We start from the raw sequence: 57,671 nt of genomic DNA, 5'->3' as shown, positions 1-57,671 counted from the left end.
CGTTTTACGATGTAGCCTATTCCATTTTAAAAACAACACTGTATTGTACCATTGTTAGCTTGACTATAGGATATTACTATTATGACATGACTGTTAGAAAGCTTTCATTAAGATTAACCGTATCACGGATGATGACGAGGGGCTTTTTATGGCTCGCCCTCACAGGACTTTATTTGAATTATTTGGAATAGGACAGTTATGCATCAAGAACGATATTATACATTCGTAGGTATTTTTGTTGTCGGTGCACTTTGTTTGATGATTTTTACTGCCAGATTTTTGTATAAAGAATATTTAGTGGCACGTCATGATACTTATGTAATGTTTTTTCAGGGTTCATTAACAGGTTTAAAGATTACGTCAAAAGTGACTTATCGTGGAGTTAAAATTGGTGAAGTAAAGCTCATTGAAATTGCAGAAAATAAAGATAAAACTGAAGTTGAAATACCCGTTTACGTCGATTTTCTCGTTGCAAGAACGTTTGGAGCAAAATATCATCCCGTTGATATTTTAATAAAAAAAGGATATGCAGCTACAGTAATGCAGACTAATTTTTTGACCGGAGACGCAGAGATTGCTCTAATTCCATCTGCAAAATCTACAGAAATATCCTCTGCCAAGAAAGGTTTTTATAATAGATATCCCATTTTTCCAACGATAGAAAATAAGAAAACAACGTCTTTTTCTGATGCATTAACATCAGTTAAAATAACGTTAAATACTATTAATGATTTGCTACAATCCAAGGAAGTTGCGCAAGTAATTAAGCAAACTAGAGCTATGGCTGATAGTATTGAAAAATTAGCCAATAATTTAGATCTAAATACGCCACCATTTATTGCTTATTTTACTCAAGCTTTAACCCAATTTTCAAAAGCGGCTAATTCATTTGAAAATTTAACTGATTATTTATCACGGCATCCCGAATCTTTATTACGGGGTAAATCATGAAAAATTAAAAGCAGTTATGACAATATTTTTGCTTACTCTTCATAAGGCTAATGTCATGACTTATCATGAAAAGAACGAATAGTTTTAGCAATGTCTTGAGTTAAATGCGTCAAGTTGTTATTCATACTGGCAATAAGATTTTCTATCGTGATGTTGTGAACTTTTAATCGATAATAAAAGTCTTTTTTCTTAACAATATTATTTTCGTTATAAAGAATGAATTCAGCACGCAATATACTATTACCTTGCATATCGATAGTAAATTGTTCAATATCAATTTGTAATTGATAGTCTGGTTTGAATTTAACATTCCATGGAGAACTTTCGACGATGGCGCCGGGTAATAAACTGGCTAAATTGGTTGAAATGACGCTTTTTATATTTTTATCCAGGGCTTGAGCCCATTGATGGTATTCTTCTAATTCGACCCGGTTTGGGGAGTAGGAGAGCATGACTTGCGGTTTTTCAAGATAGGCAGGAATGGTAATGTCATCAATGCCCAATTGTAAGTTATTATAGTGATTACTCTGTTTATTTGGCATAGCAATAGGATGTAATAAATAATACTGGGGTTCTTTGCTCCGAGTACAAGCAACTAAAATAAAGCCTAATACGATGAGACTTATTTTTTTTATCATTGCATTATTCCTTGTAATAACGATTCTAGGTATTGTGACCAATTATCCTAAACGTGACAGTCGCATCTCATAATAGATTCAACTGTTAAATTTAGGATTATATAGATAAACTATGTGTAAACAAATTCAAAGTGTATCTCAATCACTCGATTTCCGAGAAGAAAGAGAATTAAATCAATCAATTGAATCAGGTGTTTAGCGATTATTTGGAAAAGTACATCGGGGCAGGATAATTTTCGGAATCAATCGAAATTTTCAACGAGGCACTAAATTCTTCTTTTGTTACTATGTTAAAAAGAGCTGGCATTTTTTCATGGATTTGTTCTATAAGAGTTTCATCTGTTTTTTGATTGTTTTCAAATAGTATTATTTCATGGGATGGGTTCTCAAAAAATTTATCCATCTCTTTAGCATATTGCGGACTTACTTTGCTTTCTTTATTTTGAAAGCGGCTGGTGATGAGGCTTTCTCGAAGTCTTGGTGGGACATCAATCATTACAAATTTAAGCTCGGGTATCGCATTTAATAACTTAAGTCGGTATTTATCGAGATACATGGCTTGTGAGATAACAAAACTCTGCTTCGGAGTTTTTTCTTTTTGTGTTTTGATAACATCAATCAAAACATTGACAAATTCATCAATCATTTCTGGGGTCATTTGTTCATCTTCGATTAAACAGTCTAGCATCCTTGGCGTGATATGCTTATCGCCATCGACATGGATGATGTTTCGTTGCTCGAGTAGCTTTCCGATGTAACTTTTCCCTGAACCAGTTTTACCAAACAAAAAATAGATGGTCATTGATTGCAACCGAGTAATAAATATTGTAGTGAATAACCATACATTAAAATAATGGAAATGTGTATTTTATTTTTATTTATCAAATCTTAACTATTTGCAAAAGGAGTATTAAAGGTGGGTGATTCATCTTATTGGGTATACATGTTGCTTTGTGAAAATAATACTTATTATACGGGTTATACTAATAATCTTGAAAAGCGCTACCAATCTCATGTTAAAGGGACAGGGGGATGTAAGTACACCCGTAGTTTTAAGCCAATAAAAATTGCTCAGTCTTGGGAAATCACAGAAGGTAAATTAAAAGCAATGAAAGTAGAGCGCTACATCAAAAAATTATCGCGTATTGATAAAGATAAACTAGTTCATAATCCCAATTTACTTGATGCAGCAGCGACTGGTTTTTCTCTCAAGAATAGTTGATAAGTTATCAAAACATTTTGATAGGACATATAAATTGAAGTAATACATTGTATTGTTCATATTTTCTTAATTATTTGTTGATAAAATCGCATAACTTTTGATCTAAATATGAGGTTTTTATGATTACCGAAGAAGTGCTTATTCAACAAGAAAATACTATTGTCCCTACGGCAACCAAAAAAAAGAAAACAGTTTCTTGGAATGACAACCAAAGTGAAGGGAAAATTAGCGAAAAACATCTTAAAGTTGGTCAGAGTGCTAGTCTATCTAAAAAAGCTCTAAATGAGCAAATGAAGCAATTAGTTGAGAAAGAGGGATATTCCGAACTTGAGGCTGCTGCGTTTACTGGAAAACCTAAGACTCTCAGTGGAGAAGTAATTCTTAATGAGCCAACTTTTTATCTTTCTCCGGAAGAGATACAGAAACAAGTTGCTGAAAAAAAAGTACTTAAAAGTACAAGTGGCAATCAAGAAAAAAATACTAGGAATAGTTTTTTCAAAACCAACATGATGCACATTGGAATGTCAACTATAGAGACGCAAGAAGTAAACATTAAGCGAGTGAATGAAAATGAAGAAAAAAGACCTACACTAGGGATTGATGCTTTCTTCAGTATACGACGCCCCCTTATTATTGGAACGACATCTATAGATACTTCTGCAATTATGGCTTTAGCTCAATTCAATTATTAGTTTATTAAGAGACTTATTTGATAATAAGTTTTCACTTACTCCATTAATGTTGCCGAATTCTTGTGCTCACTGTTAGTCAAAGACAAATTGCCCAACAAGAAAACCGCCGCATGGCGGTTTTAAAGGTGGTTTTTTTATATGGTGAGCATTTGAACATACCATTGCCAATCCGCACTACAAGAAGGATTGAGAACAATCAATGACAGACGATCGGGCCCATTATCGCAAATGAGGAGAGGTGTTCCCCATATTAGTGTTTATTATATCAGTCTGTAAAAATTATTGGGTCATTTTTACCAACTGATGTCAAATAACTATCAGACAAGTGGGGCGTGTCATTGCGATCTGATATTGGCGTTGTCAGCTCATCAGAATTTAATGGTCGTGAACGGTTACTAATTAAGTTGGTGTATATGTAGCTAGTAGTATATCAAGAGCAAATGAGCTGATACTTACTTTATTGTCTAAAAAAATGTATCTCTTATTTAAAATGGTTTAAGTAACAGTATGGTAAACTGATTTATTTAAGGTACTATATTATTAATAAACAAGAAAGCAGGGTAGATTTGGATCATTGTTTAGGTGAAACATAAAAAATGAATGCCTAATAGCGAAGTAGATTCAATACCAGGGAGCTTTATGGACTTTCAAGATTATTCTCAATTATGGCTCCAGATTCCTGGTTATGCGGCTATGAAAAATCCTCAAGGAAGGTACTTAACCTGTAATAATAATTTGGCGGCACTTATGGGGTTTAAATTTCCTAACCAAATACAAGGACTTAGTGATTTTGAGTTGCTGGACTATTCTGAAGAAAATTATAATTTTCATCACAAGAATGATGTTTTAGCCTTAAGTGGTAAAACAGTGCATTGCATTCATCGCTCATCCTCACCGTATGATGGTTCTTATTATTATCTTATAAAAAAACCACTTATGAATAAAGAAAATGCAATTACTGGAGTCCTTTACCATTGCATGCCATTAATTCAATCCAATTTTATAAAACAATTGATTGCTTATGATGTAAAAAATAATTGCCACAACCAAAAGCCTTTTGAATATTATATAGATGCTGTAGATAATCCCTTTCAGCTTTCGCATCGAGAATTGGAATGTTTATTTTTTACTCTTAGATCGATGACTGCAAAACAAATAGCAGAACAACTTGATTTATCAAAAAGAACTGTCGAATTTTATCTGGAAAATATTAAAAATAAAATGGGGTGTATCTCCAAAGCAGAATTAATATGTCTTGCGATAAACAGTGGCTATTTAAGATCTATTCCTCCCAGTTTTCTGAGCAAAAAAGATTTTAATCTCATTTAAACACTACCGTATTTATACGGTAATAAGATTGTTCTAATTCAATTACTCTCCACTGACATTCATTCAGATTGTTTTGAGAGTTAATTAAATGAATATGTTTTGTTTATTGATGATCATCTTACTTTCAAGTCTAGAAAGTCAAAATGCCTTTAGTACACCAGATAGCAAACCCTTAACGCTAATTTCCCATATAGGGACAACATCATTTTCAAGATCTGCTTTGATTCATATGAAATTAGAGGCAATAAGTATGGATTACAGTCGGGCTTATCCTAAGAGATTAATGGATTATGAGGGTATTAGATTATGTAATTTATTGAAGAACTATTCCATTAAACCAAACAGCATTCTTGAGTTTATCGCTGAAGATAATTTTTCGGTATTAATTCCTGCACACTATGTATTAAACTGCAATGAAACGGCATCTATAGCTTATTTGGTCATTGAGCCAAAAAATAAATGGCCAATTCTAGATAATTATACTAATACCACAGCAGGGCCTTATGCTCTTATATGGACAAACCCAGAGCGCTCTTATATTTCAGATGAATATTGGGCCTGGAGTGTTACTAAAATAATCGAACATACTTCAATCACTGGAGTGATACCTGCTCCAAAGAATCTCCCTGCATCTCGAAAAAATCAAATTTTAAATGGCTATAAAATCTATGTGAGTCATTGCTCTTCTTGCCATACTATAAATTATCAAGGAAAGGCAAGTATAGGGCCCGACTTGATGTGGCCTAAAAATCCATTTGATTATTATCCGGACATCAAACAGTTTAAGCAGTTTGTACGAGATCCTCAATCAGTAAGGAAAATTCCTAATGGTCGAATGAGTGGTTCGAGTTATGTTGGATTACATGATAAAGATTTGGATGATCTAATTTGTTATTTCAAATTTATTAATAAAGTTAACAAGTGACAAACTTGGCTAAATTGTATGTTCATACTAAAATGCACCGTCCATACTAAACGGAAGTTGAAATAATGAAAATTATCAATAAATCAGTATCAATAGTGCTTTGCTCCTTATCTATGACAGCCATAGCATCGACGAGCAATCCTAGTTTATATGATACATTGTACAGGCTTGCAGAAAAAGTTTATTACATTGAGTATTCATTAAGTGCCGAACAATTAAAAATGGCAGGGGAACTAGCCAATCAAATTGACTCTGTCATAAGCCCACCTAGTGAGACTATGTGTGGCAAGAAAACTGAAGTATTTCAAGAGGCTTATAAATGGGCTTATAGTTCTAGTGGACTTAATGATACAGCCTCCGATGCAGAAAAATTTGCTACGCTAATTACAAATCAATATTGTCCAGCAGCTTACTTTAAAGTGTTTAAACCAGCTTATACCTTTGCTTATGCAAGCACTGGTATGGATAAAACCAGGTCAGAAGCAAAGAAAACTGCTGCGAAGATTAGTGATTATGAAGCATCAAAATTTTACATAAAAAATTCATTGCAATGTTATATTGATAGCTATACTTTTGCCTATTCAAGTGGCGGTATGAATAAAACCCGATCTGAAGCGGAAAATTTTGCTAATAACCAATGTTTGGTGTAACTATTAGTATCGCTCACAACGCCTTCACGAAGCCGAACGGATCGTAGTAATGATCCGTTGGTTCACACCTGCAAGTTAAAAAATGAAGAACCAGATTACTTCAATGGGGCTCTAGTCTCCACTTATTTTATGCCAGTTTTATTTATGCAATAATTGAAGCTGTGATGAAATATTGTTTCATTAGTACTGGGTGTTATTAAAAAGACTTATTTCACCAAGGAATAATATGGTTAAGTTGATCTCTCGTTATCGATTTCTAGCTTTATTTATCATTCTGATTGCATTTTGTCTCTTTAAAGCAGTCTATGCTGAACTTGGGTGGACCGATCGAACAGATGTTGTTTTCGGACTTCTTACAGCATCAAGCTTATTGATCATTGGGCAGAATAAACATGTGCTGTTATTTATTACAGCTCTTGTTTTGCTGAAGATTACTTTATTAATACTGCAGTACTTCTTTTTTAATGAAACAGCTCTAAATGTAATAAGATTATTCACTGTTATCATTTTCTTAATTCTAATGACCTACTTTTGCCTCTGTTTCACTTTGCAAGATCAAACAATTAGTATAACTACTTTATTTGGTTCTTTGTCTGCTTATTTGTTTATTGGTTTTATTTTTGCCTACATTTATTTATTGATTGAATTAGTCAATCCCTCTTCTTTCGCGGGGTTACAAACAATGGATGAAATACAAGCAATTTATTTTTCATTTATTACCTTAACCACCGTAGGATTTGGTGAAATTATTCCACTCAAACCGATCGCTCAAACTTTTGTATGGCTGGAGTCCTTTACAGGCCAAAGTTATTTAGCAATCATTATTGGCCAACTGATTAGTCGTTATGTGGCAGATCGATTGAGGTAATTAATTATTATTCTTGAAAAAATTGAGTCATGATATAAAGAATACACTTCAGATCGCCTCTAAGTAGAGTACAGAAGTACATCTTTTTTGTTCCATTATGTTCAATATAAACTTTATTTGAAAAAGCTACATGATTCTTGTAGCTAATGCCATCTGGATTATAGAAGATAATAATTTTGAGACAATAATTCTTTCGCACATCTTTAGAGTGAGACGGATGCTTAAATAAGGCTAAGGAGTTGTAATGAATAAATACAATGCTCCCCAAACTTTCTTTGCCAAAATACTGCTCACTGAATTAGATAGGGCTACAGGAACTGACAAAACTGAATTTCTGCCTTTTACCATTTCGTTCTAAGTCATCTTGATTAAAGAACCCAAGAATCGAAGAAGAAACTTTTAGTTCGCTCTCACGATGTCGTTTAAGAATTCTTTCTACATCAACAAGAGGTGAAAAGATTTTGGTTATTTCTTCAAAATACGAATTATCGGAGAATAGTTTATCCAGGATTGATTTATTTTTTATCAATTTATTGAATATAACTTCTTTTTGCTCCGCTGTATTGAATATTTCAGCTAATGTTTGAATATTATAAGTCGTAGTGAAGAGTTTATTACAGGAGGGATTATTCGTTATTTCGATTAATAATTTATTTGCGCATATTGGAAAAACAGCTTTTAATACAACAAGATCCTCTAACCGAGAAAATTGGCTTACATAATAAGAGCTTATCAGGGTTTCAATTATTTTTTCTTGTACCCTTATATCTTCATTTAAATGCTGTTCCAGTTTATTTTTCTGAAGAATTTTGCAAAACTTAATTAAATGGGAAAGGGTAAATAAGTCTTTATACTGGTTATCGCAAAGTAATATGAGCGCATTTTTAAAGTCTTCTACATCAAAGCAATCTGTTGCAGGCTTTGGGAAAATACCTCCACAATAAGTGATGATTGAAAGCGCGAATAACAAGGGATGTTCCTGGGAAAGTATTTTTAGAATGGATTTGTCCTCGTGACTTTCAATTGAATATAATTGTCTTGCGGTTGCTATCATTATGTCACAATTAATAGTGCCATTTTCAAGATCTTCACTATATAACGATAGTTTAAGATATTCTCTTTCTGAGATAAGGTCGTTCGGTAAGGTTTGAAAATTACTAAATTTACTGCTTTGCTTCACACAGCGATAATATTCAAGAGGATTATCGATACATTCTTTGATTTTTAGCAAAATTTTATCTCTGATTCTTTCTTTATTATAGGTTACATATTCTTTAGGGATTTCAAAGAGTTTAGTCCAACACTTGAATAAATCATTAATTGGAACCATGTTATTGGTTGAAGACATTTCTTTTAAACGAGAATTAATAAATCGTACAGCTATTTGATGCTGCGTTTTGGGTATAAAAAAAGATGGAATTAAACCACTCGGCAGTGAATCGTTTTTGATAGGAGTATCTGGTTGAGGCATTATGTCTAAAATAAACTGATTATTAGTTATTTGCGCCCAATCATATGCACTTAAACCCAATTCTCCTTGATACGATGAGTCTGCTTGATTCTCAATCAAAAGTTTTACTATGTCTATGTAACCAAAATAACTGGCGATGATAAGAGGCGTATTGCCTTGCGCATCAGGTGTATCAATATCTAAGCTTGCTTTTTTATATAGAGCTAATACTTCTGCAAACATGGTTACATCACCACATGTTGCTAGCCAATGTAAGGTATATGGTTTTTCTTTAATAATTTGAATCAAAGTCATCCCTTGGGGATAAGTACCAGTTTCCTGAGTAACGCGATAAAGGGTTTGCCATTTTTTTATTTCTTCTGTTAATTCTTCTAATGTCAAATAATTAATTTTAAAAGGATCATCTATAATGCAAGGAGGGAGTTCATTCTCAATTAACAATTTATTTAAAATCATCATGTGAATTCTTAGATTACCATCTCTAAAGAAATGCATCATTTCTAGACGCTGCATGAAATCAGCGATTAATTTGAGTTTTTTCTCTTTATCCACCTCTTCAGAAAGTCGGCTATTAAATTCAGCAATTAACTGCTCCATTCGGTCTTCTAGGCCATTAACATTCGATGCGGGAAGGGAAACGACATTTCCTTCTTTTTGGATGGGTTTACATTTAAGCTTTTTTCCTAACGCCTGAATTCGGGCAATACGTTTCTCATTAAGGTATTTAGCATTGATACCACAAGTATCCAAGTTAATTTTTCGAACTTCACCTGGTACTTGATAATCCCAGCGAGTGATTTGGACATCATCGAATTGTGTATTATCCATGCATAATTTGTGCAATGTCCTGAAGAAATTGAGATTAAGTGGTGTTCCTAATGTATTATTTACATGTTGCCATGCGAATAATAGTCCTTTAACCGAACCTGGTTCTCTATTTTCATAGTTCCAAAAACCATATTCATGCTTATCAGTTTGTAGATGTCCATCTATCAGCATTCGCCACGTATTTGCTGCAGACAATGGGTTTTTTATAGGATTTGCAATCTTATCCATAGTAAAATCAATAAATAAAAGTGCAAAAATCATACAATAAGTTCATTAACAAGTAAATAAATATCGCTTTATCTTAAAATTTACTTAATTATTTCAGCTTATGTTAACGGCCCTGTCATTTTTCAACAGTTATTTTTATACTCCTTGTTAATTAAAATATATGTGAATTAATTTTTGCAGTCTTACAAATGCCTGCGTGATGATTAATGGAAATTTATTGTAAAATTAGTGCTTCTAATTCTATATGTATGGTTTTAGTTTGGATTTTTGGAGAAGAAATGAGTAGTTACATTTGTGATTTGGCAATCAATACCTTAGAGAATGCGAAAATAGGAAAGATGTCAACAATGAGTCCACCTAATTCATGGGAAATGTCTTTTTTAGAAGCTAATATTAATTTTGCTGCCGAAATATTAGGCTATGTTGGCGGTGTAAATTGTAGCCGCATAAATGGTGTTGCCACACATTGCAAATTAACATTTAATGGTCCTAATATGACTAACGCGGATTATGATCAATTTATACACTTATTTACTTGTCTTAAAAACGCGATAAGAAAGGACGATAGATTATGTCAACGTCTAAATGCTGAAAGTAATTTTTTCAAACACTATTCTATTATCGCTCCATCAGAGAACAGCCCTCATGGATTATTGTCCAAACTAAGTATTTTTTCACAACTCGATGTTTCAGAACAGAATGGTTATCCAAATACACCGCTACAAACCTCTTTAATCAAAGGATTTTCAGGATTTTGAATGTAATTTTGTTATCAATTTTAGTGAACTGAGAATTGATGAATGTCTATTGTTTATGTAGTAGTGTGGCTGGGCTGAAAAGCTCAGCAAGTTATTCGCTAAAAATAGTACTTTACCCCAAATATTTATTTGATTTCATAGAAAAAAAAGGAATACTCAAATAGTCGCCAAACCGAGTAAAGCGCATAGTATACTCATCTTGGTTGCTGGCTTTTCAGTCCAATCCTACATGAGTAATTAGTGCCTTAAATAAGGGGTAGGTAGGTGTCCTTGAGATTAAGTTCTTGCATACAAGTTAAAGATCCAATCCAGTTGTTTGCAACTGGGATTGGATAAACGTTGTCGATCATTTAGTTAAATGAGTATAATTGTTCATATGTTGCACTTTTAGTTGGAGTTCGCCGCAATAAGGTTATTATTCTCGCCACAAATTAGTTTTCATCAAATCAAGTACTGCATCACCCTGACCATTGATGATCGCTTTCATCATGTACAAACTAAAACCTTTTACCTGTTCTAGCTCTACAGTTGGAGGCATAATTAATTCATTACGATCCACTACTACATCAACAATTACAGGTCCTTGATGCGCAAAAGCTTTTTCAAGATCAGCAGATAAAGTGGAAGCGCTTTCCACTCGTATTCCTTTAATTCCTATAGCCTCAGCCATCGCTGCAAAATTAGGATTTAATAAGGAGGTACCATAATCCAACATACCACCAACGTGCATTTCCATTTCCACAAAGCCTAAAGTGCCATTATTGAAAATGACAATTTTAATAGGTAACTTCTGCTGAATCAGTGTTAAAATCTCACCCATTAGCATAGAAAATCCACCATCACCACATAGAGCAATTACTTGACGTTGAGGGTAGGTTGCTTGTACTCCTATCGCTTGTGACAACGCATTTGCCATTGAACCGTGATTAAATGAGCCTAACAAATGGCGCTTGCCATTCATCTGTAAATAACGTGCAGCCCATACAGTAGGTGTTCCTACATCAGCAGTAAATACTGTATCTTCGTCTGCTGCCTGATCAATACACTTTGCTAAAAATTGTGGGTGTAGTGGCTTATGATCGGGGGTTTTTGTTGCCAGGGCATCGAGATTTTTTCGTGTTTTATGATAATGTGTTCTTGCTTTATCTAAATGGCCGCTGTCATTTTTGGGAGTTAATAGTGGTATTAATGCCTTTAAAGTACAAGCAACATCTCCAACTGCGCCTACAGCCAAATCCGTTCTTAATCCTAATCGATTTCCGTGCAAATCAATTTGAATAATTTGCGCTTTCGACGGATAAAATTGTCGATAGGGGAAGCTGGTACCCAGCAATAATAAAGTATCACAAGCCTCCATGGCATAATAACCTGAAGAAAATCCGATAAGCCCAGTCATGCCCACATCATATGGATTATGATGCTCAATGAAAGGTTTTCCTCGTAAAGAATGAACAACTGGTGCTTGCAAAAGATGGCACAGTTGCATCAACTCATCGTGTGCACCTGCAGCACCAATGCCACAAAATACGGTAACATTTTTAGCAGTATTTAAACGTGTGGCAATGTCTTTTAAAACAGATATAGGAGGTACTACCTCCGGCTGTATCAATGAATAGTTTTCTTTACGTGCACTGTTTCGTGCTTGTTGCAAAGCAACGTCACCCGAAATAATTAATACAGCAACGCCTGATTTTGCTTTGGCTGTCTGCATCGCAATATGTAACAAACGTGGCATTTGCTCAGGAGTTGAAACTACTTCGCAAAAACAACTACATTCTTGAAATAAAATATTAGGATGGGTTTCCTGAAAATAATCACCGCCGACTTCGGGGCTAGGGATATGTGCCGCAATTGCCAATACTGGTACGCCGCTGCGGTGACAATCATAAAGTCCATTGATTAAATGCAAATTACCCGGCCCGCAACTACCTGCACAAACGGTCAATTCACCTGTTAATTGTGCTTCTGCGCCAGCTGCAAATGCCGCTGCTTCTTCATGGCGCACGTGTATCCACTCTATATTTTTTTTATGTTTTTGTAAGGCATTAGTAATTCCATTTAAAGAGTCGCCAACGATACCATAAATACGTTTTATTCCAGAATTACTTAAGGTATCCACTAATACTTGAGCTACATTCACCATAATACAAACTCCGTTGTGATTATTTAGTATCATTCTAATATAAAACTCTATTGTTATTATAGAGGTGTAACAATTCAATAAATACAACTCAAAATCTGACAAATTTTTAAAGCTGGACTTGATTCCCAGCATTTGAGTAAAATCATACCTTTAATTATCTTTCGGTATTTAGAAAGGGTATAGATGACGTAAAAGCATTGTGCAAGAAAAAATTTTTCAATAATCCATTCAGTTGAATTGTAGTTGCTAGCAAACTCATTATATATGAGTTTGCTCTTATAAGACCGTTCTTATTGCATGGTGAAGTTGTTGTTGGATCACCTTTCTAAAAATAAATCAGCTTAATTAACATATGAAGTAATTGGGGGTGTAGTCCATAATGCACATTGTGGCGCTGCAATGTGATACGCTGTTACCACATTGTCAACAATACTATTGAGAATTGCTTTTTTGCTATTTAACGAGTCTTTGGTAACGGTACAAACTACATCTTTCTGAGACACATAAACAGTACAACCACCTTCATCACTGGCATCACGGGTATAATCTACATCTCTTGTGGTCATTTTATATACTTTTTTCAAAAGCTCCTGGGAAGTTAATTCTACACTAAATGGATTGGCTACATGAAACTCACCCCAGTTATTTATTCCAAAAGCTGCAGTGTTCACTAAATCTGGTATACCATTTACATCTAAATTAATTGTGGTTGTATAATCTGGAGGAATAGGCAGATTAAGTAGGCCAAAATGAAAATCTGATGCTAAAACCTTACTGAATTCTGTTGTAAAAATTGAGGCTTGAGCACCTGGATTATTACGATAACCGGATTTGGTACTTTCAAACACAAACCACAGATGATTATAGCTATTGGTACATAATTGAACATCAGCATAAGATAATTGATTGGTGAAACCTAATTGGCATACGGATAATAAACATGTCGCTGCAACCCAATGTTTTATCATGAATAAACTCCCTTTTATTCGTTAAACAATATATCTTAAATTCATTCCTAATCCAAGATAAGCTGTAAAATGATGATCACGTTTTAAAATAACGTGAATGTATTAGAATGATGAGAATTTATAATTTTTTGAATTAAAGGATATATTTTATTCAAGGTAAGCGTATAATCTACTATCCCAGCTTTAATTGCGTTTTTAGGCATATCTGGAAAATCTGCCTCTTGTGGGTCTTGCGCAATAGTTATTCCTTTGCATTTTTTAATGGCTAATAAGCCCGCACTACCATCATCAAGCAGTCCTGACAAAATAATGCCAATAGTTAAAGGACCATAATAAAGTGCAGCTGAATAAAAAAGTACATCAATTGCGGGACGTGAATGGTTTATTTTAGGTCCATGTCTAAGTATTACTTTTCCATCAATTAAAGACATATGAATATTAGGTGGTGCAATGTAAATATGTCCTGGAACTATTTCTTCAATTTCATTAGGGTTATGTACAGGAAGAGAGGTATGACGTTGTAAAATCTCGGGTAAATGCGACTCATAAGCAGGTGAGAGATGCAAAACAATAAGAATAACGCCCTTGAAGTCTTCTGGAAAAAAAGAAATTAAACGAGTGATTGCTTGTATTCCTCCCGCAGAAGCACCTATAACTATTAAATAATCATTTTTCATATTTAACATTTAGAAGTAAATGTTTTTAGTTTAAATTAAATTCCGAAGAAATTCTATTATGGTTTGTCTCTGTGGATTATTGCATGAGAAAATAGAGTGGAGACTGTTTTAAACAGCAAATAGTGGGATGACTATAAAAGAACACGTAATGATATCAATGGAAAAATAGTCGAAGTCAAGACTGTTTTTTTTATTTTGATTTGTTTAAAATAACCATGCAATTCTTTCTTTTTTCACCGTTTTCTCCTGTGGATATTTATTATACCAAACACTCTTTCTTCAAGCACCGCGTGAGCCGATTCCTTTTCCTATAAGGGTTTTTCCCTTTAGCCAATAAAATGCTTTATCTTTAGTTATGCACATTTTCTGTGGATAAGTCTGTTTATATTCTGTCAAATTCCATATAAAAATAGATGTTGCTTTGATGTATTAATATTGGCCAATATGCTCTTTTTAAATGGTTCAACTTTTAAAAAAGGAAGAGATTGATAATCTATAGGGTCGTTTACAATCACCCCTATGGTTTCATATTGCTCCTGGGTTAATGTGGTTTACCTTAATTTCTGTTAAACAATTTGACATATCGCGAAATCTCGATATACTGATCTATATGAATAGACTAATTGTTTTAAAAGCGCTTTCTAATAAAAATCGCTTACAAATTCTTGAGTGGCTAAAAGAGCCAAGCAAACACTTTACTTCATCGCATTGCGATGTAAGTACTGATGGTGTTTGCGTGGGCTTAATTGAGCAAAAAATAGGTTTATCACAATCCACAGTCTCGCAATACCTTTTGCAACTCCAACAGGCTGGACTGATTATTATGGAACGCCGAGGTCAATGGACTTACTACAAGCTCAATAAACCTTTTATTAGTGAATTTATGGACCAGCTTAAAAACACATTATAAAATTTTTTACAACTATTAATCGAAAATTTGCGATATATAGATTTACTTAAAGGAGTAATTATGAATCTTGACTTACTTTTATCACCATTCCAATTGAATAAAGACCTCCAGTTAAAAAATCGCATTGTAATGGCTCCAATGACGCGTAATATGGCTAATGATGATCTTAGCCCGACAGCATCCATGAAGGATTATTATACTCGAAGGGCCGATGCAGGATTAATTATTACCGAAGGAACTATTATTCGTGCTGATGCAAAGGGATATAGTAATGTTCCAGGTATTTTCACCCGTGAACAGATTGAAGGTTGGCGTCAAATAACGGATTCAGTCCATGCAAACTCAGGCCATATTTTTTCACAAATTTGGCATCTGGGTAGAGTGTCGCACCCTCATTTTTTAAACGGTCAATTACCTATTTCTGCTTCAGAAACGACAATGACAGGCAAAGTGGCACGAGCTGAGGGCTTAAACTATGGCATTTCGCGTGCAGCCACATTAAATGAAATAAAAGATATTATTAATAGTTATGCAATTGCTGCCAAAAATGCAATCGAGGCGGGTTTTGATGGCGTTGAGATTCACGGAGCCAATGGTTATCTCATCGATCAGTTTTTACATTACCATACAAATCATCGCGAAGATGTCTACGGGGAAACTCCTGAAAATATGGCGCGTTTTGCCTTAGAAGTGGTTAAAGCCTGCGGTGAGGCTATTGGTTATGAACGAGTAGGAATTCGGCTTTCGCCAGGAGCTTATCTTAATGAAGTTATTGGTGATAACCGTGATGCTTTTGTATTCAAATATTTATTAGAACAACTCAATTCTGTTCCAATTGCTTATGTCCATACTGGTAATTTTAATGATAAAACGATCTTCGCAGAGTTGAATAATCAAACCATGACACGTTTTATACGTTCGCATTACAAAGGGACGCTAATTGCTTGTGGGAGTTATGATTTCAAAGAAGGGCAAGATAAAATTGAAAACAATGATTTTGATTTACTTGGAATTGGCAGACCTTTTATTGCAAATCCAAACTTAATCCATCAATTACATAATAATGAAATGATTCGTCCTTATGAAGGAGGCATGTTACAGTCATTATATTAAAAGTTATTGTAAATGCTGGGCTTAATAGCCCAGTCCATGCTTTTTTGCACAATTTAATGATGAGTTAATCATTGGCAGATTTTCTGGACATTCTCTTAATAAAACCAATTATTCGGTTAGAGACCTAATCTCCGTACACACAATATCCCACTCTCCCATCTTTTTTTGATTGATAAAGTGCTAAATCTGCTTTTCTAAATAATTCGTCTATTGACTGGGCATGATCTGGAAATATCGCAACACCTATACTTAAGCTTAACAAAAGGGGATTATCATGAATTAAGAATGTATTTTTTATTTTTGAACATACCTGTTCTATATATCGGATGCCCACCGATAAGTCAGCGTTAAATATAAGAACCGCAAATTCATCTCCTCCAATTCTTGCAGCTACGTCATACGGTCGACATTTCTTTTTCAATTTTTCAGCTACATGCTTTAATGCCGCATCGCCAGCTAAATGGCCGTAGGTATCATTAATATTTTTGAAACTATCCATATCCGCTAAAATGAGTATTAATTTTTTTTGATCTTTTCGGGCAATTTGTATGTAATTTTCGAAAGCTTCTAATAATTTATGCCTATTCGCTAATCCAGTTAACTGATCGAAATTAGCCATTTTTGCAATTCTTCTTTGGGCTTTTAATCTTTCAGTGATATCTCTAGAAGAAGCATAGATATAATGTTGTCCATCAAGAACAATTCCTTTTGCATTAATTTCAACATCAAAAACAGAACCATTTTTCCGTTTATGTCTGGTTTCAAATACTTCAACAGAATATAATAAGTGCTCAAGAATATTGAGTATTTTTTCTTTAGAAATTTTTGCGTCCCAGTCCAGCACGTTCAGCTTTAGTGCTTCCTCTTTTGTATACCCTAAAGATTTAGCAAATGATTCACTACACTCTATAACAAAGCCATTTTTATCAAGAATATGTATACCATCTCCGGCTAATTCCAAAATGGTTCTGACCTGTTTTTCCTTATTTTCCAAAGTTAGTTCTACGAGTTTTCTGGCAGTAATATCAGTGCATACGGAATAGTATTCAAAAGGTCTCCCAGTCTTACCCAGTTTGGGAATGATACTGATATCAATCCAATATAAGTGGCCATCTTTTGCTTTATTACAAAAAATACCTTTCCAAATATTTCCCTTAGTTATAGTTTGATACATATTTTTATAAAATATTCTATCGTGATAATTAGACATAAGGATTCTATGATTGGCCCCAAGAAGTTCATCTTTCGAATAACCGGATAACTCACAAAATTTGTTATTTACATATGTTATAGTGCCATCGGCATTTGTTATGGCCACACTGCAATGGGTATCCAATATTCTTTTATGCAAAGAGAATTTACTAATTAATTTTTTTAATTCCTCATTTCTTGATTCAATAATTTTTTCTAATTGTATTTTGTGAGTTAATAGCTCTGTCTCGATTCGTTTTCTTTGACTGATATCATTAACAAATGCCAAGGCGTAATTATTTCCATCATTGGTATATAAATGAGCATGAATTTCAACTGGAAATATTTCTCCAGATTTTTTTTTATGTTTTGTCTCAAAATGAAGTCGTTTTTTTTTGATGAATTCTTCCCAAAAGCCAGGCCAACTTTCCTTTGGAAAAAGAGGGTCCCACTCCCAAACATACATACCAATTAATTCCTCATTGGTATAACCAAGTTTTTGACATGCAGAGTGATTGACATAGACAATACTGGAATCATCCCTCATTAAAAACACTTCATCAGCTCCAACTTCTGTTGAAAATCTAAAAAAATCATCTTTAAAGGGTGTTTCTATTACCTCTTTTTCTTTAAAAAAAGGAAGATTATTGGGATTAAATTCTTTACTGTAGGGGTGGGTATCATTCGCTATATCTATCAATTTTTGAACGAAATCGGCTTTGTTATTTAAACATAGACCATACAAATCACTAAATAAATTAAGTTCTAATTTACGGAATTGCATTTGACAATTTAAGAGCAATCTTTTATCTATATGCTGTTCAAGAACTATAAAGTTGCCCATATTTCTAGGATCATTAAGTATAGACGCATAAACATCCCTGACATCTATCTCATTTCCTTCTAATAACTGCATAAAGGAATGCCCAGAATAAATTAAAAGACCAGTAATATCCTGTTTTAAATTACGGGCCTTTGATTGTTGCAATAGCATTCGGAGCTCTTGATTTGTAAAAACTTTAGTTGCTGAGCTAATATAAATTAGTTGCAACATAGATAGCCTTTCTTTCGTTTGCTCTACTATAATTTTAGTCAATTTTGAGAAAACGTGGTTTGACCTATGCTACCTTCCTTGTGTATTCAACAAGCAACATATAATTTAGAAAGCTGCGAGGTCGGATATTATTATAGTGTTTATGCCTCGTTCAATCTTAATCAACCAGGTTATCTTTTTCTTGTTCAAGCCATTCCAAAAAAGATTTACGCTCTGATTTAGACAAGTTAAAAAATTTATTTTTAACTGCTTCAATAGGTTGTTGTTGTTTTCTGGGAACTTTAACCCAAGCATCTTTGATATTTATTTTTCCTTGTATTACATTTTCGTAAGCAAGAGGATCTTTCTTTTTTAATTTCAAAAGTTGGCCATCAACAGATCTTGAACGAGAGGGTAAATACGTAATATTGTTTTCCTGATACAAATTAGGATCCGTATTATCCTGCTCTCTAAGGTCATTATTCAAATCTTTAATAGAGATTTTATTTTCCTTTGCATATACTCTGGCACAGTTATCCACCATGCTAAGAACATCTCCCCAATGAGCTATATGCTGGGTATTTATATCCATAGCAGACCGCAATAACCACAACATTTCATTGTTAGTAATACCCAAGCCGTCTGATGATTTATCAAGAGCATATTCCCCAAAATTTTTATAGGGATTATTTCTCTTTTTCCAAACTTCCCGTTCAATAATTTGTGATATTACAGAAGGAAGATTCTGGAGTATAAGTTGTTTAAATTCATATATATACTGATTAGCTTGGGCATGTAGCTCTTCATCTGAGAAAATTGACTGCTTTGATATTTCTTCTGATCGCATTGTAAACCTACTTATTGAGCAATAACCTTTGTTATTTTAAAAATGTTAAAGGGTTATCTTAAGCTGATAAGCCAATTAAACTCAATAAGCAGGATACTCATTAATTTCAAATTACTTATATTACTCCCAATCAAACCAGTCTTCATGCGGCGGACATGAGAATACACCAACCCCATTGTTTTTATAGATATTTCATAAGGTCTACTTAGATGCTAAAAGAATTTGTATTCTCATTTTCGCTTGTATTGTCATTTGTGTTTGTATTACTATTTTCGCTTGTACTAGCGTTTTTGATGTCATCATGTTTGCTGCATAGGCTACCTAGATCGTTTGGGGTTGTATTAGTCTGACTTGATGAAAGTTGGCTGAGTTGGGGGCCGTCTGAGTCCTGTTGATTATTTTGCTTAGCGTCCCTATTTTGCGCTACTTGGTTAGGGACTAGTACATTCTTGTTTGTATTCGTATTTGAATTGTCCAAATCTTGTTGGGTTTCATGTTGGTATAGACTCCACAATGCTTCCAATAATTCCTGGGTAAACGTTAACATATTTTCTTTAAAATCGCGGTGATTTTTTTCGCCCATCATTTTTCTTTCTCCAAAAATATAATTTCTGTTTTTATCAATAGCCCATAGCATTTGGGCAAGTAAAATTTGTAGTTCACAATTTATCGAAATAGTTAACTAAAACTAAAGGGTTCGATATAACTGAATTAAGTTTTGATAGGTACATTATTTCTCTCTCGTTAAAATGGTTTGTATTTGAATAAATTAAACCATTTTTATCAATATTTGACCAATTCATAATTTTTATATATTATATGAAAATGTTAACTAGTAATTTAATTTCAATAAGTTAGATGAAAGTCTGTGTCAGTAATAAAAAAACCTTATTTCAGCTGGTGTCTTTTGCTTAAGAAGAAGTGAAAATCCAATATAGGGGACTTGATTTTGAAGATGATTTTATTCATACGGGAGTTACATAAAAACCTTAGCGTTTCTCTTTTAATTGATGTTGCAATTCAATGAATTACCAACCAGCAAACATTTTTAGTAATTTTTATTCTTTCTTTGGCAACCCATACAGTTGTTTCTCCGCACTCTGGATCTCTAATTTAATTAATGAATCCACTTGACTGATGCCTCCAATAATTATAATAAGCTCCTTTAATTGTTAATAGTTCGCTATGTGTTCCTGACTCTACAATACGACCATTTTCAAGCACTATAATTTTATCCATTGTTTTTAGTGTAGATAATCGATGTGCGATAATGAGGGCAGTTTTTTCTTTGAGTAACGTTTCCAATGCCTCCTGTATCGCTAGTTCTGTTGCGGAATCCAATGCAGAGGTTGCTTCATCAAACAATAAAATAGGAGCGTTTTTTAAAATTGCACGAGCAATGGCAATGCGCTGTCGTTGACCTCCTGACAATTTTACGCCTTGCTCACCGATAATGGTGTCATATTGGTGTTCTAGAGAGGTAATAAAGTCATGGCACTTAGCTTTTTTTGCCGCTGCAATGACGTCTTCTTTGCTAACGTGCCCACAACCATAAGCAATATTTTCAAAAATGCTGCGATGAAATAAGTTTAAATGTTGTGGCACAATAGCAATCTGGTTACGTAATGAATCTATAGTAAAGCAAGGAAGATTGATGCCGTCTATTTCAATATTTCCTTCATGGATATCATATAACCGCATGATGAGCTTCATTAACGTTGTCTTCCCGGCACCAGAACTCCCAACAATTCCAATCTTTTGTTGAGTAGGAATGGACAAACTAAAATTTTTAAAAACTGGCGATTGAGAAGGGTAAGAGAAAGTGATGTTTTTGATTTCAATATTCCCTTGGGATATTTTATGGCTGGAAGCATCTTCCATGTCGGCTACATTGGGTTGATCTTTCAATAAGTTTAACCCGTCTTGTAACAAACCAATGTGATAAATGAACTCTAAAAAGCAATTGCCTAGACTGCTGGTTAAACCAGCAATGGCTGTTACTGCCGTCATTACGAATACCACTTCACCAATACTTACTAAATGGTTTTTGTATCCAATAATGGAACCAATAAGATAAAATGCAACGAGCGCATTCATTGCAAGATGTTGCAAAAACATGACTTTTATTGGCATGACGATTACGAAGACGTTCTTTGTCAATCAAGTCATTCATATTTTGATTGAGTAATCTTGTTTCTTGGCCAAAAGTGGCGTTATGAATAACAGATTGGACATTGCCAATAACATCTACAATATGACCATTAAAAACACTGCAGGCATCAGCAAATGTAGAGGCTTTTATTTGACCTACTTTGGCCGATTGATATGTATAAATGATAATGGCTATCCCCCAAACCCATAGTACCATGCCAAAATAAGGGATGACAGTGGACAATAAAATACCCGTGATCAAAATTGCTAAGGATTGGGGGAAAATCGTGAAAAACAAATTAACTATGACCGGTTCTAACCCTATGCAGGCATTCATCACTTTATTAGATAAAAATCCTGATTTTTTTCTTCAAAATAATCGATGGATTGTTTACCTAGATGAGTAAATATGTTTTTTACCGTCTCGGATTTATATGCGGGAATACTTAGCAATGAAAATAAGCCGTTGGTATAATAGCCAACACTTCGTAAAACATGGATACTTATATAGAGGCATAATGGAATAAGAACAAATGAATATACAGAAACAGATTCAATGCCTTGAGTTTTGATTCTGTCGATAATAACGCCAAACAAATAGGACATATACGGCAATGTAAATGCCCAAAATAATCCAAAAGCAACAAAAAAGAAGGTGCTACTTTTGTGGTGACGCATATAATCGAATAATAAATTCAATACACTTGACGTTTTATTGCCGTTATTTTGGCTCATAATTTTTTCCCAACATTAATATCCTGGGAGAATACGTTCATCACCATTATACTTATAAAAGTTTAAAGCAACTGAGTTTACATCGCTACCCCAAGATATATTCATATTAATCCCAAGACTAACCAGGTCCATTTGCTTGTACCAGTTGTTGGTGGTACTCAGACTTATTGAGCAGTTATTTGTCGACGCTCTAATAAACTGAATAAACTGATATTTTTAATGATTTCCCTTTTAAAGATACTTTATCAACTAACTGAATGGTATACAATTCTGGATACTTCATCGCTTTGTAACATGCTTTACTGATTAAAAGTTCATGTCCATAAGCTTTAGTAAGATTTTGAATACGTGATGCGGTATTAACCATATCACTAATCACCGTACCTTCTAAACGACCTTCAGCGCCTATAATTCCTAATATAGCTTCCCCTGTATTAATCCCAATCCCAATTTTTACCTCTTCTTTGATTTTTAAGACATCCTCTTGATTGAGTTTCTCAAGTTCTTCCAGAATCATTTTTGCAGCTCTTACTGCATCATCAGCATTAGTTGCTTCCTTAGGGAATAGGGCCATTATTGCATCACCTATATACTTATCAATGAAGCCATTGTTTTCTGATATCACTGGGGCAATTCGCTTTAATATCATATTAATAAAATCAAAATTTTCCTGCGGTTTCAATACTTCAGAAATAGCCGTAAAATTGCGTATATCCATAAACAAAACGGAAATAGTTTTTTTTGTATAATTACCTAAGTCTATTTCAAGAATGTTCTGTTTTTGCAGTAATTCTATGAGTTGGTGAGGTACAAAGCGTTCAAATGAGCATGTGATCAAATCTTGTTTTCTAAAAAATAAATATACTAAGACAGACATTCCCAACATCGCTACAATGGATACCCCCAAAAGAATAAGTTGACTCTTCAACGCTGAACGATTGCTTTCATTATATACTTTACGAGGTTGTTCAATTTTAATGAGTCCAATAGGTTTGTCAGTAAAATCCTTAATGAGCAGATAACTTAAATAAATAGTGTTATTGAGTGCTTGGATATAAATTAACTTATGTGAATTTAATTGATCAATTATTTTTTTATCCTCGGGATTTTTTTGCATGTGATCTAGAGAAATTAAATAAATAGGAATGTTCAAATCACTACTTAAGCGATTTAAATATTCAGATGTTAATATTCGTCCAAAAACCATGTACCCAAGTGTTGATTTAGTATTATGAGAATCTTTAATGAAGCTTATACTGAAATAACCTATATTATTATTGGCCAATGCTATGAATCCTGATGAATCATATGGTTTTTTTATAACAGAATAATATTTTTCCTTATTGGTCAATAAATCCAATCCATTGTTTTTGAAGAATGATATAATATGCGGTTCAATAGGAATGCTTTTCTTATGAGTTAAATCAAATCCGCGAGACCAGATAACTTTTCTATTATTATCAAAAATCAAAACGTAATTTACTTTATTTTTAATAAAAAAATCTTCTGGAAGATAGGGGTTTATAACATTTGAATTTTTATTTTGGATAAAGTCATCGACTTTCTCCAAAGAATCATTATTTAAAATTGTAAGTAATATATGAGCTATACGTTTTGCATTATCCATAGCAATATTTTGCTCTAATTTTTGAAATCCATTTACTAATAATGAGCCTGATACTATTAAAATTACAGAAACGAGTAGTATCCATAGAGTAATAATGAGAAAAATAATCTTAGTTCGAGAATGTATCATTTTATGACTCAATTAGAGTTAATGATCCGACCGCGCTAACTATTTGCTGCTAATGGTTTGTATAGATATTCTATTTTTATCATAAATAAGTTTCGAATTAATTTAATTATAGCTCATCCCTTCATAGGTAAAATAATGTACTTATGGGAATACTGAGTGCTATGAAAAAATTAGAAAAAATGGCTGCGTTGTAAAAAGAGGATTAGAAATGGGGGTAGATCATGAAAAATCGGAACAAATTAATTATAAATGGGCAACATATTAGAGTATCTATATAGCCAACCCATAATAAAACGATTATTGTTTAATTTTGCTTTGGATTCACATTTAATATCGCTGATATAATTGATAAATCACTAGTAGCAACAAACGAGTATACTCGCTATAACCAAATCCCAGTTCTCATTCCAACCATTTGAAAATGATAGTTTCCTTGGGCTATTTATAAAAAAACGGGCTATAATTACGAGAGATTCTGGAATAATTTGCACAGATTTCTCAATGTTTATCCACTAAATATCAAACCGTTGCTTGCTATTCAGAAATGGAATATTAATGAAGTGAAGCAATGGCAAATTAATGGAATAGCGTCCTAATAGCATGAAATATTTCAAATAGGGAGATTATCATGAATATTGATTTAGGAAACGCGGATGCTGCGGTCGGAATTTCTTTTAGTGTAATTACTGATTTTCTTCGTGAGTTAACCCGACTTGGCCGATTACCGGACCATCTGGAATTTGACCGGGATATTGGAGGACAACCATCTCATATTACCGTTCTTCTCGATCCATTAGAGTTTGTAATGATAACTCAGGGCCCCGATTCTCCCCGAAGTATATTACGTATTTTGGGGACGATCGAAATACGACCAGCTTCCGACCCCAATGCACCTCCATTGACTGTTCCTCTTGAGGCAGCAGCAAAGTTAACAGTCATCTTGGTAGATGCTGATCCAGTTGCGGAGATCGGCTTTCGCTATGATGGAATTGACGGAACTCCTTCCCCTGCTGAAATTGCAAGTGATATCGACAATTTCATGAATAGTTCTGAGGTGCAGGATATACTGACAAATACACGACTACCGATCGCTGATAGCCTTGTGGAGGGTCTGAATAACACAAGATTCATCGATCCCAATACCAAACCAGAAGCTTCTGAATGGGATGTTGAGATTACCTTAACACCTGCTGGCTCTGACAGTGTCGATGCCTTCGTAGTATCAGCCAGTCCACCAACAATGTCTGCAGCATTAACAATAACAGAAAGTTTTGTCGCACCACGAACCGGACTTGCAATAGCATATAACAGGAATTTCCTAGACATGGTTTTGGAGAGAGGCGCCGCTGCCAAAATAGGCCAGGAAGTCGACAGTGCTAAGATAACTTCCTTGTCAATGTCGATGGCTGATAATGGAATTCAAATAACGGGGCATGTGATTCGAGCAATTGATACACCTGTTATAGATGTGGCTCCCGATGTTGATATCGACTTTGATGGTGTGGCTATTCCGGTGTTGATCCGTGGTACAACAGGCATGACGATGGATACATCCGGAATTGATGTAGATGTTGATGACAGCGATGAGATTTTCTATGGAGCGTTGAGATGGGTAATAACCGTTGGAGCGTCTGCACTTCTCTTCACTGGAGTAGGAAGTCTAACTGCTCTAGGGATTCTTTTGTGGTTAACACTTGTACAAAAAGTTTGGAACAGCGGTGTGGAACTTGACAATGCCCCTAATGTTCTCCGGGACAGCTTGGGTTCCGGCCTAGGTGCTCAACTCAGCTTACTTGCTGATTCTCTTGATGATTCAACCCCAGCCGGCGAACTATCTGTTGATGGTACTCCTGATTCAGCTTTAGTAGTGAATGGCAACATGGTCTTGTTTGCTCAGGTCATTATTACTTCGATGATGGCACGGATGCGCTCAGCTGAATATTCTCACAAATTACGACGTTTCGTAATTTTTGAACTTGACGACAGGCGAAAATTCCGTGCTCAAGAATTGGCTAGATTGATGCAGAATGGCAAAATTTATGTATCGAGTTTTCACCAGGTCAATGGAAAATATGTAAGATCTAATCACGATGATTCATCGGCTAATAATTTGCTCAAGGTATTTAAATCCAATGAGACGAGTGAAGTTGTGGTGAGAAATCAATGATGTAATGGTTCTTAGCTCTTCTGAATAATTTTATAACAGCTGGAGTGTTCAGACGCGCTCCAGCACATTATCAACAAAATTATTTAGAAGACTTAGATTTATATAATGGGAATGCTGCAACTTCTATTATTAACCAATGTAATTTCGTTGGAGTAGTTATTTCAACCGATATAATTAAGAAAGCAGCGGATAATTTTTATTAATACCAAATAAGCATATTGTGAAAATTATTCAAACTGACATAATTTATGCTTGGTTTGAATGAAAAAAACATCATAATTTTGTGTGCATATGCTTGCTGATCTATTAGACCGTCGTTCAGAACAAATTACTACGCACTATTTTTCTGCTGGATGCGAAACTGACGCAACAATGACTATCCTAGAGAGACAATGGCTGCAATATCCTATCTGTAGGCCCATCATAACTAGAGTAAATATATCCTAATTCTAATGCATCTTCATAAGACACTAAAAATTCGGGGTATAACTCCGTAACTTGTTTATGAATTTGTTTTATATCGCTTCTCCTCAAACACTTTCCATTTCTTTCAAAGATCTTTTCTCCTGTATGGGCTCTTACTTCATCACAATAACCCACAAGATTAGTGGGATTAATTTTTTTCTCCTTGATATACATACCAGCATTCAGAAAGTGGCAAATTTCATGAACTAAAGTATTTGCCATATTTTGAGGATTCTTTTTTGAGCTAATATAAATGACTTTGTCATCATAAATAATACCTTCCAATTTAGATTCAATTTCTCGTATAGTTGACATATCAGGTGGAAAGTTTTCCGGTAGAACTTCCCCATATTCCTTCTTTATATCATTTCTAATTTTAAAAAAATGCTCTTCAGTCACATTAAAAAATGAATGGATTATGATCTTTTTGGAGTTAATAGCATCTAAGATTTTTTTTGCAAGAACTGATTGGTTTTGTTTAATAATATTAATCGCCGCACTTAAATTTTTCTGAAAATTATCGTTAACATAATTAATAGGTTTTTCAAAAAATTTTGCATTATACACTTTATGTCTCCTGTCTTTGTCGGACTTAAGGCCGGTACCATCCTTATGTTAAAAATCCAGCCGATGATGCCAAGGCAGATACCTGGGCATGTTAAAATCATGATGATATATTGGTGTCAAGGTTAACATCATCATGTCCATAAAAAAAACAAATGAAGTTACTTACAAGGTGTGCCAGTAGTGGCTACGTTGCAAACTCGTCAGTATTAAGTTAATGACGTTTTTTTACATAAATCCTCAAAAATATCTAGTTTCTTACGTGTATCTGTTTTAAAAATTCCATAGCTGCAAATATGTGTGTATATAAAGCGCGATACCTTATTATTGTGTCTGTCAATAAAGTTATTATTTTCTTGATTATTCAATTTATCATGAATGAGATTATAGAAGTTAGCAGAAAAACTTTGTCTTTCCGTTGTTGATTTATTTAAAAACGCAATAGTTTCGTTAAATAAAAAAACAGTCAAGGCTAGTGTTTTTTCTGCTTTATCGCGACGCTCATTAACACTTGAATTTTCCTGAAGCAGCATCAATGACTTATTTTTCATTACGCTCAGAGCATCGTACATTAGAAAATAGCTTTTGGAACGAAAAAAATCATACTTTTGTATTTCCCAAACACTTTTAAAAAGAGATGAAGACAATTTATTTAATGAGTCAATCAGACTATCCTTGTTTTCTTGTTCAGTATTTATTGGTTGCGCTGGAAGATCGAGTTCATTATTTTCTGGTATTTCAGAGGGGGCTGATGGGAATGTCTTTTCTTCATTATTGGTTGTGATGGTATCACCAAAATATATCTGAGATATGCCATTTGCAATACCTAGCATTTCATATTTCACTGATTTAACAGTACGAGTTTGAATTGTTTTAATGGCTATTTGCCGAGATTCTTTAATTTGCTCACCAAAATTTTTAATTTCTCCATAAATGGACTCTAATATGTCTCTTACAGTATTGGGGAATCTCTCTTTTTCTTCGAGTTGCATGTTGTTGTCATTACCTTGTTGTAGCTCCATAAATGCTTTTTTGGCTGCTAGGGAATCCTCTTGAATAAGAGTACATAAACGTTCTAGGACATGAAAAATTTGACAGAAGTGCTCTGGATTATTGACATAAATATCACCAAGTAATTGAATGCTTTTCAACAAAAAAGCACTTAAATATTGCAATGAAACTAACTCATGAGCTATTTTGGCTATTTTACCCATAATCAGTGAGCGTTCGACAAGACTTAAGGGATCGCTAACAATTTCAAATTTTTTAGTTGTTTTATTAAATCGAGTGCTAATAAAGTTTCCACTCTCTTTAAATACCTTACGAATACGTTTTAACTCATTTTCAATTTTAACTTGCTCTTTAGAGTTTCTTGATAATTTTTTTCCTAGCAGTTGATTAGCAAGATTAAGAATTATAAAAAAATCATCAGGTGAATCGAACTGTTCTTTCTCATTTTCTAATTCCGTACTTAACGAATGTAAATAATAAGTTGACAGTTTTTTTATCCAGTCCTTAAAAATTGAATCAGGAATATTTATTTGGGTGTCCGCACATAATTCAATTTCAAGGATTTCAGAACGGATATAATGTTGGCGTAGTACTCCTTCTTTTAGCTCATTATGAGCGACAGTATCTGCCAAGTCAGTATCTGAATCTTTGACAACCATTTTAACAAGTGTGCGAATCAGGATATCACTGTAATTAATACAACTGTCTTTTAATTCAGCAACAGTTTCTTCTAAGGACAGCACTTCTTTATGCTTTTCAAGTTTTTGCTTGGCTTTTAATAAATGCATATATACAGGAGATAATCGACTAAAACGTTGGCTTTTTTCCCCATGTTGTGATGCATATGCATTAATGAATTTGCAGATCGCATCTAAATAAGCTATATCATATTCGTACCCAAGAAAATTAAGACACTTCGTGTCCAGCATATACATTAAATAGGATAAAACTCCCGCACCGATATCATCTGATTTAACTTTTTTTCCATTTTTTCGAGAAAAATAGTATTCTTGTAATTTTTTTATAGTGGCCCGTACTGATTCACGATAATTAGACAGAGCAATATCTGTTCCGTGAATGACGTCAGAACCAATATCTTTAACTTGTTGTGACGTAAAATGCATGGAATGATATTTATTGTCTACTAATTGAAAAATTGGTGGAAAGCCATGAATTTTTCCTTGGCTAGGGACAATCATTTGTTTTAAATGGAGTGAGTAAAGTTCGTTGACATTTTCAATTTCCTTTTTATGTTTTTTTTCTTGGTAATTTTTGTATTCAGAATAAGTGAAAAAAGCTGCAGTGACCGCTAAAACAGCACCAGCAGTAACCAATGAAGGTATTGTTTCAGAGTTGGCCAAAAGACTTAAAGCACTAGGGCTGCCTAACTTTGTTAAATCCAGATTAGTAGGCATAATATACTCTCCTTGTTTTGTTAAATGTTCCTTCAGACTAAGAGTTGACAAATTTGAGTATAGTTAAAAATAAAATAATCAAGCATATTTATCTGCCATTTTTTGACCTCTCAAATAAATAAAAAGAGGGATTGCAGTAAGCACGCATTAGCAGAGTGTAATGCGGGAAGCAGAGTAAATTTATGGCAATAAATAGGTAAGTAACTTTGAACAAAGCAAGCTTCAGGGAAAGGCATTCAGATGAGTATTTATAACGAGTTAAAAGCGCAAATTATTAGGTATAGGGTTAGTTTGTTTCGAGGCTTAAAAATTAAATCATTTGAAACTTGATCACACAACTACCTTTCTGACCATGAGTACAGCGCTTTTATAGATTATATTCTGTTTGATAGAGTAGAGTTTGGGAATCCAAAAAATTCTAACATCATAGGGATGTCAATACCATAAGGAGTTATGTTATGTTTAACACCATTCACAGTCAAAGTGCCATAACCACGAAATCCTGAAAACTCAATTTTATTTTTATCGGCATAAGCTTGTAATTGGGCTTTGACCTCGTCAACATCACCCTTAAAATCACCTACATCAATATTAAGGGTTCTATTCATTTTTCTGTCTATAATAATCGGAATCATATTGACCTCTGTTTAACAAATTTTTAACTCAAAATTTCGGATTTTGCTAAAAGCAACGTAATTGCTTGATTCTCATGGGGGCCAGCGGCAGAATCGAACTGTAGACACGAAGATTTTCAGTCACTTAGTTTAAAAATAATTTATTGGTTTTATTATAAATTATATTGCTTAGAATTACTACAAACATCCTACGATGTATAACAATGTTGTACTTAAATATGCAAATTCCCCACATTGACTTTTAAAATGGTCTTTTATAATTTTGTTAAAATGTACGGTTTTAAAAAAATATTTTCTTAGTAGCGAAAATTTAATTAATAATACAGCATCAATACGTAGTAAAATTTCTTCAATATACGCATCAAGTTTCTTGCTTATTCAAAAAAATATTAAATATAATCAAATAATATCTAATTATAATTTCATTTTTCAATGAGTGTAAAAAACGATAGCATTGGGCTTCACTGAGAACACTATCAAGAGCTGTTTATGCTAAAAATCAGTTGACATTTGTAGTGGAAGACAACTGCTTTTTTTAGATAATTAAGATACCTTATCAAATAGGATGATCTGATGGATATTGAGCACATTAAAAAAGAAATAAAATTATTTTTACTCAATTCTTTTAGGATTAAAGATATTGGTTATTCGGATAATATTTTTGAGACAGGTGCAACGCACTCTTTATTTTTTATTCAATTATTAGTTTTTATAGAAAAGAAATTTAAAATTGATCTTGAGGTTGGTGAGTTTGAGCCAAATCAGTTAACAAGTATTGATGCAATTGCAGACTTTATTTCTCGTAAGCTGCAATTGAGTCACAAATAATTGTGATAAATTTTGGCTATCTAATGCATAGAGTAATGGACATATAATATGGCACAAAAAATACTGACTCTTCTCGGTGCTGGGACAATGGGAACAGGGATTGCACAGCTTTTCGCACAATGCGGATTTTATGTTACTTTAATTGATAATCAGCAATCCCAATTAGATAAAGCAAAAACAGCGATCGCTAAAAATTTACATTATTTGTTGTTAACCCAGACTTTATCGTCTAAACATTCTCTTGAAACAATATTGGCCTCAATTTCTTTCACCACAAAACTCGATGAACTCAATCAAGCCGAATACATTATTGAAAATATTCCTGAAAATTGGGAACAGAAAAAAGCGTTATATCAGCTCTTAAACAAACAGTGCAGTTCAACGTGTATTTTTGGAGTAAATACTTCTTCTATATCTATTACTAAAATCGCTTCGCTTGTGGAACACCCTCAACGCGTTATAGGAACACACTTTATGAATCCAGCCCCCCTCATGCCCATGGTTGAGGTGATTAAAGGATATCATACCGACGATTTGACCATAGAAAAAACCAGAGCATTACTTGAACAAGTACATAAAAAAATGATTGTTGTAAAGGATTCTGTGGGTTTTGTAAGTAATCGAGCGATGATGATTTTTATTAATGAAGCCATTTTTATGGTACAGGAAAATATCGCATCAATCGAAGACATTGATATTTTATTTAAACAATGTTTTGGGCATAAAATGGGTCCATTGCATACGGCCGATTTAATTGGTTTGGATACGGTTCTCTATTCTTTAGAGTCAATCTATTCAGAGTTGAACGATCCTAAATATCGGCCATGCTGGTTGTTAAAAAATATGGTTGATGCAGGGCTTCTTGGACAAAAAACACAAAGAGGATTTTATCAATATGAATAAGGAGAGAAAATTTGCCCCATTATCAACCGCTATATGTAAAACAACGGCAGTTCTTTAATCAATTCATAGAACATTATCTTCAGCCCCAGGTGAAAATCTTTGATAAAGAACAAAAAATTCCACGGGATTTTTTTGATACATTAGCCCAAAATGGTTTTTTAGGTGCAGGTATTCCTAAACAATTTGGTGGGCAACAATGGGATGAATTGACCCTAGGCCTCATGCATGAGGCATTTGCGAAAGAACTATGCTCTTTGGCAAATATTTTAACTGTATTGGGCATGGTGAGTAAATCTCTCTTGCAGTTCGGTTCGCAAGAACAGAAGCAAACCTGGTTGCCTCAGATTGCATCAGGAAAAATTTTAGCAGCGTTAGCATTAACAGAAACGAATATTGGTAGTGATTTGGAGCATGTTGAAACTCAATTATTGGATAAAAATGAAGAGCTTATTCTTACGGGGAATAAAAAATACATCACTTTAGGACAAATAGCAGACTTGTTTTTAGTTTTAGCAAACTATCAAGGACAACCCACTGTAGTTTTAGTTGAAAAAAATACGCCAGGATTAATTATTTCACCAATGTCTAATTTTTTAGGTTTGCGCTCTAATATGCTGGCAGAGCTCTTTTTTGATAATTGCCGTATTCCTAAGGCAAATCTATTAGGCTCTATTGGTATGGGTTTTACTTATGTGGCCCAAACTGCATTAGATGAAGGGCGTTATACAACCGCATATGGGTGTGTTGGTTTAGGCCAAGCATGCTTGGATGCTGCTCGAAGCTATGTGCAACAAAGAACACAATTTAATTGTACGTTAGATGAGCATCAATTAATTCAAAAAATGATCGCGGAAATGATTGTACAAGTTAAAGCAGCCCGAGAATTTTGTTTTTATGTAGGAGGATTGCGACAACAAAAAGATCCAGCCTACATCACTGAAACATTAGTGGCAAAATATGTTGCCTCAAAAATGGTTGTTTTTGTATCTAACCATGCACTGCAAATATTTGGTGCGGCTGGCTTTGAGGAAACTTATTCTGTGGAACGATATTATAGAGATGCCAAGGTAATGGAAATTATCGAAGGAACCTCGCAAATGCACGAGATCCTCATTGCCAAGCATTGCATCAATGAATAGAAGGTAATTTTTATCCTATGAACCTTTCTGATCAATACACAACAATTTGTTGCTTATTCGAAGAACAAGCCAGGAAATATCCAGAAAATACCGCTATTTCTTGGGAAGATCGTCAAATTTCGTATGATGCTTTTAATAAACAAGCCAATCAATATGCACGATATCTGCAAAAAAAAGGGCTATCATTAAATGGTATTGTCGGTATTCAATTGATGCGTTCTTTTGAAATGCTGGTGGCTATCTTTGCTGTATTAAAGGCAGGAGGAGCCTATTTACCGATAGATCCCCTAGCTCCTGTAATTAGGAGGCAAACTATCATCGACGATAGCCAAATCAAATTTCTTATTGTTGATGATACCGCAATATCTACATTATATGATAAAGATAACCTGCAAATATTAGATATTGGTGAAGAGGTGGCTCATGAAGAATCCCATAATTTAAACCTACCTTTAGAAAAACAAAATTTAGCTTATGTGATGTATACCTCAGGTACTACAGGCAAGCCCAAAGGAGTCATGATTTCACATCAAGCTTTAGTTAATCGAATTCTATGGATGCAAAATACATTTCCCTTGCAAAGCCATGACGTATTATTTCATAAAACACATATTTGTTTTGATATCTCTGTGTGGGAGACCTGTTGGTGGGCTATTGCTGGAGCCAGTGTCGTTCTGTTGCCTCCTCAAAAAGAACATGATATTAAGCTATTTGTTCAAATGATTGAACATTATAAAATCAACGTTATTCATTTTGTTCCTTCCGTATTACGTATCTTTTTAAGCTATATTAAAGAGGATTTTTCAATAAATCGCTTAAGTTCTTTAAAATATGTATTCTCAAGTGGAGAGGCATTAGATGCGGGAAGTGTTAATCTATTTAATCAGATATTTCAAGATCAAAAAACACTTTTAGTCAATTTATACGGCCCTACAGAAGTTACCATAGATGTTTCTTATTTTGTTTGTGAAAAGCTCAAGCGTTATCGGACTATTCCAATTGGCACGCCCATACAGAATATCCAATTTTTTGTCTTAGATGAGCAGTTAAAGTCAACGGGTTCTGAACCCGGAGAATTATTCATTTCTGGAGTGGGATTAGCTCAAGGTTATTTAAATAATTCAGAACTTACCCAGGCCGCTTTCATCGATAATCCTTACTTGCCTGGAGAAAAAATGTATCGTACTGGCGATATAGTTTGTTGGAGTAAAAAACAGGAATTATTATTTTTAGGTCGTAAGGATGATCAGGTAAAAGTACATGGCATACGTATTGAATTAGGTGAAATACAATACCATTTGTTAGAGCATCCCAGTATTCAGGATGCTGTAGTTGTCTGTGAAAAAATGGATTCTCTTGATCATCGAATGGTCGCATTTCTAATTGCTCATAACAAACAAATAGAGCTAAGCAAAGCAGAACTTAAATCATTTTTAAAAACCAGGCTCCCAGATTACATGATTCCAGAACATTACATTTGGTTAAATGCATTACCCATAAAAGAAAATGGAAAAATAGATAAGGAGAGGTTACTGAGCTTTATTTAACTTAAAGAGTCGCATGTTCTGAATACAGTTTTACGGTGCATGGACATGAATGATTACGAAAAATGACCTATATTTAAAAGATACAGATAGCGTACAATAAGGTCTTTTAAGATTATGAATATAAATAATAACTCAAACAAAATTGCCATTGTAGGTATGGCTGTAAAATTACCTGGAGCTAACACTCTTGAAGAGTATTGGAATTTATTAAGGTTTGGCAAAGAAGCTGTTAGTCAATTTTCTGCAGAGCAATTACGTCGATCGGGTGTTTCAGAGCAATTAATTGCTGACTCCAATTACAAACCATACCGAGGAATATTAGATGATTTAGAATCCTTTGATGCTCCTCCATTTGCTGGAACCCCTAAAAATTTTGAGTTGTTAGGCATTCAATGCAAAGTGATGTCACATTTAACTTATCGTGCTTTGAGTTCGATGAAAAGCCATACGGATAATTTTATTAAAAATACAGCGGTTTATATTGGTGCCCATAATCAACCACCATCTCATTTCGTAGGGGAGGCATATTATCAAGCAATTGATACACAAAAAACCATAGAAAGATATTATTCAAAAGTCATTGCACCTTATCTTTCTTATCAATTTGGATTTCAAGGAAGTTCTATTGATTTATATACTGCGTGTTCGTCCTCTTTGACTGCAATAATACATTGCTGTCGTGAGTTAAATAGTCATTACTGTGATATGGCAATTGCAGGAGCGACCTTAATCGATGTACCCCAAGAAATTGGCTATCTTTATGAAGAAAACGGATTATTTTCTGTTGATGGTCATTGCCATCCTTTTGATAGTTCTGCATCGGGTACTTTATATTCCAATGGTGCTGGCTTAGTTGTTTTAAAACGACTTGAAGATGCAATTGCAGATAATGATCTAATTCATGCGGTAATTATTGGATCTGCAATGAGTAATGATGGTAATTCTTCAAAAGAAGGATTTATGGCGCCAGGAATTCAGGGCCAATATAATTGCTTGCAAGCTGCTTGGAAAAATGCAGGAATTGATCCAAATGATCTTGATTATATTTCAGCGCATGGTGCTTCAACCAAACTGGGTGATGCAACAGAAATATATGCACTAAAAAAAGCGCTCAGAGACGTTACGAAGAAACATCATTGTCCCATAAGCTCGGTAATAAGTAATCTAGGCCATACGGGTACTGTATCTGGCATGGCTTCAATCATTAAAACAGTACTTATGCTTAAAAATAAGGCTATTGTACCTTCGATTAATTTTGAAACTCCAAATCCAGATTTTATGTTGGAAAACTCACCCCTATACATTGCTACTGAATTTCAAGATTTTCCCAAAATAAAAAAACAGTATTTAGCTGGGGTTTCTAGCTATGGTGCAGGAGGAGGCAATACTCACCTTGTAATGCATAGCTATGATTAATGACATGTGTCTTGTTTTTTAAAAATATAAATAAGCGAATGGGATTATTCAGTTTCTGGATGTGATTTCAATGGTATAAAACGATTGAGTTTACCTGAATACAAATAGACAATTTCAGGCACTTCAATAACTTCTATTTTAGCATGAGGGAAGTTTACTTTATTTAATCGTATGCGGATATTTTCTTGCAATTGATGCTTGTTTATATAGCCGGTGGTTACAATCTTAATTTTAACTCCATCTAGTGTTTGTTCGACCTGATATTCCTGAAGATTTTTTTCTGATAAGAGCGCCCCTAAAAAAAGTGAATGATGTACAAAAATATTGCCAGGATAATTAAAATCACATCCAGGTCGACCTTTAGGTGCTTTGATAAGCTGATGTTGGATGCCACAATCACAGGTTTTATTTAAAAATAAAATTTCATCCGAGTTTTCATAGCGAATTAGTGGTAAAGTATAATTATATAAATTAGTTATATATACTTTGGTTGCCATAACTTCTTTATCAACAGGATGATTGTGTTCATCTAGAGGTTCAATAATGCATTGATCCTCGTTCAAATGCATTTCATCGGTATTAGCTCGGCAATTTAACCCAACTATTCCTTCGGTACAGCCAAAGACATTAAAAACATCTACCTTAGGCCAAGTTTCCTTGATTAAAGCTAACGTTTGTTCAAAAAGTGGTTCTCCGCCCACATAAATAATTTTAGGGGTAATTTTTATTTGTCCTTTTTGAACTAATTGACATACTTTGTGAATGTATGAAGGAGCTGCGGATAATATATCCGGTTGAATTTGATTGAGGCGAGTAATGACTATGTTTAATGGTGTCACCGCCATGGGTAAAAAATACGTATTTTCATGATGTCGCCAAAAGGTTTTTGCTAAAGAATAGGCGGCAATAGAGGTGTTTGTTACAAAAAGGCTCACTGTTTTTGAATGAGCATTTAATTTTGTAGTGACCATTTGCGTGCGTTCGTGATTATAGAGTGGAAAACGAATAAATGCTGTGTGGAATGCTATCCATTCATTCCAATCGTAAATAAATATGCCTCGTTTCCCACTGCTGCCTCCAGTTGCCACCACTTGGTACTTGGACCCTAGATACAAAGTGTCGAGCTTATCATTTTTTTTGCTCATATGTTTTTCTATTAATGCTAATGAAAGCTTAGGATCGGTGACAATTGCATCCCAATTTTCCATTAAAATAGTTTTGTTTATAATAGGAAGCTCTTCTAATCGGTCTTTAGTGAAGTTTTCGACATTGATTTTTGCAAGTGTTTTTTTATACCAAGGAGATTTTGATTTTGCATGAAGTAATATTGCTCTTAGCCGTGTATTGATTAAGTTTTGTAATTGTTCTTGGGAATAGTAGATTGCTTCTTGATTTTTCTGAAACTGTTTTTCGAAATCGAGCATGTGCCGTTCTATTAATTCACATGGGGCTATAGACTGATCATTTGTCTTATCGATTCGACTTAAAAAATGATTGAAGCTATTTAAGAAACAAAAAAAAGACATATCATTACCTTTTTTAATGCTTTTGAGCTTGTTTGAAATACGTCCAAGCTTTTAATCCTCTGATTTTAGTATAGATTGTTTTTTGCAGAGATTTGTTGAAAAATGAATCATCAATTTTTGCATCAAGGTGCAAGTTTAAAAGTTTTATATCTTTAAATATCAATGAAGAAGAGAGTGTTTTATTGAAAAATTATCGTTGTGAAAAGTGTTGGGGATTATTTCAGCTGCCTATAGCTGCTTGAATAGCAATTCGCCACACACTGGGTGAGTTAATTCTTTTCTTCTTGGGGATGGTGTGAAGTTTCTATAAGCTTGCAGAAACTTCACAAAACATAAGCTTATGATAAGACCTACTTGATTAATTCATTTTACCTAGATTGATTATTTGAATTTTACCAAGACAATATTAAGGCAATTTATTGTTAAAGAATGAGAGGATTGCAATGGGTATACATAGTTTGAATAATTTCTTAAGGTTTTTAGCAGATTGCTGTTGTAACTATGAAACAACTTAATCTTAGATTTGGTTGTCGTCTTGGAAGAGCATATATTCCGAAAAATCCAATATGCTATCCCGAAATTTCCATAAGAAATACATTGAAATATTAATTTGAGTCTGCATCAAATCTGCGTTGTTTAATCCGACCCCAAAAAACGTCAAACCAATAGGAAATTAACGCCCCAAAGATGGTTTGATGTCAGAAGAAAACTCGTCTGGATTATCCTTATTCATTTCATCTAAAGCAGCAGATTTAAATAAAGACACTGATTTTGCCAGACCCTTTTCACTACCTCGTACAAAGAGGACTCCTCCTATTACAGCAGAAGAGGTTATGACAGTCCCCGCCGCGGTTGTTACACCTAACCCAGCTGCACCAATTGTTGCCATAAGCAAGCTACTGCCGCCTGAAGGAACAGCTGCTAATATACCAATGCATACTAAAGCAGCACAGGCTAAACTTAATAAGGCAATGCCTATATTTTTCCATACTGAGCTTTTTCCCGAAACTTGTTGAGATAATTTAGCTAATTCGGAAACATTTTTTTCAGTTTTATCCTTATTATCTATTTCCTGAATGGTTTTAGTTGCGCAAGACAAAACTGTAGTAATTTCAGCAAGGTTTTTAGGTCGCGTTAAGTGGGGTTTACCAGCAGTTAGTTTTTTTATATAGACTAATAACCTGTATCCATTTTCATAGAATTGTCGGTCTGTTACAGAAGAATGCGTTTTATTAAAAGCCGCCAATGCTGTTTCAAATGCTTTCAAACTCACATTGTATTCGACAATACCTTGTTCATTGGGATGTTTAACAAACAAATTTTCTAGAGATGCGAAGACCTTATCCATACATGTCTGGGTATCACCTGCTGGTTGATTGAGATATACCTCAAACATATCTTTATCTTTTAAAGTTTCATGGAGAGAACTTGATCCACGAATCGTTTTTCCTGTTATATTCGATGCAGGAAAATGCTTACATCGCTTAAATCCTTCTTCATAGGTTTCTTTAAATAACCCTTCTTCGGTGAGCGCTTTATTATGATATTCCACTGCACGTGAGAGTGCAAAAGCCTCTGGAGATGTTAAGTTTCTCTCAACATTATCTTTTATGAGTTGAAAAACCTGTCTAGAAATTTGCTCTTTAGATTTGCCTTTGCTCCTTAAAGCAAATTCCAAAGCTCTGATATTTTCTGTCAGTTTGTCACGTTTAGTATCCTTGCCAGATCCTGCAAAGATTGCATGATAAATGGATTTGAAATGAGCTACAGTATCAACGTAAAATTTTTTTTCGTTGAAAATATTGGGATCATGCAAGTTATGATTTGTAATATGATTAACCGTATCAAGGTAACCTAAAGCATCCATAATTCGAGCTGCTTTAGTGGCTTCATCAAAACTCGTGGTATTAATATCACCAACCCGTAACTCCACTGTACGCAAAGCATATTCAGAACGTAACTTGTGGTAACCAATTTCTTTCTGAACTGTATTTTTATAAGGTGTATTTAAACCACCTAGAAATTGCACTAGAGTATCTCGCTTTAGCTGTTCGATTACACCTGCGTTATAGAGTACAGGTTTCATTTTTTTTTTGATAACATCTAGCAACAATGCTGAGCGTTTTCCTGGATCATTTTCCTCTCGATAAGCCATCCAAAAGAGTTGGTTTTCATCTGGGTTTAGCAAAAGACTGTCTACTGCTTTGTTCATTGCCATCCTAATGGCATTAGCTGCTTGAGTAGTCAATGTCTTCTCACTGACTCGCTTCTTCAAGAATGATTCGATAGACTTTTTTTGTTGTGCGACCATTTTTTTTGGAGAAATTTGACATGCCTCGGGATCAAAGTATTGGTCTAATGACATCGATTGTCTGATCAATGATTCAAGTAATTGATCTTCAAATAGTTCATCCAATCGTGGGCCATATAGAGCTTGAAATACTTGATTGGTTTTATTATTTAAACCTTCTCCAAAAGCAAAAACTAATGTTTGTTCAGGCTTGGTGTTTTTTAAAAAAGTTCTATCTTCTTGTAAATCGAAATAATCTGTTGGTAAATTGTCATAAAGTCCGCCATCGACAAATTGCTTCTCTACACCATTAATAATAATTGTTACTGGCTTCAGGATAATTGGTATTGAAGCTGAGGCACGACAGGCAAGTGCAATTTCAACATCAGGTGTCAAAGTACTATTAAAGACTTGTATAGTCCCATTGGGAAACTCAACTGCTGGCATATTGAGCTTTTTAAATTTATTTGGGAAATGGTGATTCAGAAGAGCTAAATCACCAAAGGTGATAGTAGGTAATTTTGTTTTAAGTTTTGCTAATAATTCTTGTAGTGTTTGATCGCTTGCAGCGATTTCCTCAATTTTCTCTATGCTGGCTATATTTTTTTTAACGGAACTAATAATATTTTCACGGATAAAATCTTCTAATGGCTTACCATCTCTTGTAATAGCTGAAACACCGGGAGGATTTGTTCCAAATAGAGAGCCAATGCGACTGCCCATCAGGTTTTTGAGATTTGTAGTCAATAATTTATCGCGAAATACTGCTGAAGGCATTCCCAATGCCAACATGGTAGAAGTTATTGCTCCTGCTGAAGCCCCTGAGAGCTCTTTAACTCCTTTAAAAACGCCAGTATCCTCCATAGCCTTATAACAACCAGGATAAACGATACCTTTGGCCCCACCACCACTACAAACAACTCGTTCAATACGCTTAAATTGTGCTTCTTTAATTTGCTCGAGTGTTAAATTGAGATCATCTTCGCAATGCATAACGTCAAATTTTTAAGTTCAATTTCATACATTTAACACTATTCAATTATCTCAAACAAGTTAGAAAAATTTTGTACATCTAAAGAGACAATAGAGGTCTATGTTGTTCAAGGTAAGCAATATTCTTGGAAAATAAATCTATTTAATCAGTTCATGAGACTATTTTTGAACGGTTTCATGGGGCTGTGTCCTTAATAAAACAACCAAACGCCATTTAAACACTCATTTTCAATAACAGTTCTGAATCTATTCTGTTTCGCGAGTTCGTATCGTCAATTATTTAAAAAGTAAAAATTAATTAACTTTTACAGAACATTTAACTAACCTCAAATAAATCTATCATAAGCACTCAAAAGCTGGACTGCGACAACATATTTGAAGAAAGACGAACGGCATTGCATGGGCTTATGGTTTCTACCATAAAACCATGCAGTGATTGTTGCAATAGGATTTTTCTGGCTCAAACTGCTTTAGCCATTTGAGCATTGCTGGTTTGATTATTGGCAATTATAGTATTTATTGCTGCAGGAATAGTGATTTTATGTTCTGTGCAATAATTTTGTAATGCAACATAATCAGGTTCAATTGTTAAATCAAGATTAAATTGTTTTCCAATCTCTTCTATAAGCGTTTTTAATATTTGAGCAGGAACTTCACTACCCACAGCATCTTGAGAAACATAGCTGAGACTAGCATATAAAGCTGAAACCAAAACCTCTTCATTAACGTTCCCTTTTGCTTCGGTTACAGCTAACGTGGTCAGCCAACTGGCAATATCTTTATATTCCTGAGGGATTTTAGCACTGGTTGATTTGATGCAGGAAAATAAGCTAACGCAGCAATTTGTGCTTTGAGTGTCATCACTTTGTGCATTAACACGTTGTTTGAAATTATCATTAAATCGAGTTAGTTGATTTATTAACTCGTTATCGGTAGCTTTTTGACTTTTCTTTCCTTTAAAAAAATGGACCATAGATTACTCCTTTAATCAATAATACGCATTTTAGTGGTTGTTCTATACAACATAAATATTAATAACACAGGCTAAGTGATATTTGAAGCAACATATTCAGATATTTAAAAGGGTATGCTCCGAACTCTATGACCACAAAAACAAAAGATTCAAAATTTGATTTGGATAGGAACAAGATTGCTGAGGCTACTACCTGCTGCTGAGTTGAGAAACAAGCTACCAAGAAGGAGGGTTTTACCAATATCAGGAGACAGAATTATATTTTATTGAATTCGACTTAAAAGTAAAAAAAATTGTACAATATCTACAATTTGTTTGGCGTTAATCCTGTTAAAAATAGTTAATCTGTACGATTAATTTTTGAGGTGAAAGATCTTGAGATATTTTTCTATGGCAAATTGGGTTGCTGGATTATTGGCGGTTGTCGTTGGTTTTACTAGCTCTGCAGCTATTGTTTTCCAGGCAGCAGCAGCTGCTGGAGCAAATAATGCTGAGGTTAGCTCGTGGATTTTAGCATTAGGTGTTGGTACATCCCTTAGTTCAATTGGTTTATCATGGTATTACCGTATACCAATTCTAACCGCATGGTCTACACCTGGGGCTGCATTATTGGTAAGTAGTCTGGCTGGATTCACCTTACCTCAGGCTATAGGTGCTTTTCTTTTTTCTGGGTTGTTAGTTTTTATTGTAGGAATAACCGGATGGTTTGAAAGAGCTATGGTTTACATCCCTAAAGAACTTGCAGCAGCCATGTTGGCTGGGGTGCTCCTTCATTTTGGAGTTAATTTGTTTGTCGCACTGCAATCAGAACCTCTATTAGTTTCTGCCATGATTGCCGGTTATTTTATTGGAAAACGTTTTTATCCTCGTTATATGATGATGATCGTATTAATCATAGGTATATTGGTCGCCTGGTTTCATGGATTGCTTATTGACCAATTCTGGCAATTTGCATTGACAAAACCAGTATGGATAACCCCAGAATTTACCGGGCCAGCATTAATAGGCGTTGGTATTCCTTTGTGTGTCGTGACCATGACTTCACAAAATATTCCAGGCATTGCTGTAATGCAAGCAGCAGGATATAAACCATCAATATCAAAGGTAATTAGTTGTACTGGGTTAACTAACCTGCTCATCGCTCCATTTGGTGGATTTTCTTGTAATTTGGCAGCTATCACTGCGGCAATATGTTCAGGTGAAGAAGCCGATATTGATCCACAAAAACGTTATAGAGCTGTTTATTGTGCAGGTATTTTCTACTTATTAATGGGCTTGTTTGCGTCAACGGTTGTTAGTTTGTTTTCTTCTTTTCCCCAGGCATTAATTTTAGCCATTGCCGGATTGGCATTGTTTGTTACTATTGGAACTAACTTGCAATCTGCATTTAGTTCTGATGAGCAACGTGAGCCTGCTCTGGTTACATTAATGATTACTGCCTCAGGAATTAATGCCTTTGGAGTCAGTGCTGCGTTTTGGGGGCTGCTCGCCGGAATGATTTCTAATCAGTTACTGGTAAACAAACAGAGAGTTTTGCTTAAAAATTAGAGACAAAAGCACATACAAAAATAGAGGTTGCATGAGTGAATTAGTGTTGACCAATATGATCTTTTAAATGCGTCGAACTCATCTCGATAGGTTTCTTTCAAATGGAAACAAACAAAAGGATATGATACCGATATTTTTGAGTGAGCATACTCTATGCACTAAAGACTTAACGGGAGTTATCAATATACTGGGGGACAGATCACCCATAGTCGTCCACTTGGGGTTATGCAGTTTAATGGGCACATCCTTGATTGCCCTTTAAAATGAGTTTATAACGTTGGAGCTGGCATGGAATAGAATTCTTGTATTTCTTCAAAATCACATCCAGAAATACAATGAATAGCGGCTTCAACGTCATAATGCCAATCATCCATCAACATCATCAAAACCGCTGTATGATGAGGGCTAAACTCTTCTTCATCTATAGACAAGCTTCTTAAATGCTCACCGCGTAAACCACGTGAATACAAAGCGCTTAAGGCGTCCGCGTGCTCATAATTCAAACCCTTAAGTTCTGCAATGGCTTGAGAGTGGCTTAATTGATATTCCGTTACTAACATTTTCAAAACAAGGATGTGATTTTTCCGTAAATTAGGAACTTTTAATTCCTCTATATGATTAATTGTAAAACCAGCGTTTAATAATTCTTGCTCTAGTTCAACTATACGACTTGGTTTTGGCTCCATTGAAAGGTTTTGTTGAATACATAATCGCTTCAATTGCTCAATATCTTGAACTAACATAGCAGAATTGGTATCGGGGTAAATAAACGCGCCACGTACTTTTATCAATCCACTATATTTACTAACCGGTACTTTCTCCCCATTAGACTTGTAAAACACACTTCGTTATTATCAATTGGACTTAAATCAATAGGGTCTACATCAAGTATAGGAAAATCTTCCGCTAGTCCTTGTAATGCACCAATTAATGTATTTTTTATGTCTTGAAGTTCTTGGCTCGAACGATACTTTAAAATTCCTTTGATCTCATGAAAGTTAAAGAATCTCAACGCATAATGTGACAACATGCCATAAATGCTTTGTGGAGTGGTTTGAACCTGCGAAATCTCATCCAAAGTACGTAACAAACTTCCTCTTAATTCATTGAGTAGATTTTGATTTACGACTTCGAAACGAAAAGCATTTTCAGCTAATCGAGCACATAACTTTAATTGTGTGAAGTCTATGTATTGATTCAGCGCGTTCAGGTAGGAGGGGAATAACATGCAATTACACCATAAATCGCATAATTGTATATATTTATAACTTTATGGTCAATGGGTATTCTTTTAATAGGTGGTTATCAAGCATATTTTAATGTTTTTCAGGCCAAGCTTTGAATGCTCCATTAAGTGTTCGATCCAATAATCATTTGGATTGAATTCATTTATTTTGATAAACTGCAAGAGTTCATCGTCACTATAATTTAAAAAATCTTGGCGTCTTTTACTCTATTTTCTAAAAGTATTTAATTTTGACTATATATACACAAATTGAACGTTTTGGTACATTGCATGTATAATAATAAATCTAAATTCACTATTTGTGAACCAAAATAAAATTCTCATTTTAAAAGTAGCTCGATTTTTATGTCACATAAATACAGTAAGCTGTTTCAGAGAGCACTCACTCCAAGTGAAAAACTCTACATTGGGGCTGATGCTAATAATTATTCTTTTTTCTTGCAATTGGTGCTTGAAATGGACTCTGAGGTAGATATACCCTCATTAAAACAAGCGATTATTCAAGTAAATACGCTTAATCCTTATGTTAATCTGCGAGCAAATTTAAATAGTTATAATTCTTTCTGGTATAAAGATTCAGAAAACCGAAACGATTCTAATTTGATTCATATCGAAGAGACTGAATGGGATGGTGATGATATCCAATCACCGTCTTTTTTTCATAGTCATCAATTTCATTCTGAAGAATCAGCAACACAAATCACCTATATCAAAGGATCACGCCATTTTTTAGTGTTTCGAGCATTCCACGGCATAATGGATGGAATGGGATTATACTTATGGGTGAACACTATTTTTCATGCTTGGCATAAACAAAATGTAGTTGATACATATGACTCTCTTACTGATTATGAGTTTCTTAAACAAATAAAATGTAAAAGATATCGCCCCAATTTTTCATTTGATTGTATTGCGCCGTTGGGGCATACCGGTAAAGAGCATGCCCATCATTTATGGCATAAAGTGACGCTTCCAGGAAAAATTAACGCAATAACGGCAAAACTTTGTGACATATTATTTGCTTATAGTGTTGAAAGAGGCGGAACAAAAGGCCGATTTATGATACCGGTTGATCTAAGAACTCATACACCAGAAAAGAATATTACTGCTAATTTTTCAAATCCAATTTTTGTTGAGGTGCGAGAAGGGACAAGCTGGCAGTTAATCTATAGTGATATGATTCAACAGTTGAGTAAGCAAAATGAACTCATACTCGGAAAATATGATTCTTATTTGCATTACATGCCATTACCTTTGTTAAAGTTGTTAATTAACGCCTTAATTTCATATCAAAATAAAAAAAGAAAATATATGATGACAGGACTAATCTCTAAGTTATCTATAGAATTAGAAGATTTAAACTTGAATCATCATCAGAATAGAGTTATAGACGGTTATTTTTTACCTATTAATGTACCTCTTTCACCAATCGCTCTTGTTGTAACCGAACATGAAAATGCAACAACAATATGCTTTTCAATTTCTAATGCTCATGCAACCGAGGCTGATTGTAATCATTTAGCAAAGCAATTTAAAAAATTGCTTGGAGCTCATTACTCTTTGGACAGGGACAAGAAGCATTCTTACTGTAATTCTTTATGGCCTATTTATAATAATACTACTGTCGATTATCCAAAAGATCGAACAATTTTCTCTAAGATTTGGGAGTGTACGCAACTACATAAACAGGAGCATGTTTTAATTTCAGATAATTCAGTTGCCTTAACTTATGAGGAGTTACGAAATCGTGTTATAGAAATAGCGAGTTTCTTTCATGATCTTGGTGTAACAAAGGGAGATAAGGTTGCTCTATTTCTACCAAGAAACAAGAACATGGTTTGTTCCATACTTGCTTGTTGGTATTTAGGTGCTGCATATATACCAATCGATATTAAATCACCATTAACCTGGGTTTTGAGTTTACTTGAAGATGCAAAGCCAGTCCTATTTATTCATGATCAATCGTCTGAATTTAAAATAAATTGGCTCGGATTAAGTACCCAAATACCAAAACACGTTGAGGTTACAAAAATACCGGAAGTAAGTGCAAACTCGCTCAATGAATTGGCATATATTATTTATACATCGGGTTCTACAGGTACACCTAAAGGCGTGATGATCAATCATGATCAATTGCTAAATTATTTATCTTGGGCTGTTATTGTATATCGAAATGATGACCAACCTTACCATACTGCATTATTTACAAGTATTGCCTTCGATCTTACTGTGACAACACTCTTTTTACCACTACTGACGGGCGGGAGTATTCAATTGACTCCTGATCCGATTACCTCATTAAGTTTAAAAAAAATGATGCTGGATGAATCAATTAATTTTATGAAGTTAACTCCATCTCATTTGCGGATGGTACTCAATTTCCCTATGCATCGGGATAAACAAATTACATTAGTGGTAGGTGGTGAATCATTTCCTTGTCAGCTGGCTCAATCAATTATGCAAAAATTGCCAGGCGCACAAATCTTTAATGAGTATGGTCCTACTGAAACAACGGTTGGATGCATGATTCATCAATTTGATAAATATCAAGATATTGATGGCAGTGTGCCCATTGGTATTCCGGCTGCAAATACACGAATATATTGTCTGGATGAACATCGTAAACCCGTTAAAATTGGCCAAGAGGGTGAAATTTTTATTGCAGGCAGTAATGTTGGGTTAGGTTATTTAAATAAGCCTGAGGCTACTGTTGATAGTTTTATTAATGATCCTTATGTCGCCGGGCAACGAATGTATCAAAGCGGTGATTTAGCAAAGCATAGAGAAGATGGCCTGCTTGTGTATCTTGGAAGAAAAGATCAGCAAGCAAAAGTTCGAGGACATCGTATCGAACTATCAATGATCGAAAATAAATTAGCAGAAATTGATGGAATTCTACAAGTCATAGTACTTAGTACCAAGATGAATAATACTTTAGGTGAAGCTTATGATGTATTAGTTGCTTATATGGTATCTAACCAACACTATAAAAGCTCGGAGTTACGGAATCTTTTATCGAAAGCCCTGCCTTACTATATGTTGCCGAACCACTATATTTTTTTAAATGAATTACCTATGACCATTAATGGTAAAATTGATCAGAAACAGTTACCTAAACCTATTTTTATTACGAGTATTGAAGTAAGTGATACTGATGATTTGTTAACGCATATTCGTCAATTATTTGCACGCGCATTATTGTTACCTCTAGAAGAGATTGATATTCATGCTACTTTTGACGAAATGGGAGGGGACTCCATACAAATGGCATATGTGCTTCATCAAATGATGACCAAAATGGTGGCTCCAAAATATCTTGCCGCATTTAGTGATCAGTTTGAACACCTTTTGGCATGCGCAACACCACAACATTTTTATGATCAGTTAGTAAAATTTAAAAAATAGTTTTAATGATTTTTGGGAAAAAAGTACATGAGAATTTTAGTTACTGGAGGAAGGGCTCCTGCAACAATGGACATTATGCGTAGTCTTATTAGTCAGGGATATGAAGTTTATGGAGCGGAAAGTATGCTCTATCCTCTATCACGATGCGTCAAGGGAGTTAAGAAGCATTTTGTTATTCCAAAACCGAATGATGATTTAACTTCTTTCTTAAACGCGCTTAAAGAAATCGTTATCAGATATAAAATTCAGATTCTTATTCCTACTTGCGAAGAGATTTTTCATGTCAGTCAAGGATATGAAGAATTATCTAAGTTCACGCGCGTTTTTTGTGAACCTTTTGATCGTTTAAATCAATTACATAATAAGTATCTTTTTAATCAACTTGCTAGGGAGTTCGAATTGGATGCTCCTGAGAGTTGGTTAATTAATGAAGATAAGGATAAAGTGGGTCTTCCCAAGAATGAAAATTTGGTTTTAAAACCTATTTTTTCTCGATTTGGGTCGCGAACTGTTATTAAGCCAACGCAAAAAATGATTGCTGATTTACCAATCAAGGATTCTTATATTGCCCAACGATTTGTTATTGGTAAGGAGTACAGCACTTATGCAATTGCTGATAAAGGAGAGGTATTAATTCAATCATGTTACTACTCTAAATATGTAGTAGGGCGCTCAACAGGGATTTATTTTGAGCCTGCTGAAATTGAACCGATTACCCAGTTTATCAAGATATTTTGCAAACGATTTCAATTCAGTGGCCAAATAGCGTTTGATTTTATTTTAATAAATGATAAGGCCTATGTTCTTGAGTGTAATCCGAGAGTTACCAGCGGCTTTCATTTACTGACTGATAAAATTGATTGGTGTACTATTTTTAATGGACAACGACAACATGAACCTAACATGCAGCATATGCAACCGTTTATGCTTGGACAAGGAATGATACTTCATGGCTTGAAATATTTTGTAAAAAATCCAAGACAATTTCTTCAGGATTATCGCGGGGCGCATGACATCTTAAAAAATAAAGCATATCCCTGGATTAGGCTAAAGACCACGCTGATGATTCTGAATGTTCTCTGTAGGGTGATACAAGTCAAAAAAGGTTTTTATCCTGCCTCAACCTATGATATTGATTTTAATGGAATTAAAAATTCAGAATGAGTCTTCTCCTCTTTTTCAAACTTTAATGATCATATGTGCTGGTTATGATACGTGAGAGGGGGTACATATGGTTTCTATTATCGATAAAATAAACGCATTGAGAGGAGATGTTAATGCTCATGCTTCGTAGTTCACCGAGCGCTTACGAAACATTCTCTCAGTTTCATCAATTAAATAGATAGTTTATCGGAAATATCACTCTCAAGAGAGAGGTTAGTTTTGTTTACTATTTTTAAAGACTCGGTTTTATTAGACTGACTATCGAAAAAACTTCGATAGAGAGGGGCTTTTAATTGTTTAGGTTGATATAATTTTTCAAAATTTTGTTTTTCACTAGGATCACACCATGAGGGCGCTACTTGCTGCCATGCCCCGGATTGACTATCTTGTTGCCAAAACTTTAATTTTCCAGACTGATAATAGGGTAATAAGTCTTGCCAATGTCTATAGATAAAACGTAGTTCATGATAGGTAAAAATCGCAGGTTTTTTGAATGCAATTCTCATGTCTGTATTATTTAATACAAAATTTAAGGTATTTCCTCTACTTAATAACCACAAAATACCTAGTTTACATCGTTTGCTAATAAAATGACTCTCATCTTTATAATATTCAGATTGCTCATGTTTTTTTCCTTCAAAGTATTGAGAAAAACGATGCAACTCATTAGATTGTCCACTTAATCGTCGGCGACAGTATTCATCTGGATTGCTTTTATAATGTCGCAAATTATCACCAGTTAAATTTTTGAAAATTAATAAAACACTGTCGTTTCTTGGGTCTATTGTTGCGCATTTAAATGATTTTAAAAATTTATTTTCTTCCTCTGTGAATCCATATAAAAATTGCTCTCTTGGAACCTCAAAATCACAACCATATCTTTTTATAATCTTAGATATTTCTTGAATAAAATCAGGACCGGAATTTTCAATGCTAAATTTATTATTTTCAAATAAAGACAAAATATCGATGTCTTTTTTAAGAAGAGTTTGTATTATATAATCAGTAACATTGATTTGTTTGTCCACTAATGATCTTGAGAATATTTCATCTTTGTAGCAATTTATTATACGTAGGCTATACCTGGCTGCTGCGGTTCTAACTTAACTAATATATCATTAAGTTATTCATGAGCGCATAACTTTTTGAAAGTGAGAATTGTTATTTTCTTGATCAAGAATCAAATTATGAGTTATTTCTAGTTCGAGAGAAGATGTTGCCTTATGTTCTCCTTTCTTTTCTAGAAAAGCTAAATCATTCTTAATCAAGTAAGCACCTAATGCTTGTGCTTCCTGAGGGGAATTATTAATCAAAGTGGGATCAATTTTTAATTTCATGTCAGACTAAAAATTAATGCAGCATGTTTAAATTATAGCCGTAATTTAATATCTTCTAATGGGACTAGGATAGAGAAGAAGATTGGATAATTATTTAAAAGAGGTAAAAAAGCGCTTGGTTTATTGATTATACTCGGGTTCTCATGGTGGCCAGAGGCAGAATCGAACTTCCGAAGAAAATAAAGTTTATAAATCTGTCTTGGGCAAAATGGAGATAAAGCCCGAATACTAACAAGATTTTGATAATTTCTAGCAAAGACATACCTAAGCCATCGTAAATAGGAGATTTATTTTTTGTAAAACATTATGAATTGGCACAGCTTGATTTAATCTTTGGTAAAAAAATGTGGTCAATTAAAAATACAAATGATTAAAAATGTGTTAATATGGCTATAAATTTAATTTGAAGTTTTAAAATGCCGCATATTATCCAAAATCATTCAGGGTTCATTTATTTTTATGAACAAGCGTATTACGAAAGAGTACGTACAGCCATTAATGTGAAAGATGAGAAAATTGATACTAAGAAGCTAAGCCCGAAAATCTTGGAAGAAAGTCCCTATAAATTGCATGTTTCATTAGATTTTAATAGCTTTCATACACATGCAGTGGAATTGAAAAAGATTTTAATCCATTATTTAGAAGAAAACACGATCTCCTCATTCAAGATAGTGGATTGGGAAGGCCAGGAATCGGTTTTAAAAACGCTTCAGAAACAATTGGGATTGCTTCATGAATTGAAAGTATTGCGCTCTTGTCATCATGCAAAAGGAAACGACATACTTTATCAGCAAGCACATTATAATTGGAAGTGTAGTTATCTGCGTTGCTTAGGGCTACCTTTAAATATAGCTTCATTTTGGGAAGTATCCGATCAAAATCTTGATGGTTTAACAAAAATTATTGAAACGCAAATTGATTCTATTACACGTTTTAAAATGAATGGACAGTTTACCATTTATATTAAAGAACATTTCAACAAGGAGAGCCTTCGTGATCTTTGTCATGAGCTCCACGATTATTTAAACACCAATAGTGTGGCTCCAGGTCAATTGCTTGATGTGCAAACAGCGATTACGCCCCATATTAGTTTGCGACAAGAGTATTTGATCCAGGATTTTAACAGCTTTTGTAGTCAAGGAGCCACTGAGCCGGAAAAGAGAATAAACAGTGTTCCCCATATTCATACCGAAGAAGAATACCGTAAGCGAGTACAGGTGGCTAATGAGCAAAAAAACAGCGCGCTTTATGTTTATTTAAAAAATGGTTTTATAAACACAACTGGATTGGATTCTTTTTCTCTCTTTTCTGCAGAAAAGACGGGTGGGTCAAAACAGATATCAGTTCCACAAGAAACTAGCGTGCCACTTTGTCATAATTAAAAGAAGTCTTTTGATCCAGATAATAAGTCTGGGGATGATAAAAAATCGGTCATTCCCGCGCGCGGGAATCCGTCCATCGCTTATAATTCAGCCTTTTAAGAGCAGTTAAAGCCTATTACTAACAACAACTTGTATATTCTAAGTTAATTGTAGTAAACTTGTCTGTTTCTAACTTTTAGCAGAAAAATTGAGTTAATTCTAACATTGCTATAGTTCCAGGACTAGTTAGCCATTAAGTAAGGATACAAAATGTCACTTTATAAAACTATCGGTGGACTTACCTTCAATCTTATTTGTGGGTTGTGTCTCATGTTTTCAATGCTCCAAGTTCATGCAGGAGCGCAACCTAAATTTAATATCATTCCAACAACACCTACGACGAAGCAAATTCCTTCGATAGGTAATGATACGGTACAATATCGTGTAACCAATAATACTACGATAACTCGAACACTTACTATGAAGCCTATTACGGGTGTGACACAAGTTGTTGAGGGAGGGTGCTCTAGCCCATTTACTCTTGCAGCAGGCGCATCCTGTCTTCTAACTTTAAATCTTGATGGGAACTTACTTCCAGCACGAGTTATTGGTGGCCCGGAAATATGCAAAACGAAAGGAGCTGGGAATAACAACCCTGATCCTTTTTTATGTAGTCAGCCGAGCGCGGCAAACAGTTTAAATATCACTGTGGTGCAGCCTTCACTTCCGACATTAACTTCTATCAGCGTAACTCCTAGTGCTTCGAGTATTGCGAATGGTACTTTTCAACAATTTACAGCAACGGGAATATATTCCAATGGTACAACTCGGAATATAACAAACCTAGTCACTTGGTCATCATCGAATACCAATGTGGCTTCTGTTTCAAATACTGACAAAGGATTAGTAACCGGTAACAGCCCTGGCCAAACCACTATTAGCGCTACTCGAGGAGCTATTACTGGTAATGCTACGCTAACAGTTACCAATGCAACGCTTCAGTCGATTACCGTGACACCAACGAATGAAAGTATACCTAGGGGCACGACGCAACAATATACTGCCACGGGTATTTTCACAAATGGAGCACATCAGGATTTAACCCCTTTTGTTACTTGGGCGTCATCCTCTAATGCAGCGACTATTTCAAATACACTCGGTTCCAAAGGATTAGCCACTGCCACTAACACAGGCTCTACGACAATCAGTGCAAGCTTCAACAGTATAACAGGGAATACAAATTTAACTGTCACGGCAGCAACACTTAATTCAATTACAATTACTCCTGCTAATCCGAGTATACCTAATGGAGTGAGTCTGCAGTTTACAGCCACTGGAAATTTTTCGGATGGTTCTACTCACGACTTAACCAACATTGTAGCCTGGACATCTTCAACCAATGCTGCCATGATTTCTAATACAGCAGGTTCTAAAGGATTAGCTATAGGAGCCAATCCAGGAGCAGCAACCATTACCGCCGTATTGGGTGCTTTCTCTGGAACAACGACACTTACAGTAACACATGCTGTTCTGAACAGTATCGAGGTTCAACCACAAAACTCTTCGATTGCAAATGGAACCACACAACAATTCACAGCGATTGGAATATTTTCTGATAATTCAAACCATGATATAACAAATGTAGTGACCTGGACCTCTTCCTCAGGCGATGCAACAATTTCAAACGCTGCCGGATCTAAGGGCTTAGCTACGGGCATGCAAGTAGGCTCTACTGCTATTACGGCTACTTATGGAGCTATATCAGGAAGCACCACGCTTACTATTACGCCAGCGCTACTTAATTCAATCACAGTAACTCCTATCGCTCCAAGTATAGCGAACGGAACCAGTTTGCAGTTTACTGCAACCGGTAATTATTCGGATGGTTCTCTTCAAGATTTAACATCCACTGTGACCTGGGCATCCTCAACAACTGCAGCTACCATTTCTAATGCAGCAGGCTCCCAGGGATTAGCTGTGGGAACCAATGCTGGACAAACGACCATCAGCGCAACACTTGGGGGTACGTCTGGAACAACCCAGCTTACAGTAACGAGTGCGGTGTTGACAAACATCCAGGTTTTACCGCCAAACCGCTCCATCGCTACGGGAACAACCCAGCAATTTATAGCTATTGGTATTTATTCTGATGGCTCTCATGAGTTTTTAACTAATCAGGTCTCATGGACTTCCTCAAATAGCGGTGTTGCTTCGATTTCCAATGCCTCTGGATCCCAAGGGTTGGCCACTGGTCTGCAAGTAGGCTCTTCCGTTATTGCTGCGAAATTAGGCTCTATTTCAGGTAGTACTAATCTAACGGTTACACCAGCCACACTGAGCTCTATTGAAATAGCACCAATTAATAAGTCCATACTCAATAAAACTACACAGCAGTATACAGCAACCGGTTTTTATTCAGACGGCACTAGACAAGATCTGACTGACACAGTGACCTGGAGCTCGTCAAATCAGAGCGTTGCCACGATTAGCAATGCAGCTGGTTCTGAAGGATTAGCTACGGCACAGGCTGTGGGTACTGCTGTAATTACAGCCAGCACAGGTTCCTTGTCAGCTAATACCAATCTTACCGTGACAGGTATCACCTTAACTGCCATACAAATTATTCCAAGTAACACAAGTTTACCTAATGGTAATAGTTTACAGTTCACTGCAAGAGGTATATTTGCAAATGGCTCCATGCTTGATTTAACTCAATATGTACAGTGGACTTCTTCTAATCCCTCCGTTGCTAGCATATCTAATGTTCAAGGCTCAAAAGGGATTGCAACTGGAGTCAGCATTGGGAGTGTGACTATCACTGCTCGCTTTAATGATGTATCTGGGGCAACACCTTTGACGATTACTGCGGCAACTTTAACTTCTATTAGAGTATCGCCAGAAAACCTCAGCACACCCAATGGTACGGAAGTTGGATATAGTGCCCAAGGAACTTTTTCTGATGGAAGAGTCCTTAATCTCACTCGATTTGTCACCTGGACTTCGAGTAACACTAACGTGGCTAGTATTTCCAATGCATTGGGATTAGAGGGAGTAGCAACGACAACAGGCGCAGGTACAACCACCATCTCTGCCTCGCTCAATGGAGTGACTGGCTCAACACCATTGGAAGTAATCGCTTCTCCTAGCTTAACCTCCATTGAAATCTCTCCTGGAGCAACTCAGGTAGATATAAATACAGAAATACAATATACAGCCATTGGTCATTATTCAAATGCCCAATCAGCAGATCTGACAAATTTGGTTACCTGGACTTCTTCAAATACCCAAGTAGCTACTATTTCTAATGCGCTAGGCGCACAAGGATCGGCTTATACACTTAATGAGGGTACTACGAATATTACTGCCACTTATCAAGGCATCGTTAGCCAGCCCTCTACTATCACGGTGCAGAGTAATGCTGCTAGTCATTTCTTTATTACGAATGTGGGCCAAAGCAAGATAAGCGTATGTCCTGTGAACGATTCAGGCTTTTTTCAGAGTTGTTATCTAACAACTGCGTCGTTTAATGCTCCTCAAAAAGTTGCAATGAATACTAACTGGCAGCAAATATATGTTACTAATGGCAATAATGTATCAATTTGCCAAAACACTATCTTCCCAATTCCTGACATCAACAACTGTCAAGATTCCGGATTTGCATTCAGCACTCCTATTGGCATTGACATTCTTTATTTCCTTAATGGTTCTTCGGTTACTAACTTTGCTTATATAGCTAATTCTGGTAATAATACCGTTTCAGTGTGCACCGTTGCGGCCAATGGTACTTTTTCCAGCTGCGTTGACGCAGGTGGTTCTTTCACCAGTGCTCCAATGGATATTCTGATTAGCGGCAGTGGTTCCTCCACTTCGGCCACCGCATACATTACGCTGCCAAGCGCTAACCAAGTGCAGGCCTGCACGATTAATATCAGTAATGGGCTCTTTACTTCCTGTGTTAATATGACTTCATCTGGTGTTCCATTTGATAATCCTACAGGTCTTACTTTTGTTCGGGGAGGTGTTACTATCAGTAATTTTAATACTAACTCTGTGTTGTACTGTACTTTCGAGCAAGGTGGAATGTCTTTTAACTTTTGTGAAAACTCAGGAAATACAGGTGTACCTTTTGCTGGGCCGATGGGTAATTTCTCTGCAGAGTTTAGTCACGCATCATATATTGCTAATCAAAGCAACGCTACCGTTTCAGTTTGCCCCAATTACGCTGGTAATAATTTTTTCGGAAATTGCGAAGATGCTGGGCAATATATCTCAACTGGTTTCACTGGTCCCCTTTTCATCACATCTAATCGTTGGATTTACTAACTAAGTTTTTTCTCTGAGCCTATGTTTATCACGCGTAAGCTCAGAGAGCTTTTCCAGCTACAAGCATGGTAATAAACTCTCGGCAATGAATATCGATCCAAACTTTTTTACAAAACTCTGATAGCGAATGATAACAGCTTATACTTCATAAGCATCAATAAAAAAATACTTGCTAGGTTACATAGGTTGCTTTATTTTTCGGGTATTAACCACATTTCTGCGTAAGTGTAACAGACGCTAACCCTGGAAATTTCCGGACTAAATTCAACTGCTTTTTCTTTTTTTACTCCATCAAGTCTTTTCTAGTTTCGTAAGTTGTAAAAATCACTTTAAATGCAAGCAGTTGACCCAATATTTTATTCCCTGATTAATAAAATAAAAACTGAGGTGTTGATGAGGTGAGCAAACGAGGCGACAAAAGGATTACAACGCAATTAACTGAAAAAGAGTTTAATGAGTTTGTCTTTCCCCATCTCCAAAATGGAAAGCGCGGACCAAGACTTAAATTCGCACTATATAAAATATTTAACTACATTTTTTACGTCATTCACACAGGGTAAATTGCCGATTGACAGAAATAGGTATACCTTTCATTTGACCGTAACTTATTAGAATTACAAATGCCGGAAGATACAGAAACAAATTACCTCTCCCTTTCGGTTGCAGGATAAAAGATATTGATTGGAAAGAATGGGATTATGAAGGCTCAAAGATTGAGCTTCTTCGCGTCTGAACTTCAGTCAGCTTTTTTCAGCGTACCGAGTAATTAGCTAAGTTGACGATGCCCATTAAGGGGACAAAGCAACGCTTTGTCCCAGTAGAAACTAAGCGACTAATGTTAAACCAAACTGTAATTGATTTGTGTACAGATGATTCAAACTTAATCCACTATTCATGGTTTGTCCATCAGCTGCGGCAAGATTACTTTTACCCCAGTCAGCGAACTCATAGCCTACGCTTGCGTATAAGGATGATGTAATGGCTCTTTGAATGCCCGCACCTACTGTATAAGTAAAGGCGGTCTTCGTATAGCCATTAAAAGGAGGAGCAGGCACTTCTTCAAAAATTTTGGGTGTAATGACGAAATTATGAGAGTGGTTAAATCCTACGCCAATGCTGCCACTGACATAAGGTTGCACCAATTTTATTCCGGTGGCTAAAACTTTGCCTTTTGCGGCAATGTGCTGATGATTCACGTAGTAACGGTAAAAATAGTTATTAAAATCGGGATCGGCATCCTCCCATATATCCCCAGTTAATTTGGCGTCACTACTTGCTGCTAAAGCTAAACCAATTTGCCATAAAAAATTAGCATTAAATGAGTGTTGCAA

At 35.0% G+C, this 57,671-nt stretch carries 46 protein-coding genes (1 of these 46 only partly in view); 22 read left to right on the top strand and 24 right to left on the bottom strand.

The window, feature by feature from the left end:
* Positions 1-191, top strand: partial view of an ABC transporter permease family protein gene (locus Lsan_RS20950; protein ID WP_058516030.1) — the 3' portion only. 568 nt of this gene lie to the left of the window's left edge; 191 of the gene's 759 nt are visible here — the last part of the coding sequence; its start codon lies off the left edge, out of view; it ends in the stop codon at positions 189-191.
* Between the two features lie 7 nt (positions 192-198).
* Positions 199-951, top strand: a complete 753-nt coding sequence (locus tag Lsan_RS20945) for an MlaD family protein (protein WP_237762231.1) — start codon at positions 199-201, stop codon at positions 949-951.
* Between the two features lie 53 nt (positions 952-1,004).
* On the opposite strand, the gene Lsan_RS20940 is transcribed toward Lsan_RS20945, so the two are convergent.
* Entirely contained in the window at positions 1,005-1,589 is a 585-nt protein-coding gene (locus Lsan_RS20940) for a PqiC family protein (RefSeq protein WP_058516029.1), read from the bottom strand.
* 202 nt (positions 1,590-1,791) lie between these two features.
* Positions 1,792-2,391, bottom strand: a complete 600-nt coding sequence (locus Lsan_RS20935) for a hypothetical protein (protein WP_058516028.1) — start codon at positions 2,389-2,391, stop codon at positions 1,792-1,794.
* Between the two features lie 114 nt (positions 2,392-2,505).
* Between Lsan_RS20935 and Lsan_RS20930 the strand changes: the two genes are divergently transcribed.
* The 6 genes from Lsan_RS20930 (at position 2,506) to Lsan_RS20905 (ending at position 7,275) form a co-directional block, all read left to right on the top strand.
* Complete coding sequence (locus Lsan_RS20930) at positions 2,506-2,811, top strand: GIY-YIG nuclease family protein (RefSeq protein WP_058516027.1); 306 nt, start codon at positions 2,506-2,508, stop codon at positions 2,809-2,811.
* 119 nt (positions 2,812-2,930) lie between these two features.
* The gene (locus Lsan_RS20925) at positions 2,931-3,503 is read left to right on the top strand and encodes a hypothetical protein (RefSeq protein ID WP_058516026.1); all 573 of its coding nucleotides are present in this window, start codon (positions 2,931-2,933) and stop codon (positions 3,501-3,503) included.
* A gap of 639 nt (positions 3,504-4,142) precedes the next feature.
* Positions 4,143-4,832: a PAS and helix-turn-helix domain-containing protein gene (locus tag Lsan_RS20920; protein WP_058516025.1), complete on the top strand. Its 690-nt coding sequence runs from the start codon at positions 4,143-4,145 to the stop codon at positions 4,830-4,832.
* A gap of 88 nt (positions 4,833-4,920) precedes the next feature.
* The gene (locus tag Lsan_RS20915) at positions 4,921-5,757 is read left to right on the top strand and encodes a c-type cytochrome (RefSeq protein WP_058516024.1); all 837 of its coding nucleotides are present in this window, start codon (positions 4,921-4,923) and stop codon (positions 5,755-5,757) included.
* A gap of 65 nt (positions 5,758-5,822) precedes the next feature.
* Positions 5,823-6,407: a hypothetical protein gene (locus Lsan_RS20910; RefSeq protein ID WP_058516023.1), complete on the top strand. Its 585-nt coding sequence runs from the start codon at positions 5,823-5,825 to the stop codon at positions 6,405-6,407.
* 226 nt (positions 6,408-6,633) lie between these two features.
* On the top strand, positions 6,634-7,275 hold the full coding sequence (locus Lsan_RS20905) for an ion channel (protein ID WP_058516022.1): 642 nt from the start codon (positions 6,634-6,636) through the stop codon (positions 7,273-7,275).
* Between the two features lie 298 nt (positions 7,276-7,573).
* Here the strand turns inward: Lsan_RS20905 and Lsan_RS20900 are convergent, their stop codons facing one another.
* Positions 7,574-9,835, bottom strand: a complete 2,262-nt coding sequence (locus tag Lsan_RS20900; RefSeq protein ID WP_058516021.1) for an ankyrin repeat domain-containing protein — start codon at positions 9,833-9,835, stop codon at positions 7,574-7,576.
* Between the two features lie 245 nt (positions 9,836-10,080).
* On the opposite strand from Lsan_RS20900, the gene Lsan_RS20895 reads away from it, so the two are divergent.
* On the top strand, positions 10,081-10,560 hold the full coding sequence (locus Lsan_RS20895) for a hypothetical protein (protein WP_133134240.1): 480 nt from the start codon (positions 10,081-10,083) through the stop codon (positions 10,558-10,560).
* A 415-nt stretch (positions 10,561-10,975) separates the two neighbouring features.
* Here the strand turns inward: Lsan_RS20895 and poxB are convergent, their stop codons facing one another.
* The 3 genes from poxB to Lsan_RS20880 all read right to left on the bottom strand — a co-directional run bounded on the left by poxB (position 10,976) and on the right by Lsan_RS20880 (position 14,348).
* Positions 10,976-12,703, bottom strand: a complete 1,728-nt coding sequence (poxB, locus tag Lsan_RS20890) for a ubiquinone-dependent pyruvate dehydrogenase (RefSeq protein ID WP_058516019.1) — start codon at positions 12,701-12,703, stop codon at positions 10,976-10,978.
* Between the two features lie 341 nt (positions 12,704-13,044).
* Positions 13,045-13,671 (bottom strand): hypothetical protein, encoded by a 627-nt coding sequence (locus Lsan_RS20885; RefSeq protein ID WP_058516018.1) that lies wholly within the window; start codon positions 13,669-13,671, stop codon positions 13,045-13,047.
* An 83-nt stretch (positions 13,672-13,754) separates the two neighbouring features.
* Positions 13,755-14,348: a chemotaxis protein CheB gene (locus Lsan_RS20880; RefSeq protein WP_162265634.1), complete on the bottom strand. Its 594-nt coding sequence runs from the start codon at positions 14,346-14,348 to the stop codon at positions 13,755-13,757.
* A gap of 610 nt (positions 14,349-14,958) precedes the next feature.
* Between Lsan_RS20880 and Lsan_RS20875 the strand changes: the two genes are divergently transcribed.
* Positions 14,959-15,258 (top strand): ArsR/SmtB family transcription factor, encoded by a 300-nt coding sequence (locus Lsan_RS20875; protein WP_058516100.1) that lies wholly within the window; start codon positions 14,959-14,961, stop codon positions 15,256-15,258.
* 57 nt (positions 15,259-15,315) lie between these two features.
* The gene (locus Lsan_RS20870; RefSeq protein WP_133134243.1) at positions 15,316-16,371 is read left to right on the top strand and encodes an oxidoreductase; all 1,056 of its coding nucleotides are present in this window, start codon (positions 15,316-15,318) and stop codon (positions 16,369-16,371) included.
* Positions 16,372-16,495: 124 nt separating this feature from the next.
* On the opposite strand, the gene Lsan_RS20865 is transcribed toward Lsan_RS20870, so the two are convergent.
* The 7 genes from Lsan_RS20865 to Lsan_RS20845 all read right to left on the bottom strand — a co-directional run bounded on the left by Lsan_RS20865 (position 16,496) and on the right by Lsan_RS20845 (position 23,955).
* Positions 16,496-18,616 carry a PAS domain S-box protein gene (locus tag Lsan_RS20865; protein WP_058516015.1) on the bottom strand — a complete coding sequence of 707 codons (2,121 nt, stop codon included), beginning with the start codon at positions 18,614-18,616 and terminating at the stop codon, positions 16,496-16,498.
* A gap of 157 nt (positions 18,617-18,773) precedes the next feature.
* Positions 18,774-19,442 carry a hypothetical protein gene (locus Lsan_RS20860; protein ID WP_058516014.1) on the bottom strand — a complete coding sequence of 223 codons (669 nt, stop codon included), beginning with the start codon at positions 19,440-19,442 and terminating at the stop codon, positions 18,774-18,776.
* Between the two features lie 205 nt (positions 19,443-19,647).
* Positions 19,648-20,028, bottom strand: coding sequence for a hypothetical protein (locus Lsan_RS20855; protein WP_058516013.1), 381 nt, complete (start codon positions 20,026-20,028; stop codon positions 19,648-19,650).
* A gap of 527 nt (positions 20,029-20,555) precedes the next feature.
* Entirely contained in the window at positions 20,556-21,539 is a 984-nt protein-coding gene (locus tag Lsan_RS23275) for an ABC transporter ATP-binding protein (protein ID WP_237762230.1), read from the bottom strand.
* Positions 21,466-21,930, bottom strand: a complete 465-nt coding sequence (locus Lsan_RS23270; RefSeq protein ID WP_133134238.1) for a hypothetical protein — start codon at positions 21,928-21,930, stop codon at positions 21,466-21,468. The genes Lsan_RS23275 and Lsan_RS23270 overlap by 74 nt, the downstream gene beginning before the upstream one ends.
* Entirely contained in the window at positions 21,930-22,328 is a 399-nt protein-coding gene (locus Lsan_RS23265; RefSeq protein ID WP_133134237.1) for a hypothetical protein, read from the bottom strand. Before Lsan_RS23265 ends, Lsan_RS23270 begins: the two co-directional genes overlap by 1 nt.
* A gap of 190 nt (positions 22,329-22,518) precedes the next feature.
* Positions 22,519-23,955, bottom strand: coding sequence for an adenylate/guanylate cyclase domain-containing protein (locus tag Lsan_RS20845; RefSeq protein WP_162265633.1), 1,437 nt, complete (start codon positions 23,953-23,955; stop codon positions 22,519-22,521).
* A 757-nt stretch (positions 23,956-24,712) separates the two neighbouring features.
* Here Lsan_RS20845 and Lsan_RS20840 point away from each other — a divergent pair.
* On the top strand, positions 24,713-26,251 hold the full coding sequence (locus tag Lsan_RS20840) for a hypothetical protein (RefSeq protein WP_058516011.1): 1,539 nt from the start codon (positions 24,713-24,715) through the stop codon (positions 26,249-26,251).
* A gap of 381 nt (positions 26,252-26,632) precedes the next feature.
* Here Lsan_RS20840 and Lsan_RS20835 read toward each other — a convergent pair whose 3' ends face one another.
* From Lsan_RS20835 to Lsan_RS20825, 3 genes are all read right to left on the bottom strand, one after another.
* Positions 26,633-27,283, bottom strand: coding sequence for a hypothetical protein (locus tag Lsan_RS20835; protein ID WP_058516010.1), 651 nt, complete (start codon positions 27,281-27,283; stop codon positions 26,633-26,635).
* 206 nt (positions 27,284-27,489) lie between these two features.
* Entirely contained in the window at positions 27,490-29,706 is a 2,217-nt protein-coding gene (locus Lsan_RS20830; RefSeq protein ID WP_058516009.1) for a hypothetical protein, read from the bottom strand.
* A 374-nt stretch (positions 29,707-30,080) separates the two neighbouring features.
* Positions 30,081-30,314 carry a hypothetical protein gene (locus Lsan_RS20825; RefSeq protein ID WP_133134236.1) on the bottom strand — a complete coding sequence of 78 codons (234 nt, stop codon included), beginning with the start codon at positions 30,312-30,314 and terminating at the stop codon, positions 30,081-30,083.
* Between the two features lie 600 nt (positions 30,315-30,914).
* Here Lsan_RS20825 and Lsan_RS20820 point away from each other — a divergent pair.
* From Lsan_RS20820 to Lsan_RS20800, 5 genes are all read left to right on the top strand, one after another.
* Positions 30,915-31,169, top strand: coding sequence for an acyl carrier protein (locus Lsan_RS20820; protein ID WP_058516007.1), 255 nt, complete (start codon positions 30,915-30,917; stop codon positions 31,167-31,169).
* 48 nt (positions 31,170-31,217) lie between these two features.
* A complete protein-coding gene (locus tag Lsan_RS20815; protein WP_058516006.1) occupies positions 31,218-32,072 on the top strand; it encodes a 3-hydroxyacyl-CoA dehydrogenase family protein in 855 nt (284 codons plus the stop codon).
* Positions 32,073-32,083: 11 nt separating this feature from the next.
* A complete protein-coding gene (locus Lsan_RS20810) occupies positions 32,084-33,211 on the top strand; it encodes an acyl-CoA dehydrogenase family protein (RefSeq protein ID WP_058516005.1) in 1,128 nt (375 codons plus the stop codon).
* Between the two features lie 17 nt (positions 33,212-33,228).
* Positions 33,229-34,758, top strand: a complete 1,530-nt coding sequence (locus tag Lsan_RS20805) for an amino acid adenylation domain-containing protein (RefSeq protein WP_058516004.1) — start codon at positions 33,229-33,231, stop codon at positions 34,756-34,758.
* Positions 34,759-34,872: 114 nt separating this feature from the next.
* The gene (locus Lsan_RS20800) at positions 34,873-36,174 is read left to right on the top strand and encodes a beta-ketoacyl synthase N-terminal-like domain-containing protein (RefSeq protein WP_058516003.1); all 1,302 of its coding nucleotides are present in this window, start codon (positions 34,873-34,875) and stop codon (positions 36,172-36,174) included.
* A gap of 44 nt (positions 36,175-36,218) precedes the next feature.
* Here the strand turns inward: Lsan_RS20800 and Lsan_RS20795 are convergent, their stop codons facing one another.
* The 3 genes from Lsan_RS20795 to Lsan_RS20785 form a co-directional block, all read right to left on the bottom strand.
* Positions 36,219-37,700, bottom strand: a complete 1,482-nt coding sequence (locus tag Lsan_RS20795; protein ID WP_058516002.1) for a phenylacetate--CoA ligase family protein — start codon at positions 37,698-37,700, stop codon at positions 36,219-36,221.
* A gap of 673 nt (positions 37,701-38,373) precedes the next feature.
* Entirely contained in the window at positions 38,374-40,983 is a 2,610-nt protein-coding gene (locus Lsan_RS20790; protein ID WP_058516001.1) for a patatin-like phospholipase family protein, read from the bottom strand.
* A 460-nt stretch (positions 40,984-41,443) separates the two neighbouring features.
* Positions 41,444-41,956 carry a hypothetical protein gene (locus Lsan_RS20785; RefSeq protein WP_058516000.1) on the bottom strand — a complete coding sequence of 171 codons (513 nt, stop codon included), beginning with the start codon at positions 41,954-41,956 and terminating at the stop codon, positions 41,444-41,446.
* A gap of 375 nt (positions 41,957-42,331) precedes the next feature.
* On the opposite strand from Lsan_RS20785, the gene Lsan_RS20780 reads away from it, so the two are divergent.
* On the top strand, positions 42,332-43,504 hold the full coding sequence (locus Lsan_RS20780) for a benzoate/H(+) symporter BenE family transporter (protein WP_237762229.1): 1,173 nt from the start codon (positions 42,332-42,334) through the stop codon (positions 43,502-43,504).
* Between the two features lie 269 nt (positions 43,505-43,773).
* Here the strand turns inward: Lsan_RS20780 and Lsan_RS20775 are convergent, their stop codons facing one another.
* Both Lsan_RS20775 and Lsan_RS20770 read right to left on the bottom strand, forming a co-directional pair.
* On the bottom strand, positions 43,774-44,295 hold the full coding sequence (locus tag Lsan_RS20775; protein ID WP_058515998.1) for a hypothetical protein: 522 nt from the start codon (positions 44,293-44,295) through the stop codon (positions 43,774-43,776).
* Positions 44,292-44,732 (bottom strand): hypothetical protein, encoded by a 441-nt coding sequence (locus Lsan_RS20770; protein WP_058515997.1) that lies wholly within the window; start codon positions 44,730-44,732, stop codon positions 44,292-44,294. The genes Lsan_RS20775 and Lsan_RS20770 overlap by 4 nt, the downstream gene beginning before the upstream one ends.
* 363 nt (positions 44,733-45,095) lie before the next feature.
* On the opposite strand from Lsan_RS20770, the gene Lsan_RS20765 reads away from it, so the two are divergent.
* A complete protein-coding gene (locus Lsan_RS20765) occupies positions 45,096-48,155 on the top strand; it encodes a non-ribosomal peptide synthetase (protein ID WP_058515996.1) in 3,060 nt (1,019 codons plus the stop codon).
* 27 nt (positions 48,156-48,182) lie between these two features.
* Positions 48,183-49,319, top strand: coding sequence for an ATP-grasp domain-containing protein (locus tag Lsan_RS20760; protein ID WP_058515995.1), 1,137 nt, complete (start codon positions 48,183-48,185; stop codon positions 49,317-49,319).
* A 170-nt stretch (positions 49,320-49,489) separates the two neighbouring features.
* On the opposite strand, the gene Lsan_RS20755 is transcribed toward Lsan_RS20760, so the two are convergent.
* Together Lsan_RS20755 and Lsan_RS20750 are read right to left on the bottom strand one after the other, a co-directional pair.
* Positions 49,490-50,347: a hypothetical protein gene (locus Lsan_RS20755; protein ID WP_058515994.1), complete on the bottom strand. Its 858-nt coding sequence runs from the start codon at positions 50,345-50,347 to the stop codon at positions 49,490-49,492.
* A 99-nt stretch (positions 50,348-50,446) separates the two neighbouring features.
* Positions 50,447-50,656 (bottom strand): hypothetical protein, encoded by a 210-nt coding sequence (locus tag Lsan_RS20750; RefSeq protein ID WP_058515993.1) that lies wholly within the window; start codon positions 50,654-50,656, stop codon positions 50,447-50,449.
* A 416-nt stretch (positions 50,657-51,072) separates the two neighbouring features.
* Here Lsan_RS20750 and Lsan_RS20745 point away from each other — a divergent pair, with 416 nt between their 5' ends.
* Both Lsan_RS20745 and Lsan_RS20740 read left to right on the top strand, forming a co-directional pair.
* Positions 51,073-52,038 (top strand): hypothetical protein, encoded by a 966-nt coding sequence (locus tag Lsan_RS20745; protein ID WP_058515992.1) that lies wholly within the window; start codon positions 51,073-51,075, stop codon positions 52,036-52,038.
* 249 nt (positions 52,039-52,287) lie between these two features.
* The gene (locus tag Lsan_RS20740) at positions 52,288-56,340 is read left to right on the top strand and encodes a beta strand repeat-containing protein (protein ID WP_058515991.1); all 4,053 of its coding nucleotides are present in this window, start codon (positions 52,288-52,290) and stop codon (positions 56,338-56,340) included.
* An 824-nt stretch (positions 56,341-57,164) separates the two neighbouring features.
* On the opposite strand, the gene Lsan_RS20735 is transcribed toward Lsan_RS20740, so the two are convergent.
* The coding region (locus Lsan_RS20735) for an outer membrane protein (protein ID WP_193392759.1) at positions 57,165-57,671 on the bottom strand (507 nt) is incomplete at its 5' end.

The sequence above is a fragment of the Legionella santicrucis genome (assembly GCF_001468135.1).
Taxonomy (GTDB): Bacteria; Pseudomonadota; Gammaproteobacteria; order Legionellales; family Legionellaceae; genus Legionella; species Legionella santicrucis.
The sequence above is the reverse complement of the archived record's forward strand: the minus strand, read 5'-3'. Positions and strand labels throughout refer to the sequence as shown.

Bases quoted from the DNA above. Each gene is read 5' to 3' on its own strand.
- Lsan_RS20820 (WP_058516007.1), top strand. From the start codon at position 30,915: ATGGATATTGAGCACATTAAAAAAGAAATAAAATTATTTTTACTCAAT.
- Lsan_RS20760 (WP_058515995.1), top strand. From the start codon at position 48,183: ATGAGAATTTTAGTTACTGGAGGAAGGGCTCCTGCAACAATGGACATT.
- Lsan_RS20830 (WP_058516009.1), bottom strand. From the start codon at position 29,706: ATGCCTACTAATCTGGATTTAACAAAGTTAGGCAGCCCTAGTGCTTTA.
- Lsan_RS20765 (WP_058515996.1), top strand. From the start codon at position 45,096: ATGTCACATAAATACAGTAAGCTGTTTCAGAGAGCACTCACTCCAAGT.
- Lsan_RS23275 (WP_237762230.1), bottom strand. From the start codon at position 21,539: ATGAATGCGCTCGTTGCATTTTATCTTATTGGTTCCATTATTGGATAC.
- Lsan_RS20940 (WP_058516029.1), bottom strand. From the start codon at position 1,589: ATGATAAAAAAAATAAGTCTCATCGTATTAGGCTTTATTTTAGTTGCT.
- Lsan_RS20875 (WP_058516100.1), top strand. From the start codon at position 14,959: ATGAATAGACTAATTGTTTTAAAAGCGCTTTCTAATAAAAATCGCTTA.
- Lsan_RS20945 (WP_237762231.1), top strand. From the start codon at position 199: ATGCATCAAGAACGATATTATACATTCGTAGGTATTTTTGTTGTCGGT.
- Lsan_RS20860 (WP_058516014.1), bottom strand. From the start codon at position 19,442: ATGCGATCAGAAGAAATATCAAAGCAGTCAATTTTCTCAGATGAAGAG.
- Lsan_RS20855 (WP_058516013.1), bottom strand. From the start codon at position 20,028: ATGATGGGCGAAAAAAATCACCGCGATTTTAAAGAAAATATGTTAACG.
- Lsan_RS20825 (WP_133134236.1), bottom strand. From the start codon at position 30,314: ATGAATAGAACCCTTAATATTGATGTAGGTGATTTTAAGGGTGATGTT.
- poxB (WP_058516019.1), bottom strand. From the start codon at position 12,703: ATGGTGAATGTAGCTCAAGTATTAGTGGATACCTTAAGTAATTCTGGA.
- Lsan_RS20880 (WP_162265634.1), bottom strand. From the start codon at position 14,348: ATGAAAAATGATTATTTAATAGTTATAGGTGCTTCTGCGGGAGGAATA.
- Lsan_RS20900 (WP_058516021.1), bottom strand. From the start codon at position 9,835: ATGATTTTTGCACTTTTATTTATTGATTTTACTATGGATAAGATTGCA.
- Lsan_RS20935 (WP_058516028.1), bottom strand. From the start codon at position 2,391: ATGACCATCTATTTTTTGTTTGGTAAAACTGGTTCAGGGAAAAGTTAC.
- Lsan_RS20785 (WP_058516000.1), bottom strand. From the start codon at position 41,956: ATGGTCCATTTTTTTAAAGGAAAGAAAAGTCAAAAAGCTACCGATAAC.
- Lsan_RS20845 (WP_162265633.1), bottom strand. From the start codon at position 23,955: ATGGATAATGCAAAACGTATAGCTCATATATTACTTACAATTTTAAAT.
- Lsan_RS20840 (WP_058516011.1), top strand. From the start codon at position 24,713: ATGAATATTGATTTAGGAAACGCGGATGCTGCGGTCGGAATTTCTTTT.
- Lsan_RS20740 (WP_058515991.1), top strand. From the start codon at position 52,288: ATGTCACTTTATAAAACTATCGGTGGACTTACCTTCAATCTTATTTGT.
- Lsan_RS20745 (WP_058515992.1), top strand. From the start codon at position 51,073: ATGCCGCATATTATCCAAAATCATTCAGGGTTCATTTATTTTTATGAA.
- Lsan_RS20805 (WP_058516004.1), top strand. From the start codon at position 33,229: ATGAACCTTTCTGATCAATACACAACAATTTGTTGCTTATTCGAAGAA.
- Lsan_RS23270 (WP_133134238.1), bottom strand. From the start codon at position 21,930: ATGAATGCCTGCATAGGGTTAGAACCGGTCATAGTTAATTTGTTTTTC.
- Lsan_RS20790 (WP_058516001.1), bottom strand. From the start codon at position 40,983: ATGCATTGCGAAGATGATCTCAATTTAACACTCGAGCAAATTAAAGAA.
- Lsan_RS20925 (WP_058516026.1), top strand. From the start codon at position 2,931: ATGATTACCGAAGAAGTGCTTATTCAACAAGAAAATACTATTGTCCCT.
- Lsan_RS20865 (WP_058516015.1), bottom strand. From the start codon at position 18,616: ATGTTGCAACTAATTTATATTAGCTCAGCAACTAAAGTTTTTACAAAT.
- Lsan_RS20885 (WP_058516018.1), bottom strand. From the start codon at position 13,671: ATGATAAAACATTGGGTTGCAGCGACATGTTTATTATCCGTATGCCAA.
- Lsan_RS23265 (WP_133134237.1), bottom strand. From the start codon at position 22,328: ATGAGCCAAAATAACGGCAATAAAACGTCAAGTGTATTGAATTTATTA.
- Lsan_RS20750 (WP_058515993.1), bottom strand. From the start codon at position 50,656: ATGAAATTAAAAATTGATCCCACTTTGATTAATAATTCCCCTCAGGAA.
- Lsan_RS20800 (WP_058516003.1), top strand. From the start codon at position 34,873: ATGAATATAAATAATAACTCAAACAAAATTGCCATTGTAGGTATGGCT.
- Lsan_RS20795 (WP_058516002.1), bottom strand. From the start codon at position 37,700: ATGTCTTTTTTTTGTTTCTTAAATAGCTTCAATCATTTTTTAAGTCGA.
- Lsan_RS20905 (WP_058516022.1), top strand. From the start codon at position 6,634: ATGGTTAAGTTGATCTCTCGTTATCGATTTCTAGCTTTATTTATCATT.
- Lsan_RS20895 (WP_133134240.1), top strand. From the start codon at position 10,081: ATGAGTAGTTACATTTGTGATTTGGCAATCAATACCTTAGAGAATGCG.
- Lsan_RS20815 (WP_058516006.1), top strand. From the start codon at position 31,218: ATGGCACAAAAAATACTGACTCTTCTCGGTGCTGGGACAATGGGAACA.
- Lsan_RS20910 (WP_058516023.1), top strand. From the start codon at position 5,823: ATGAAAATTATCAATAAATCAGTATCAATAGTGCTTTGCTCCTTATCT.
- Lsan_RS20770 (WP_058515997.1), bottom strand. From the start codon at position 44,732: ATGTTATTCCCCTCCTACCTGAACGCGCTGAATCAATACATAGACTTC.
- Lsan_RS20915 (WP_058516024.1), top strand. From the start codon at position 4,921: ATGAATATGTTTTGTTTATTGATGATCATCTTACTTTCAAGTCTAGAA.
- Lsan_RS20920 (WP_058516025.1), top strand. From the start codon at position 4,143: ATGGACTTTCAAGATTATTCTCAATTATGGCTCCAGATTCCTGGTTAT.